The following is a 51,305-nucleotide window of genomic DNA, read 5'->3' as shown; positions in this document are numbered from 1 at the left end:
GGGACGGGCATCCACAGTATCCGGCTCTGCCGTGATACCGGGGATGTCCAGCTGTCCCGGCCAGGTCGCTCAGTGGCTGAACTGACCCAGCCGGGCCGGCTGGCCCAGCGCATCTCGCTGCCGCGCCGCAGCTTCCGGGACTGCCTCGCAGAAGAACTCCGCCGCCTCGACGCCGATGAAGTCTTCGGCGAGACGGTCCGCAATCTGAGAACGCTTGGGAACCAAGACGAGGGCTGCGCCAGCACAGCTCTGGTGGGAGACTGTAGCCGCCGATACCGGGATTCTCTGGTTTCGATTGGATGGGGCGCATCAGTGACGTCATTGCACTGCCCATCGGTTCTAGCCCTTCGAACGGACTCGACACTTCCTTGGCAGTACCGGAAGCTATAGAACATGCCTCGCACTCAAGGAGGGGAATCTGTCCTCTCGCGCGCAGTCCGTATCGTAGAGGCCTTCGGGCCGGGCGACACATCGCTGACAATCACCGAAATTGCGCGAAGATCCGGGCTGCACATCGCCACCGCGTCCCGTTTGGTTGAAGAACTGAGCAGGTTTGGGTGGCTTCAAAGGGACGAGGACCGCAGGGTGCGGATTGGGGTTCGAATGTGGGAAGCACAGCCCTGCCGACGAAGATTCCCTGGTACGGCAAGGAAGTCCAGGCGCCCAGCGGTTCCAGTGGCTGGCCGTTAATCGTCAGCATCCAACGGGACAAGATTCTGGTGTCCTGGTGGAAAACGCCGTGCGGGTGATGCGGGAAGATGTCACCGTTCTGCAGCGAGATGCAAAACGAGGAACCCTCAACGAGCGTTATAGCGCCCTCGCCGGTAGAACCGGCAGTGTTGTCTGCGTTCCAACCGGCCACGGCAGGCATCATTAGAACCCCACACCTCAGCTGACTCATGGACATGTACATTGCAAGTCCATGACCAGTTTGGGCCAACAATACGTCGTTGAACAGGCCTGGCAGGTTGGGCACCAGTTACGGCGTTTTGGAATTATCGGCGCAAAGTATCCGATGGAAGCTCACCAAAGCGGGCTGCATAATCGGCAGCGAATCGACCGAGATGGGAAAAGCCCCAGGCCGACGCGACCTCCGCCACCGCACTCGTTTCAGGCGAACCAGTCATTAGCTCCCGTTGTGCGCGCAGGAGTCGGATCTCCCGCAAATAGGCAAGCGGGGACATCTCAAACGTGCTCTTGAATCCCGTCTGCAGGGAACGCACTCCAACCCCGCAGGCGGCCGCGAGGTCAGCTACGGTGATGGGTTGCTGTGGTGAGGATTCCATGATTTCGACAGCCTTCCTGACTGCTGCCGGCGCTGCACCCGGGGTAAGGGCCTCCAAGTCAGGCCGGTACTGATGATCGCTGGACAGCAGCAGTCCTGTCATGACACTGTCGGCGATCGATGTCAGCATCATCGGATTTCGTACCAATGAATTCGGATTTCCCAAATGACGGATCAGGATTTCCATGAACGACCACCATTCCCGCGCCCAAGGATCCCTGAGGTCAAGGGAAGGTTCGAAGGCGATGGCCTTGGTGACTGGTTTCCCGATCAAAGTCCCCAGGTGAGCTTCCAGCACTCCCCGCGGAATTTTTATGGCCAGCATGCGGCAGTGCCTGTCCCAACCTTCTATCACTGTAGGTTGATCCCGGCGGTATAGAGCTGCCCGCTGAGGCGTAGCGATGATCTGATTTTTTCCGCTCGATGTACGGAGCTGACCTTCCAACGGGACGTTGAGGTGGTAGGCAACGTCGAGCGCCTGCGTTTCTACGCGCACGTTTGTGTTGTATTCGATGGTTCCTACGGTCAGTGGGCCGGCGTCGAAGGCGTCGACGCGCATCCTGAAATCGGCTGAAAGGTCGGCAACTCTCAGTCGGTGGGGGTAGTAAAGGTCAGTCCCAATCGAGCGGGCCTCATCCACGTCCGTGCTTCGCAGGTGACGGGGTTCAGGCCCTTGGGCGGCGTTGCCAGGAACGGGCCGAACAACATTGTTGCTCATCTTCCCATTGGAACAGACCGCCGAAAATACTGCAAGGAAACCTGATAATCCTCGGATTTCCGCGCAACCTTTTGCGCGTCTGCGTTTTCCGGATATCACTGCTCGTTCCGCGGCTTTTTCCGCCTCTTGTGACCTGCCTAACATCAACTGGTACACCGCAGGACGCGGTATCAGGAAAGGACAATGATGTCAGTCGACAGCACTCAGTCAATGAAGATGGAGTCTCCGCATCCCGCTGCAGGGGTCTGCCCCGTAACTGGCTTCGGGGGACCCACCACCGCATTGAAGTCTCCGACGGGATGTCCCGTCACTGAGGGAGCAGCGGAGTTCGATCCCTTCCGTGGCTCATACCAGGCTGACCCTGCAGTCGCGCTTGCCGAGGCCCGGCGCAACGAGCCTGTTTTTTACAGCCCGGTTCTGGACTACTGGGTGGTCACCCGGTACAACGACGTCAAGGAGATTTTCAAGAACCCGGATTTGTTCTCGGCGGCAATTACTCTTGAGCAGGTCACTCCTATTTCGGACGAAGCCCTGGACATCCTGGATGCCAGCAATTTCGCTCCGGGCCCAACCATCGTCAACGAGGACGAACCAATCCACGGCGAGCGGCGCCGGGCCCTCTTCCAGCCTTTTGAGCAGGACTCAGTGGCTTTGCTGGAACCGCGCATCCGCGAAGTCATCAACAACTACATCGATAAATTCGCTGCACGCGGAGAAGCTGACCTTGTCGATGATCTCTTTTACGAGGTGCCCTGCATCGTCGCCCTCATCTTCCTGGGAGTCCCGGATGAGGACATCGAGACCTGCCGCCAATTCGGAATGCAGCAGACGCTGTTCACCTGGGGCCGCCCTGAGGTGAGCGAGCAGGTCCGAGTAGCTGAGGGCATGGCCGCATTTTGGATCTTCGCCGGAGAGCTCGTCGAGCGCTTGAAGAAAACGCCTGACGCACCAGGCTGGATTCCCCACGCTATCCGCGTCCAGGCAGAGCATCCTGACCTGATTACGGACAACTACCTTCAAAACATCATGATGAGCGGCATTCTTGCTGCTCACGAGACGACGACCAATGCATCAGGCAACGCCCTCCGGACGCTCCTGGAGAATCGTGAAGCCTGGGAAGCCATCGTTAACGATCCCGATCTCATTCCGAAGGCAGTCGAGGAATGCCTTCGCTTCAGTGGCTCCGTCGTGGCGTGGCGCCGGATGACCACCGACGATGCCGCTGTTGGCGGCGTGGAGATACCTGCCGGCTCACGCCTGCTGATCGTCATGGCTTCAGCAAACCGGGACGAAAGCATCTTCCCCGAGCCTGATGTCTTTGACATCAACCGCGCAAACGCCCGCAGGCACCTCACGTTCGGCCTCGGAATCCATACGTGCATGGGAGCTTCCCTCGCCCGGCTGGAGATGAAGGTCTTCCTTACGGAACTCACCCGCCGCCTCCCCGGGCTGAAGCTCAAGCAGGCGCAGGACTTCACGTACCTACCCAACACTTCCTTCCGCGGGCCAGAGCATGTCCTCGTGGAATGGGATCCGGCAGCGAACCCGCTTCCCTCCGACCGGACATAGCGCACCACCCGGACCTCGAGAAAGAAATCACCATGGCCTATCGCATCAGCATCGGATACAAACAGCCCGCTGACCCTGAAGCATTCGACACCTACTACAACGAGAAGCATCTTCCGCTTGCTTCGCAGATTCCCGGCGTAACCCGGTTCGCGGCAGGAAAGACGGAAACCTTTGACGGAACCACTCCGGACAACTACCTGATCGCCGAGATTTCCTTTGAATCCAGGGAAATGGCACTGGCCGCCCTGGCATCACCGGAAGGCCAGGCAGCGACAGCTGACCTGGGCAACTTTGCAACCGGGGGCGCCGCCATTCACTTCAGCAATGAAGACATCATCGCCCCCTGACTGAACTCCCTGACGGGTCATTCCGACAGCCGCGATGCATCCAGCTAAACCAACCCCCTCAAATACCCCACCCTCGATGGAGAGGATCCAAAAATGCCCGGATACACCAACACGACAGATCTGCACAAGTACGTAGGCGGCATTTTCGAAACCGCCTACGCCGACCCGGAACTTGGGCCGAATCTCGCAGCTACCGGAGCGGTGCTGCTGGTGGCCTGCCATGACCCGGAGAGCGAAGTGGTACTGGACCTGCCTGCACGCAAGGTCTACTCAAGCGTCAGCGAAGCACCTACAGCCCCCAACGCCACTCTGCGGATGTCCACGGACACGGCCAACCGGTTCTGGCAGGGAAAGGTCAACATGACTATCGCAATGGCCAAAGGTGACGTAAAAGCCGAAGGCTCAGTCATCAAGGTCTTGAAGCTGGTTCCCAGCACCAAGCACCTCTTTCCGCTGTACATCCAGAGCCTCAAGGACGATGGGCGCGAAGAGCTCATCGCCTGACATCCACCCGTTGCATCGCCTGAAAGGACAGACCATGCCAACAATCAATTACATTAGCGCTGACGGAGACAAGACCTCGGTGGATGTCCTGCCGGGCAAGCGGGTCATGCAGACCGCGCAGGCCTCAGGCGTGGACGGCATCGTAGGGGAGTGCGGCGGGCAGGCAATGTGCGCAACCTGCCACGTGTACGTCGAGGCGCCCTGGCGGGACGCACTGCCGCCCCTTACTGACGCTGAGGATGTCATGCTGGAGGACACTGTCTGCGAACGGACAGACGAATCCAGGCTCAGTTGCCAGATAGTCGTCACCGAGGAACTCGACGGCATCACGATCAGGCTGCCTGAGGCCCAGATATGACCCGCCCAGCGGGCGTCGTCATTGTCGGTGCCGGCCAGGCCGGATGTGAAACAGCGGTGACGCTGCGGGCTAAGGGCTTCACCGGGCCGATCACGGTCATCGGGGATGAACACGGCGTCCCCTACCAGCGGCCTCCGCTGTCCAAAGCCTTCCTGGCCGCCGGTCACGACGATGACAGCATCATCCTGAGGCCCGCGGAGTTCTACGAATCACGAGGGATCACGCTGCTTTCCGGACATCGGGCAACGGCAATCGATCGCTCCAGGCGGCTTCTTGAACTTGAAGGCCGAAGCCCTTTGGCTTACGACGCTCTTGTCCTTGCCACCGGTGCCAGGAACCGACGCCTCAGTGTCCCGGGGGCTGATGCGGAAGGCGTCCACTACCTGCGGACCCTCACCGAAGCGCAGAAGCTCCAGGAAAAACTCAAGTCCGCCGCGGAACGGCAAGTAGTGATTATCGGGGGCGGATTCATTGGACTGGAAGTAGCCGCCGCGGCACGGAAATACGGCGCTGATGTGACGGTTCTGATGAGTCGCGACAGGCCCATGGCCCGGTCTGTATCACTACCGGTCGCCCGCTACTTTGAGGAGGAACATCGGCGTCATGGAGTACGCCTCGTTGCCGATTCGGCTGTCCAGTCCATCAGTGCTTCATCGGGCCAAGCCGATGGTGTGTTCACCGCCGACGGGAAATTCTACTCCGCCGACATCATCGTGGTTGGCATCGGAGTTGATCCGAATATTGAACTGGCGGCAACGGCTGGGTTGGAAACAAACAGCGGGGTCGTCGTGGACTCCACGCTTCGTACCAGCGACACCAACATCTTCGCTATCGGAGACTGTGCCGCTTTCCCAACCCAGTCGGGGCTGCGGCGGATCGAGTCCATTCAGACATGCGTGGACCACGCCCGTGCGGTGGCAGCCGCCATCGTTGGTGCCGGCTGTGACTATGAAAAGGTGCCGTGGTTCTGGACCGACCAGTTCGAGAGCAAACTGCAAATGGCCGGGCTGATCGAGGGCTACGACACCACTGTCGTGCGGGGCGACCCGCTTACAGGCTCTTTCTCGGTTCTCTGCTTCGCCGATGGGCAGCTCATTGCCGTGGAGTCGGTCAACCGGCCCCGGGATCACATGGCCGCACGCAAACTCCTCGCAGCACGTGTCCCCGTGAGCATTCTGGAGGCCGCCGACGAAGAGATTGAGCTCAAGGACTTGCTCCGGGTTGGCGCCGCAGTCTAATGGTTGCAATCCACTGACACGCAGATTTGCGTGGCTAGCCAATCCAGTGCAACCGGCGAGGAGATGAGCCGGTCCGGCAATCGCTGCGGCGTTGCGTCTTATCAGAGGCAGCGCCGCAGCCCATCTCAACCAGCCACGACTCGGCCGGCTACTGAAGTCCTAGTGCGCATGGCTGCCGCTCAAGCCGACTCTGCACCTGCGGAGCATACTCCTGAACTGAGCCACCTCCTGCTCACCGAAGTCGGCGAGCATCGCCTGCTCGACCTCCGCAACGGCGGCACGAAGAGAGTTGACGACGTTCTGCCCCTCGTCGCTGAGAAAAATCAAAAACTGCCTTTTACTGCGTGGATCTGCTTCCTTGCGGACCAGTCCTCTGATCTCCAGGAACGTGGTCATCTGCGCCATGGTCTGCGCTCTCACGAAGGAGTTGCGCGCCAGTTCAGCCGATGTCATCCCCGGGTGCCTCTCAAGGACGGTCAACGCGGTGTACTGCAGGGCCGTCAGGCCAACTTCTGAGACAACCTCGTCCAACCGATGGCGAACAGCCAGCTCGACCTGTTTGATCAAGTACAACATCGTGACATCAACGTTGGTCAATGCACCCGGCATTCGGTCTCGCGCACTCATGCATTCATTATTGGCCAGATCGTCAGGTTTCTTGAACAAACTCTTCGTTCCCCCTGGAACTTACTCTCCCAGATCCTCGCAGCACGCCAGCCCTCACCAACAGCCGATAAGACCGCGGGGTCACCCTGTACGACAATCAGTAAACCTGATATTCTGACTTCATCTTGTGGGGCAGCGAGAGCGAGCCAATCGCCGACGCGATGAACCTGGTTTGAGTAGCCGCCAAGGGCAGGAGGGCTGTCATCCTAATGAAACAACACGTGCAGCGAGAAAAGTCTCATCTTCGTTTAATGGATAAGACAGAACTTTCCACTGCCACATGCGCGGTGGCCTTGGCACGACTTCTATCGGGGCGAAATCTCTACAGATATCTGGACCGAGCAACTTTGGTGACTCATTAAATTGCATCAGGTTAAATTGCATCAGGTTTTCACCTCGCAGGCAGCAACGGGGGCACGCGAGATACCGGCAGCGCTGACTCTCGAAGCCATAGCCACCATGCCCGGGGATCACCCCCTGTCCTGCCCTCCGTCATCCTGGTCCTGCTTTCAGACCCAGGGTGTGGTGATCTAGGTGCGAGAAGTAGGACATCCCGCGGATGATGAGCGCGCCGAGGAAACACTTGTGCACTATGTCGTTCGCAGCAGCACTCCGGAAGAAGCTTCGGAAGTCGGCGGACGGGTCTACTATCCTCATCAACTGAGCGTGGGGCATTCATCGGCTGATTTTCAGATGCGCCTCAAAGCCGTTGAGATGGCTGGTGTCACCATTGGCCTCGTTGAGTACGGGACGCCAGTACGAATCGCGACCGGTGAGCTGGCAAGCGCCTACCAGGTCAATTTCCCACTGTTCGGCCGCCTGCGTTTCTCCTCGGGAAAAACCGTCGTTTTAGGCACCCCCGCTACGGCAAGTATTCATGGACCCCTGAAAGACACGGGGATTCAGGGCTGGTCCGAGCCAGCCCAAATGCTGGCGTTGAAAATTCCAACAGCACTGATGTACCAGGAATTGGAGTCACTGCTGGGACGAACGGCGGCAGGACCTCTCGATTTTCAGGGTTCGTTTGACCTGACCTCTCACAGGGGAAAGGAGTGGCGCTCTGCGGTAGAGCTGCTCATCGGAAGCCTGCGGAATCCGGACTCGCTCCTGTCCACTCCCTTGATGGCTGAAGCTGCCGTGCAATACACCGTACGGGGGCTGTTGCTTGCTGCTCCGAACAACTACAGCGAAGAGCTTGCGAACAACGGGGAAGCCGTAGGGTCCGCCGCTGTCCGCTGTGCCGTGGACTTCATGGAATCCCATGCCCACCTGCCTATAACCATCGAATCTGTCGCCGCTGATGCATTCGTGAGCCCACGAGCGCTTCAACTCGGCTTCCGTAAATACTTTGACGCCACCCCTATGGAATTCCTGCGCGGCGTTCGTATGCGGCGGGTACGGACAGAGTTGCTCGCAGCGAACACATCCACGCGCGTGAGCGAAGTTGCTGCGCGGTGGGGCTTCCCGCACGCCGGCCGCTTCGCTATCCAATATGCGAAGACCTTCGGAGAGTCCCCATCACAAACCCTCAAGAAATCGGGCGCATTTTCCAGGCAGTGACCAACGCCTATCCACTAGGCGCAGTAGGCCCTTGTTGCGGATCATTTCGTCAAGAATCATGATCCACATCACACAGGCACCTACGGCCGATTGGGCCAGGGTCTGCTGCTTCTCAGAACAAGGGAGTTCAAGTCATGAGCCGCATTCTGCCGCCAGACGTAACCGAATCCGATTTCAACACTGCCCTGGACAAGTTCCGTGCGGTAGTGGGTGCCGAGCATGTCCTCGCTGCCGAGGAAGAGATGGCGCCCTACCGGGACCCGTTCCCTACCACCAACGACGACCGCTTCATTCCCGGGGCAGTCGTATCACCGTCCACCCCTGAGGAAATTCAGGAACTCGTCCGCATCGCCAACGAGTACAAGATCCCGCTGTCACCCGTATCCACCGGTAAGAACCTCGGCTACGGGGGCGCGGCCCCGCGCCTTTCCGGCGCAGTAGTCGTCGCCACCGGCCGGCGCATGAACAAGATCATCGAGGTCAATGAAAAGTACGCCTACGCTCTGATCGAACCGGGCGTCACCTACTTCGACCTGTACAACCACATTCAGGAAAAGGGTTACAAGCTGTGGATTGACGTGCCCGACCTCGGCTGGGGTTCAGTCGTCGGAAACGCCCTCGACCGAGGCGTTGGCTACACCCCGTATGGCGATCACATTATGTGGCAGACGGGCTTGGAAGTTGTCCTCCCGGACGGCGACCTGCTGCGCACCGGCATGGGGGCAATCGAAGGAAGCGACACCTGGCAGCTGTTCCCGTACGGGTTCGGCCCTTACCCCGACGGATTGTTCACGCAGTCAAACTACGGGATCGTGACGAAAATGGGCATCGCTCTCATGCCCGAACCTCCGGGAGCGGAGAGCTTCCTCATCACCTTCGAGAACGAAGAGGACCTGAAACAGGTCATCGACATCATGCTCCCGCTTCGTATCGGCATGGCACCGCTGCAGAACGTACCGGTTCTGCGGAACATCTTCATGGACGCCGCTTCCGTTTCCCAGCGGACCGAGTGGTTTGAGGGCGATGGCCCCATGCCACAAGATGCCATCAAGAAGATGCAGAAAGACCTGAACCTTGGGTACTGGAACTTCTACGGCACCGTCTACGGCCCCCCGCCCCAGACCGACATGTTTCTCGGCATGATCCGCGACGCCTTCCTTCAGGTTCCGGATGCCAGGTTCTTCACGACCACCGATCGTCCTGAAGAAGGCGACAGAGGTGCCCACGTCCTCCACGACAGGCACAAGATCAACCGTGGTATCCCGTCGATCGAGGAACGCCACCTCCTCGAGTGGGTACCCAACGGCGGACACATCTGCTTCTCCCCGGTTTCCGCCCCTGACGGCGCCGACGCCATGAAGCAGTTCACGATGGTCCGGGACCGCAGCATTGAATACAACCAGGACTACGCCGCCCAGTTCATCGTTGGCCTGCGGGAGATGCACCACATCTGCCTCTTCGTTTATGACACGTCACGGCCCGAGTCGCGCGACCAGCTTCTCTCCATGACTGAGGTTCTGATTGATGAGGCCGCAGCGGAAGGCTACGGCGAGTACCGGACCCACCTTGCCCTGATGGACCAGGTCGCCGGCACCTTCAACTACAACGACGGCGCACTGCTGCGCTTCCAGGAGCGCATCAAGGACGCGCTCGACCCCAACGGCATCATCGCCCCCGGCAAGTCCGGCATCTGGGGCAAGCGCCTCAAAGGCCGCGGATTCTAGTCCGAGCCAACACACACGATGAGGAACCAATCATGACAATTCAAGAGTCGCAGGCACCATCATCCCTGCCCGCCACCGCCGCCAGGGGACAGCTGTTCATCAACGGAGAATGGCGCCCATCTGCGGACGGAGCAACAACCGCGGTCATCAATCCAGGGACCGGGGAAGAAGTAGAGAGAGTCGCTGCAGCAACAACCCAGGACGTCGACGACGCGGTCGCCGCCGCGAAAGCGGCCTTCGAGGACGGGCGGTGGTCCCGGCTAAGCGGCCGTGAACGCTCGCGTGTCCTCAACAAAGCATCCGCCCTCATGCGTGAACGGGCAGAAGACCTGGCACTGGCCGAAAGCACCGACGTCGGTAAGCCCATCACCTTTGCCCGCGTGGTCGACGTTGCAACTGCCGCTGACCAGTATGAGTACGTTGCTGCCTTGGCACAGCAGCTCGATGGTTCCGTACGGGAAACCCCGCTGAAGGCTCACGCATACACCAAGAAGGAAGCCCTCGGAGTTGTTGCTGCGATCACGCCCTTCAACTTCCCGTTGATTCTTTCCAGCACCAAGCTTGCCGCCGCCCTGGCTGCTGGCAACTCGGTAGTGCACAAACCCGCCAGTGACACCCCCCTCAGCGCCCTGCTGATGGCGGAAATCCTGACTGAAGCAGGAGTCCCCGCCGGTGTTATCAACGTTGTCACCGGCTCCGGCGGAGCGCTCGGCGACCACCTTGTTGCACACCCGGACGTCAACAAGGTCGCATTCACAGGCTCCACGGAAGTGGGGCGGCACGTGGCGGCTCTGGCTGGCCAGCACCTTCGCCCCGTAACCGCGGAACTGGGCGGAAACGCCGCCAACATCGTCTTCGCCGACGCAGATCTCGAAAAGGCCATCGGCACTGTCATTGGCGCCTTTGTCTTCAACTCCGGCCAGTTCTGCATGGGCGGACCCCGGCTTCTGGTCGAACGTCCCATCTACGATACGGTCTTGGGAATCCTGAAAGATGCTGTCGCCGGGGTCCTGGTTGGCGATCCGACCAACCCGGAAACTGTGATGGGGCCACTGGCCAGCCGCAAGCAGCTAGAAAAGGTAGCCGGCTACGTCGAGGGCGCCCGGGCTGCGGGCGGCCAGATCATTACCGGGGGTGAGGAGCTGAACATCAATGGCGGCTTCTTCTATGCCCCGACGGTCATTGCCGGCCTGGACAATTCGTCCCCCGCAGTCAGCGAGGAAATTTTCGGCCCCGTCCTGACAGTGCAGCCGTTTGATACTGAGGAGGAAGCGATCGAGATGGCCAACAGCACCCCGTACGGCCTGGCTTCGGGTGTGCAGACTTCCAGCATCTCCCGGGCGCACCGGGTGTCTTCGCGACTCGAAGCGGGCATCGTGTGGGTCAACTCCTGGGCGCTGCTGGATCCCGCCGTCCCGTTCGGTGGAGTGAAAGACTCCGGCTGGGGCCGGGAGTACGGGCCCGAGGCGTTGGAGTCCTACACCCGCACCAAGTCCGTCATCATAGCCACCGACTAGGAATCGCCATGTCAATCACCACTGAAGCGGCAGTCGTCGAATCGGCCGGAGCAGAATTTGTATTCCAGACCGTTCAGCTTGACGCTCTGCAGCCCAACGAAGTTCTGATCGATATCAAGGCCGCGGGCCTTTGCCACACTGATTTATCCGTCGCCGGTGGCGGTCTCCCGTTCCCCCTGCCGGGTGTGCTGGGACATGAGGGTGCAGGCATCGTGGCTGAAATTGGTTCAGCTGTAACACGCGTCAAACCGGGGGACCGGGTAGTGCTGTCCTTCACCTCCTGTGGCGGATGCACGAACTGCCGCGACGGCCACCCGGCCTACTGCGACACCTGGCTTCCCGACAACCTCATCGGAGGGTCCCGGAGCGACGGAACATCTCCCATCTCACGGGACGGCGAACGCCTTGGCGGTCACTTCTTCGGCCAGTCCTCGTTTGCCCGCCAAGCGGTGGCGGATGAGCGAAGCGTCGTCAAAGTGACCACAGACCTTCCACTTGAACATCTCTCACCGCTGGCCTGCGGTGTGCAGACCGGAGCAGGCGCTGTGTGGAATGCCATCCAGCCCAAACCGGGTTCAAGCCTGGTCGTCTTCGGAGTCGGGGCTGTGGGCCTGTCAGCCATCATGGCCGCCGCGCTCACGCCCGCCGTGACGATCATCGCCGTGGACATGGTTGCATCGCGGTTGGAACTGGCCCGGGAACTCGGCGCCACCCACACGATAGACGCCTCGGCCGTCCAGGACGTTCCTGCGGAGATCCAGAAGATCACCGGCGGGGGAGCGGACGCGGCTATCGAGGCGACCGGCAGCACCAAGGTGCTGGAGCAGGCGGTCTTTTCAACATCGGCGCGAGGCCATGTCGTCGCAGTCGGGGCGCCCGCTTTCGGTGCGACGGCGGCAGTTGACGTGAACTTCATCATGCCGGGCCGCAGGATCCAGGGCATCACCCTCGGTGACAGCGAAATCGAAACCCTCATCCCGGCCATTGTCGCCCTGATGGAAGCCGGCCGGTTCCCCGTAGAGCGCTTGGTCACGACCTACAAACTGGACGACATCAACCGAGCCGTTCAGGACATGAAGTCGGGCATATCCATCAAGCCCGTCTTGGTCAACTAAAGAAAAGGCAGGACGGGCAGACGTGCAGCTGACAGAAGTCCTCTGCTCTGCCCGTCCTGACGCACTCAAGTTTCATCACTACAAAAAAGTTTCACAGGTGCAGACCGGCATTCGTGTCCAAGCATCAGGATGCACTGTCATCCAGCAAAGGAGCAGCAAATGAGTTTGTCAGGCAAAGTAGCAATCATCACCGGAAGCGGCCAGGGCCTTGGCCTTGCCTACGCACGTGAACTGGCCCGCCAGGGAGCCGCTGTCGTCATCAACGACGTCAACGCGGAAACCGCCGAGCAGGCAGTTGCTCTGATAAAGGCAGAGGGTGGTCGTGCTGCTGCGGTTGTCGCACCGGTAGGCAGCACGGAAGCGGCCAAGGCACTTGTCAATGGTGCGCTTGAGGCGTTTGGCCGTCTGGATATCCTGGTCACCAACGCCGGTATTCTTCGGGACAAGAGCCTGCTCAAGATGACGGATGAGGACTTCGACCTGGTCATCAACGTCCACCTCCGCGGTACCTTCACATGTGTCCGCGAAGCGTTCGGCTACTTCAAGGAAAACGGTATCGCCGGGCGCATCATCACCATCGGCTCCCCCACCGGCCAGCGCGGCAACTTCGGCCAGACCAACTACGCTGCCGCCAAGGCCGGGATCGTGGGCATGGTCCGTACGTGGGCCCTGGAGATGAAGAAAGCCGGTGTCACCGCAAACACAGTTGTTCCCGTTGCTGCGACAGCCATGACCAAGACGGTTCCGTACTTCCAAAAAGCCGTGGAAGCGGATGAACGCGGGGAGGTCATGCCGTCTTTCTTCCGGCATGACCTCGGCTTCGGTACCGCTAACGACGTCGCGGGCCTGATCGCCTTCCTTGCCTCCGACGCGGCGGCAGGGATCACCGGCCAGGTCATTGGCGCGGGCGGTGACCGGCTGCAGGTCTGGACCCACCCGGAAGCGGCTGCCACTGAGTATCGCGAGGGCGGGTGGAATTACCAGGACCTCGTCGAGAACTTTGATGCTCTCTTTGGCGACAAGCTCCAAGGCGTCGGCGAGGAATTCCTCCCCCTGCCCGACGAGCTCAAGCCAGAACCTGTCCCCGCCCACTGATCTGGCGAGGACGCAAAATGCGCTACGAACTCGGCGTCGACGCCGCGAAACTCGATGCGATAGACGTGCATGTCCACCTCGAGGTGGACAGCTGCGGCCATGGGTCGCTGCCAGAGGCGCTGACCGAGGCCTCTGCCAAGTACTTCAAGGCAGAGGACCGGACGCCGTCCTTGGACCGCATCGCCGAAACCTACAGAGAATTGAACATGGCCGCCGTCGTGTTCACCGTGGACGCCCGTACGCAGCTCAAACACCAGCCGAACAGTATTCCCGAACTCATCGCCGGCGCCGCCCGGAACAACGACGTCCTCATCCCCTTCGGCAGCGTGGACCCACGCACCGGCACCGACGCCATCCAAGGTGCCAAACACCAGGCGATCGACCTCGGTGCCCGCGGCTTCAAGTTCCACCCCTCCCTGCAGGGCTTCGACCCCTCCCACGAGGCGTTCTACCCGCTATGGGAAACCCTCCAGGAACTCGGCCTGCCGGCCATCTTCCACACCGGCCAAAACGGCATGGGAGCCGGGCTGCCCGGCGGATACGGCATCAAACTCGCATACTCCAACCCCCTGCTGCTCGACGCCGTCGCCGCCGACTTCCCAGAACTGCAGATCATCATGGCCCACCCGTCCGTACCGTGGCAGGACGAAGCGAACTCGATCGCCACTCACAAGGCCAACGTTTTCATCGACCTCTCCGGCTGGTCCCCGAAATTCTTCCCCGAATCGCTGGTGAAGGCGTCCAACTCTTATCTGCAGGACAAGGTGCTGTTCGGCACTGACTTCCCACTTATCACGCCCCGTAAATGGCTTGGTGCCTTCGCGGACCTTCCCCTCAAGGACGAGGTCCGGCCCAAAATTCTCAAACACAACGCCGTCCGCCTCCTAGGGCTGGACAGCGCCACCCGCTGACAGCATCACCGCACAAATCACAGAACCAATACAGGAGCAAAGATGCCCAACCTCGTCGTCGATTTCGACAAACTTCTCACCCTCGCCGGAACCGACCTCGGTGCCACCGAGTACCGCGAAATCACTCAGGAGCAAATCAACAAATTTGCCGACGCCACCGGTGACGACCAGTGGATCCACGTCGACCCCGAACGCGCCAAGGACGGCCCGTTCGGGGCTCCCATCGCCCACGGTTTCCTCACCCTCTCACTCATCATCCCGTTCTGGGGCGAACTCTTCGACGTCGACGGCGTCACCACCAAGGTCAACTACGGACTGGACAAGGTACGTTTCACCGCCCCCGTGAAAGTTGGCTCACGAATCCGCATGCAGGCAACCATCGCCGAAGTCACCGAAGTCAAGGGCGGCGCCCAGATCAAGGTAGCCAACACCATCGAGATTGAAGGCCAGGAACGTCCTGCTGTTGTGGCCGAATTTCTCGCCCGCTTTTACAAATAACATCCCGGCAAATACGGCAAGTGAAAGGAATGTTGTGGAGAACTTTGGCGTAGGCTCTTGGCTGCAGCGTCGCCGCCCTAAGTCCGGGAACAAGATTGCCCTCATCAGCGGCGAACGGGAACTCAGCTATCAGGAATTCGCGGACCGCAGTGTCCGACTGGCGAACTCACTTCGAGACCGGGGCGTGGCGAAGGGAGACCGGGTGGCCTACCTGGGTGAAAATCACCCAGCGTTCCTCGAAACTCTCTTCGCAGCAGGCATGCTGGGTGCAATCTTCGTACCCCTCAACACTCGCCTGGCACCGCCGGAGATCCAGTTCCAGCTTCAGGACTGCGGGGCGCTCGTCCTCGTCCACTCCCTCAGCTTGGATGTCCTGGCCAGCCGCGGCTCGAACGGGACACCTGTAACTGGGCGCATAGTCGTTGATGACGTCTCCGGTAACAGCGCAGGAGCGTTAGGGATTGCAGGCGACCAGGACCTTAGAACTGTAGAGGACTACGAAGCTGTAGTGGCCGCTGGGTCGGCCCAATTCCAGGATGTCAGCGTCAGGCTGGAGGACGGTGCGATGATCCTCTACACCTCGGGCACCACCGGCAGGCCCAAGGGTGCGCTGCTGACCCACGGGAATGTGACGTGGAACTGTATGAACGTCATCGTGGACTTCGACTTCGCCTCAACCGATGTGGCGCTTATGATTTCCCCGATGTTCCACGTCGCGTCCTTGGATATGGGAGTGCTCCCGACGCTGCTCAAGGGCGGAACCGTGGTGCTGGAAAGCAAGTTCGACCCCAAACGGACCCTTAAGCTCATCCAGCAGCATCGCGCCACCACTATCAGTGGCGTGCCCACAACATTCCAGATGCTCTGCGAGGATCCGGAGTGGCCCGGGACCGATCTGAGCTCCCTCAGCAAGCTGACCTGCGGCGGATCAGCCGTTCCTATGAGGGTCCTGGAAGCCTATGAGCTGCGCGGGCTGCGCTTCTCCAACGGCTACGGCATGACCGAGACAGCTCCCGGAGCCACAACCCTTCCGGCGGACCGTTCTAGGGAGAAGGCCGGCTCCTCAGGGCTGCCCCACTTCTTTACCGACGTTCGGATTACCGGTGTCGACGGTATCGAAGCCTCCTCGGAATCGGTTGGTGAGATTCACATCAAGGGCCCCAATGTCATCCACCAATATTGGAACCGCACGGATGCCACTGCGCAGGCTTACACCTCTGATGGCTGGTTCAGATCGGGGGACTTGGGGTACAGGGACGATGACGGCTTCGTCTTCATTTCTGACCGCTTGAAAGACATGATTATCTCCGGCGGGGAAAACATTTACCCGGCTGAGGTTGAGCAGGCGATTTCCGAACTTCCGGCCGTAGCCAGCGTTGCGGTCATCGGCGTTCCGGATGAAAAGTGGGGAGAGGTTCCCCGTGCAGTGGTTCTGCTTCGCGACGGCGGGGAGCTTACTGAAGAGGAACTGCGGAACCATTTGAACGGAAAGCTGGCCCGCTACAAGATCCCTAAATCAGTGGTGTTCGTCGACGAAATGCCTCGGACCGCCAGCGGCAAGATCAGGAAAGCCGAACTCCGCCAAGAGACGGCATCCCACGCTGGCCTAGTTTGAGGGACAAGGGTTGAGGCAGGCACCAGAATCGGCCCAACCAGCAATAAGCAGCGTTCGGAGAACGCCCAAGCGTTGCCGCTATCCATGCGACAACAGCTGATCAGTATGGACCGGCCAACGGAGCAGGCTGTGCCGAACGGCCTTTTTCACCAAGAAGCTTACATAGCGAGGAAGTACAAATGATCCACAAAGTCAAGGCAGTGGTAGCCATGGAGAAGGACGCCCCGGTGTCAGTGGAGACCATCCTGGTGCCAGATCCGGGCCCAGGTGAGGTTCTGGTGGATATCCTCACCTGCGGTGTCTGCCATACCGATCTGCACTACAAGCAGGGCGGCATCGGCGACGAGTTCCCGTACCTGCTCGGCCACGAGGCCACGGGCGTGGTCAGCATGGTGGGCCCTGACGTAACGCAGGTGGCGCCGGGTGACCGGGTCATCCTGAACTGGCGCGCCGTCTGCGGTGAATGCCGGGCGTGTGCCAAGGGCCAGCCGCAGTACTGCTTCAACACCGCCAACGCCACCCAGAAGATGACCCTCGAAGACGGAACGGAACTCTCACCGGCCCTGGGTATCGGTGCCTTCGCCGAAAAGACACTTGTTGCCGCCGGCCAGTGCACCAAGGTGGACCCCGAGGCTGACGCCGCGGCCGTCGGACTGCTGGGCTGCGGCGTCATGGCCGGCATCGGTGCCGCAATCAACACCGGCGAGGTCAAGCGCGGTGAGTCCGTGGCTGTCATCGGCTGCGGCGGTGTTGGCATCGCCGCGATCGCCGGCGCCAAGCTGGCCGGCGCCACCACCATCATCGCCGTCGACATCGACGCCAACAAGGTGGAAATGGCCACGTCGCTGGGCGCCACGCACGGCATCGACTCCAGCAAGGAAGACCCCATCGAGGCCATCCGCGCCCTCACGGGAGGCAACGGGGCCGACGTGGTGATTGACGCCGTCGGCCGCCCTGAAACATACAGGCAGGCGTTCTATGCCCGCGACCTCGCCGGCCGGGTTGTCCTGGTGGGCGTTCCAACGCCAGCCATGTTGCTGGAACTGCCGCTGCTGGACGTCTTCGGCCGCGGCGGTTCACTGAAATCCTCCTGGTACGGAGACTGCCTGCCCTCCCGCGACTTCCCCATGCTGGTGTCCCAATACAAGCAGGGCAACCTGGACCTGAACGCTTTCGTCTCGGAACGGATCCGCATAGACCAGGTCGAGGAAGCCTTCGAGAAGATGCACGAGGGCAAGGTCCTGCGCTCGGTAGTGGAGCTATGATGGCAGTCACCATCGAAAACCTGGTCACCTCGGGCACTTTTTCGCTCGACGGCGGCACCTGGGACGTGGACAACAACGTCTGGATCGTAGGCAACGACGAAGAATGCGTCATCATTGACTCCCCGCACGACGCCGCAGCGATCATCAGCCAGGTCCGCGGCCGGAAGGTCAAGGCCATCCTCCTCACCCACGCGCACAACGACCACATCGGCGCAGCACGTGAAGTCGCCGAAGCCGTGGGTTCCCCGATCTTCCTGCACCCCGAGGACCTGGTTCTTTGGGAGCAGGTCTACCCTGACACCGGACCGGACCGGTACCACGGCGACGGTGACGTGTTCGAGGTGGGCGGCACCGCGCTGCTGGCCATCCACACCCCTGGACACTCCCCGGGGTCCACCTGCTTCTACCTGGAAAGCGAAGGAACCGTCTTCACCGGTGACACACTATTCAACGGCGGCCCCGGCGCAACCGGTCGGTCCTACAGTGACTACCCGACCATCCTGACCTCGATCCGGGAACGGCTGCTGACACTGCCGCCCGACACCGTGGTCCGCACCGGGCACGGCGACAACACGACCATCGGTGCCGAGCAGGAAACCCTTGCCCGCACCCTCTGAAATTCCAGGAAGTCCATCCCCACGCGCGTTACGCAAGATCTGTCGGAATTTCAGGACCGTTACCGGCCCGCTGTCTGCGTGGCCGCAGCCGTTCGCCTCCCTGACTAAGGAATCGTCATGAATTCGCCTATACCCACTGCCGATGCCCAAGCGGAAAACCTCGCTGTACGTTCTGGTGATAGCTGCCCCGAGACCGGTTGGTGGCAACCGCTGCAGTCGGAGGACATGAGCGAGTTGCCGATTTCCCGGTTTGTCGGTCAGGGAAGCCCTATGCCTGCGGTGGGCACCGTGCCCGACCTTTGGGTTAAGGGCCGCAATTCCCTCCACCAGAGCGACTATTAGGCAACGTTGAGCTGGCTAGCTCCCCTGACGATTCGTGTACCCGCGCCGGTGGTGACGTGCAGCTCTTCCGCCCCGGACTGTGCATCGCCGAACTCACCCAACCCCGCCCGGCACAGCGGATCTCCCTGCCTCGGCGAAGCCTCCGGGACTGCCTCGCCGAAGAACTCCGCCGCCTCGACGCCGACGAAGTCTTCGGCGAGACGGTCCGCAGTCTTAGAACGCTTGGGAACCAAGACGAGGGCTGCGCCACCACAGCTCTGGTGGGAGACCGTGACCGCCCGTACCGGGATTCTCTGATTTTGATTGGATAGGCTGACGCTGGCCGAGACGGCACCAGCGAACTGATTCAGACCTTTAAGGAGGCTGGAGGCAGTGCGGGGTGGGCCGAGATGGTCAATAACCGGAAGCCCGCCCACACGAAGAAAAACGCCCCGCTTAAGGCCGAAGTCATTCGTCGGGCGGCGGAGGCCCTGCAGCACAAGGACCTGCGTGTTGACCCGATATTCGGCAAAGGAGCCAGTGATGGTTGGGTGGAATGCTGACACCGCGGCCGGCTCCGTGGGTGGTGCGGTAACCCTTGTAGAAGGATCGAACTTCTCGATCTCAGATGTGACTGGCGATATGTATTCTGACCGGCCCCATGGAGTCTTCTTCGAGGACACGCGCATCATGTCCCTTTGGCGAATGACGATCAATGGCGGCGCCCTGGAGCCGCTGGCGGCTGACACGCTCGAACCTTACCGTGCCCTGTTCCGGGCGGGTAGCGAGCCAACCGGACAGTCATCTCATCGTGGAACGCAGCCGTGAGCTCGGTGTCGGAATTCTGGAGGACATCACCGTTCGCAATCATTCCAGGGAACCGGCGGTCTGTGTGGTCGAGTTGGAAATGGACGCAGACTTCGCGGATCTCTTTGAAGTGAAGGATGCCCGTATTACCAGGCAGTGGGAACAGACCCGTGAGGTTCGGGGCGATTCGCTCATCATCCATGGAGCCTGGAAAGGAACCCATAAAGGGGCGGTGCTCCATTCCCCGGGTGCAATGTTTAGCCATGACGGCTTAGGCTTCCGCACCGTAGTTCCTCCCCAAGGCGAGTGGGCCGCAAGGATTTATGTCTTGCCGCTTCAGGACGGAGCCGAAAAGCCGGTGCCCTTCCACCGCGAAGCTGACGGCACGTCCGCAGCGGAACGACGGCGCGCGGAGTGGATACGAAAATCACCAGTTCCGGAGAGCAGCAACCTCACGCTTTATCGCACGATGTTGCGTTGCGTTGATGACATCGGAGCCCTTCAGATTGAGGATCCGGTTCATCCGGAGCGTACGGTCGTGGCAGCCGGCGCCCCTTGGTTCATGGCCATCTTTGGTCGTGACTCGATACTCTCCTCCTACATGGCCCTGCCTGTGGATCCATCTCTGGCACTGGACACCCTCCGAAACCTTGCCGACCGGCAAGGTAGCGAAGTGGATCTGGTTACGGAGGAGCAGCCGGGCCGAATTCTCCACGAGGTCAGGCTGGGAGTCAGCACGAAGCTGGCTCTCGGCGGCAAATCTGCGTACTACGGCACGGCCGATGCCACACCATTGTTCGTCACCCTTCTGGGCGAAGTCAGCCGCTGGGGCCTGGCTGCCGATCAAGTGGCCGCGCTGCTGCCCAACGCGGACCGCGCGCTGGACTGGATCCGGGACTACGGAGACCGGGACGGCGATGGATTCGTGGAGTACCAGCGTCTCAACGACCAAGGGCTGGTGAACCAGGGATGGAAGGACTCCTGGGACGGCGTCAATTTTGCCGATGGCCGGCTTGCTGAGCCGCCGATAGCACTTTGCGAAGTGCAGGGCTATGTCTACGGCGCCTACATCGCACGGGCCTGGATGGCTTACGACGCGGGCGATTTTGGCCTGGCGACTGAACTGCGGGCCCGGGCCGCGCGGTTGAAGAATCAGTTCAATGAACAATTCTGGCTGCCGGACCGCGGCTATTTTGCCATTGCCCTGGACGGGGACAAGAGGCCGGTGGACGCCCTGACTTCCAATATGGGGCACTGCCTGTGGAACGGAATCGTCGACGACGACAAGGCGCCGTTGGTTGCTGAGCGGTTGATGTCCCCGGAGATGTTTAGTGGATGGGGCATCCGGACGTTGGCTACGACCATGGGTGCCTACAACCCTGCCAGCTACCACAACGGGGCGGTCTGGCCGCACGATAACGGGATCATCGCCACAGGGCTTATGCGGTACGGCTTTGTCCAGGAGGCACAGAGAGTGGCCCAGGCCATCATCGAGGCCGCGGAGTACACGGATCATCGCCTGCCCGAACTGTTCTGCGGCTTCGAGCGGTCCAGGTTTCCGAAGCCGGTACCGTACCCGACGTCGTGCTCTCCCCAAGCGTGGGCAGCAGCCACGCCGGTCCAGCTGATGCGCACGCTGCTGCGGTATGACCCGGATGTCTCCCGGAATGGTATGTGGTTTGACCCGGTGCTGCCTAAAGCTTGGGGGAGAGCACGTGCGACCAATCTACCGATCGGTGGCGGGCGGATCACCATTGACGTGACCGGCACAGAAGCGACGCTTGAAGGGCTTCCTCCCGGCATGACACTGCATCGGGGAACCCGTCCGCCCTGGCTGACCTGATGGAACTTCCCGAGCAGCTGAAAGGGAATGTCTCGTAAAAGGGTGGCATGGCCTCGAGGAATGACTGCCGGAGTTCGGGCAACACGGTCACCCATGCGGGACCGGATCCGCGCCCGGCGCTCTGGCGAAGCAGAGTTGGACGCGAGGGTCTAATGGAGTCTCTGAGTGTTGACAACGTTTGGTTCCTGATGCATCGGCTGCTGTTGAGGCCGAGGCCTCGATCGGGATTCCGCCCGACAGCTACTCTGGCCCGCGACCGACGCCTCTGCCGCCCGCGGACTTGGTCGCATATCGGACACGGCGGATATGACACGGGGGCAAACTTGTCAGAACAAACACGAGCCGCATCCCCTTCGGAACGGGATGCGGCAGTCTGGAAGAGGGCGCTGGAAGCGATGAAATGGAGTGTGGATAATGACCACAATCCTGGTGTCGGACTGGGTCGGACTGGGTCGGACTGGGTCGGACTGGGTCGGACTGGCGCCGGACCGGGCCGGATTTTCCGAGGGAACAACTGTGGCTGTGGCCCCCGCTTGCTGGGATGTGGTGCTATTCCTCTCCGCTGTTGTGGCGGCCTGGGTGGCCCCTCACTACTTCATGGCTCGGTCCTACCCAAGGGACATGACTGCGAGTCAATTTGTCCGAAATTCTTTGTTTCGGCGCTCACCGCGATCGGGATTCGCCTTTGCCTGGGTCAAAAGATGCTGCGGTGCTTATGGACCGTGGGTTCCGGGCTGTTCGGCTACGGGGGGCACTCACCCACGAGGGTCATCGGCTTCCCCGGCTATTCACCGGCATCGGCTACCAGCCGGACCAACGCTGCCACCACATTCTCCGGCGTCGTCCGCCACATCTGCGGCGAGAGGTGGCCGCTGGCATCCATGCTGATGATGCCGTGTGCACTCGTCAGCAGCATCGCGCCGTAAAGGTGGGCGCGACCGTCACCGACAACGCTGCCCACGATCCGCAGGAACTCATCCTGAGCGCGGGCGGCAGCTTGAATGGCAAGTTCTGGCTCCTTGGCGGGCATCGTAAACATCATCCGGTATACCTCCGGCTCGTCGCGTCCCACGTCGAGGAGTGCCTGCAGAGCGGATCTCAGGGACGCCTCTCCGCTGCCAGGCGCCGCAAATTGCAATTGGTTGAGTTGCTCCGCTATCCGGTCCCAGCTTTCAGCCCCCACGGCGGCTAAGAGGCTTTCCTTGTCCGCAAAGTGCCGGTAGGAAGCGCCCCGGGATACGTTGGCACGCGCCCCGACTTCTCTCAGTGTGACTTTCTGTGGGCCCCCCTCATTAAGGAGGGCCCGTGCGGCATCGAGCAGGGAACGGCGCGTGGCCGCAGCGGATTCGAGACGACTGACCATTAAAACATCCTACAGTTGACACTGTCATCCCAGATGCTATGGTTTTCAGATGACAACGTCATCTGAAAACCAGTCCCTGATAGTCGTAAGCGGAGCCTCCACCGGTATGGGCGCGGCTGCGGCACGCGAGCTGGCCGCGCGCGGCCACTACGTCCTCGCCGGCGTCCGCCGAGAGATTGACGGCCGCGACCTCGAAAGCGCGAACATCCGCCCCGTCATCCTCGACATCACCCGACCCGAGCAGATCGCAGACCTGTCGGCCCTCATCGAAAGCGACGGCCGACCCCTGCGAGCCCTGGTCAACAACGCTGGCATCGCGATAAATGCACCACTTGAAGTACTTCCCATTGAGGAGTGGCGCCGGCAATTTGACGTCAACTTCTTCGGCCATATCGAGGTTACTCAAGCCCTGCTGCCGGCTCTGCTTCGGAGCCGGGGCCGTGTGGTCACGATGAGCTCGATTGGCGGCCGTGTGGCGCAGCCAACGTACGGGGCCTACTCCGGTTCAAAGTTCGCTCTCGAAGCGGTCATGGACGCACTTCGCCGCGAACTGGCCCCGCACGGAGTGAGAGTCGTTATCGTCCAGCCGGGCGCCGTCCGCACCGAAATGGTAGGCCGCGGGGGAATCACGGCGAGGCGACTCGCTTCTGAAATGACACCAGAGCAGGACCATCGTTATGGAGGCCTGATGCAGGCGATCCTGGCACAGTCCGATGGGTTCCTCCGCGACGGAGTCGATGCCGCAACGGCAGCCAAGACCATAGCGAACGCCGCGACCGACCCTAAACCAAAAATCCGCTATACCATCGGCCGGGACGCCGCGCTCCTCACCCGGCTGGCCCGAATACTGCCGGACCGCTCTCTTGACCGGGTGCTCGCCTCAGCGCTTCGGCCTCACTTCCCTAATGCCCGTAAGTAACTCTTCGGAAAATCGTACATAGCAACCTGCTCCAGCAACCGTTCCCCCGTCCTGGAATGAAGATGTCATGCCCTCCCTCACCAATGCCGTTGTCCTCGTCACCGGAGCGAACGGGGGCATTGGCACTGAATTCGTACGAGCCGCCGTCTCCCACGGAGCCGCCAAAGTCTATGCGTCCGCACGGACCCCGCGGCAGTGGGACGACGAGCGCATCATCCCGCTGACCCTCGACGTCACCGATCCCGCCTCGATCGCCGCCGCGGCGGCCGCGGCGGATGACGTTACGATCCTGATCAATAACGCCGGTGGTATCCCTCCAACTGCCAGCCTTCTCGACGTCACGGAAGCCGACCTCCGCCAAAACATGGAAATCAACTTCTTTGCGCCGGTCCTCTTGGCGCGGGCATTTGCCGCGATCCTTGCCGCTGCCGACAACGCAGCGTTGATCGACATGCACTCCGTCGCGAGCTGGCATGCATCCGGTGGCCCCTACAGGGCATCCAAAGCCGCCATGTGGTCCGCCACCAACTCACTCCGACTCGAGCTCGCGCCCCATGGGGTACTCGTGACCGGAGTGCATGTCGGCTATGTCGACACCCCTATGGCCTCCCACACGAACGACCCAAAAATGCGGCCAGCCGACCTGGTCGCCAAGGTCTTCGACGCCGTCGAAAACGATGTCTTTGAGGTCGTCGCCGACGAACTCAGCGCACACGTCAAGGCCGGGCTCTCGGCCCCACTCGAAGCCCTCTACCCTCAACTGTCGGGCAATCAGCCGTAATAGTTGCCGAGGACGCCTGTGCACTCTTAGTGGACCACTATGAGATCACAACGAGGATCTGGGTCTCAGACATCGAGTTGAGCGGTGCTGTCCCAAAAGGGCGCCCGATCCGAACTTGATCGGTGGCGCTTCCTGTTCGCCGTCGAAGACGACCCTCGTGCCCATGGAAAGGCGCCGATATTCCTGCAGGGGGCTTCGCCGACCAGTGCTGCTGATTTCGGGTGATTCGTGTGCCAAGGCGCTATGGCCAGAGGCCAGTGGTTGTCTCGTCGACCCCAAACGCAACGAGTGGCTGCCGTCCAGATCGAGTTTGCCGGCCGCGTCAGCGGGGTATGAGCAGGCTGATTTGCGTTCTGATGTCCTGCACCAGTGCTTCAGTTTCCAATCCAGCGTTCACACTTGCTGCCATGCTGACAAACATGATCGCCGAAACAATGCGCGCCGTCGTCGCCGCGTCACCCGCACCGGCCAGTTCTGCCCGGTCCAGTATGGCGGCAATGGCCTCCTCGGTTTGCCCAACGATGGATAGAGCTGCGCTGTGGTGTGGCTCCGTAGGGTGCCCGAAGACCATCTCCCGCAGGTAGAAGCGTCCGTTGTCGACCTGGACACGGTTGCACTCCACGATGGGCCGCACGACCGCCATCACCGCACCCAGGGCATCCTGGATGGTTTCAGCATCCGCCCGGCCCCGATCGAGTGCTTCGGCGTAGTGGGCGTTCTGAACGAGGAGGAGGAGTTCTCCCTTTGTTTTGGCGTAGAGGAAAAGGGTTCCGGTGCCGATGTCGGCTTTGTCGGCGATCTGCTGGGTGGTGACGTCCTCGACCCCGTATTCGGCGAACAGCTCGCTGGCTGCGGCTGTGATGCGGTCCAGCTTCTCCTGCTTGTTCCGCTCGCGCCGCCCGAGCGACTGGGATGTGACGGGCATGTGGGTTCCTCTGGACGTAAACTGACTGGACTCAATAATGAGTATATCGAAGCTGCGGAGACCGGGCCCTCCGGTCGGCGCCCCTACTCTTCGTAGTGGGGGAGGATCCGGCCACGCTTGACATACGTCAGTGCTGCTTCAACCTCATAGGCATGGATTGCGGAGGCCACTGGCTTCAGCTGATGGGAGAGGTTGTGGACAGTTGTGCTGCTAAAGAAGGCGTCGCGGGCTGCCGAGTCGGCAAATCCCAGGATGATTGATGCGTGGAAGCGTTGGTCCGCCGGGTTGTCGTGGGCGACGTTGGGGGTGTCCCACATCTTCTCAATCCATGGCATGAATGACTGAGTGCGCAATTCCTTCAGCATCCCGGTGTCAGCCAGGGTAGGAACAAGTCCCTTCTTCACGAGCCGCCGGAATTCGGATGGGCGGACAGCGGGGCGGCGGCGGAGGTAAATGATCGCGCGAGCGCCGACAGTCTCTGCCGGGGAGGCGACGTCATACCAGTGTGAAGTGTTCGGCGGACCGGCGTAGAGAAGGGTGCGGCGGAATACGTTGACCTCGTCCTTATGGGCCAAGGCGGTCTGCTTGCGCCCCTTGAGCGGCGAAAGCGTGGATTGAAAGGTGACTTCCGCTATGCCGTCGATCTTCCGGTCGGCAGGGATGGTGGTCTCCACCCCTGTGGTTGCGGGCCATAGGCCGGGGTTTTGTTCGGCGAGGTGGATCTGCCGGTACTCCTCCAGCCCTGGTGTGGCGGCGATGATGCCGGAATGCGGGCCGTTCCAGTAGTCCATGCCGGTTTGGCGGGACTGCTCGCTGCGCACCCAAAGCAGGACTGAGGACGTGAAATGCTTTTCCAGGTGCGGTCCGGTAGTCGGTGGTGAGATGCCCATTAATGCCTCTTATCGCGAGCGTGGTGGTCAGGGGGCGAGGAATTCGACGACGGCGGGTGCGAACCGGGTGTGGTACTGGAAGATACCACCGTGGCCGGAGTCGGGGTAGATGATCAGTTCGGATCCCTTGATGCGGTGATGCAGTTCTTCGGAGAGCGCGGAGGGCACCATGCGGTCGTTGTCGCCATTGGCGATGAGGGTGGGTTGGGTGAGAGTGGATAGGTTCGACGGGGCCGAGCGGCCGAACTTCTGGATTGCCTTCAGCTGCGTCTGAAATGCGCGGGGGCTGATTGGTTTGTCACGGTTCTCGGTTCGCTCCTGAAGGCGTTTGATGAAGGCTTTCGCAGCGGGTTTGCCGGTGGTGTTGCGGTTGAAGAACAGGAATTCCTTGGGGTCGGACCGGGTCAGGGTTGCCCGGAGGATGTCCCAGTAGGTGGTGCCGACGACCTTGTCGATGTCTTTGCCTCCCCGCGGACCGGTTCCGGTCAGCACGAGCTTGCGGACAAGATGGGGATGTTTGATGGTCAGGTCCTGGGCGACCATGCCGCCCAGTGAGAAGGAGAACACATCTATCTTGTCGAATCCGAGGGCCTTGATGAAGGTGTAGGCGTCGTCGGCCATTGCTTCGATACTGTTGGGAACTTGTCCCGTGGAAGCGCCGACGCCGGGCTGGTCGAAGGTAATGACGTGGCGGTTCTTGGCAATGGGGTCGATGATACGGGGGTCCCAGTTATCAAGGGTGGCTGCCAGGTGCACGAAGAACACGACGGGGATGCCGCCCTTCGGCCCAAGCTCGCGATAGGCGTATCTGACACCTCCGGCGGTGACAGTGCCGGCAGGTGCCTTCGCGTACGAGGTGACGACTGATTCGTGGGTTGCGTCGGTGTTGTCCATGACGGTTGTTCTCCTGGATTCTCTGCGTGAATAGTGGCTATCGGCGGGTCAGCTGGTGACGGTGAGCACTGCTTTGCCCCGGAAGCCCCCTGCGGCCAGGGATTCCAATGCCTCTGGAGCCTGGCCGAAGGTGAAAACCTTCCCTACGACAGGGCGCAGCACGCCGGCGTCAACTAGGGCGCTGATCTGACGTAGTTGGTCGCCGCTGGCACGCATGAAGAGAAACTCATAGCTGACGCCGAGCTTCCTGGCTTGCCTCCGAATCTTGCTGCTGAGCCCGGTGATCGCCAGGCGCAGCACGGGGTTGAGGCCTGCTTTGCGGGCGAATACCGGATCGGGCGGGCCGGCGATCCCAATCGCCTTCCCACCGGGCTTGAGGATGCGCAGTGATTTCTGCAGGTTCTCCCCTCCGAGGCTGTCCAGCACCAGATCGTATCCGCTCAGAAGCCGCTCGAAGTCCTGGGTGCGGTAGTCGATGACGATGTCAGCGCCGAGGTCCCGCACGAACCCGGCGTTGGAGCTGCTGGCGGTTGTTGCAACGGTCGCGCCGAGATGCTTGGCGAGCTGGATGGCGATAGAACCGACCCCGCCTGCACCGGCATGAATGAGAACCTTCTGCCCTGGTTGCACATTGCCCTGCTCGACGAGGGCCTGCCATGCGGTAAGCGCTACCAGTGGCAGCGAGCCGGCCTCCTCCATGCTGGCCGTTACGGGCTTGAGCGCAAGGTCTTCCTCCGCCACGGCAATGCGTTCGGCAAAGGTGCCGATGCGGTCCTCGTTGGGACGGGCGTAGACCTCATCGCCGGGCTTGAACCCCGTCACTCTTTCCCCGACGCGCAGCACTGTGCCGGCTACGTCGTTGCCCAGGACCAACTGGAGCTTGTAGGGAAGGATCTGTTTGAACTCACCCAGGCGGATCTTCTCGTCCAGCTGGTTCAAGCCGGCCGCATGAACCTGCACGAGCACGTCCCGTTCGCCAACGGCCGGTTCAGCAACCTCGGTTTCGCGCAGTGGTTCCTTGTACTTGTTGATAACGAATGCCCGCATGCCGCGATGCTCCTTCTGGGTGGATGTTCTTGTAGTTGGCGCCGGTGGCGACGGCAACTTCGCCGTGGGGGCGACGTCTGATTAAAGTGACTCCAATCAATTATGACCGGACTCAGTTAATTGTCAAGCAGTAATGAAAAGCGCCGTGATGATGAGTTGGATTCATCACCACGGCGCGGCCGCTGTTTCTAAGACTTGCTGAGCGCAAGTTGGGGGTAGAGCGCCTCGATGGTGGCGCTGAGTCCCGCCTTGAGCTGCACGGACGTCTCGTCGGCGAGAACCTCGTACTGGCCGGCTTCGACGGCATCAAATACCGTGGTGACCAGATCAGCCGGGTCCATCTTGGGGTCGGTGGCATGCGCAGCCATCGCCGTGTCGACGTAGCCGACATGGACGCCCACCACGTGCACTCCTTCGGGGGCGAGCTCCAGGCGTAGCGAGTTGGTGGCCGACCAGAGGGCTGCCTTGGTGGCACTGTAAATGCCACCGACGGCGTACCAGCTCATTGCGGAGTGGATGTCGATGATTACGGATTCGGCCTTCGCTGACAGGATCGGTGCGAAGGCGCGGGCGAGGAATAGGGGGCCAATGAAGTTCGTCTCGACATTGGTCCGGATTTCCGCGTCGGTGTGGGTAAGGATGCCTGGGGTTGCAACGCTGGCCCCAGCGTTGTTGATCAACACCGTGACATCGCGCGCAGCCTCGACGGCAGCCCGTATTGAGTCCGGGTCAGTGATGTCGAGGGCAAGTGGGACGATGCGCTTGTCCTCCCAGGTGCGGGGGGTGCGGGCGGTGGCGTAAACCTTGCTGGCGCCGCGTGCGAGGGCACCGTGGACGAAGTGGGTTCCGATGCCGCCGTTTGCGCCGGTGACGAGGACGACTGCTCCATTGAGTGAGCGCATTTCACGAACTTTCTTGTGCTGATTTCCATCCGCGCCGGTCGGCGTGGATGGTGCGGGATTAGGCGTGGGCAAGGGCCGGGTAGTCGGTGTATCCGACTGCCCCGCCGCCGTAGAGAGTGCTTGGATCCACCTCGTTCAGGGGGGGCGTTTGAACGCAGGCGATCAACGATGTCGGGATTGGCCAGCGCAAAACGGCCCAGTGGGGCAACGTCCGCAAGGCCGGCCGCGACGTCGTCGGCTATCTGCCCACGGTTACGTCCATAGCGGACCACGAGCACCGCCGTCGGCCATATATCCCTGAGGGAGCGGAGCAGTACGTCGTCGCCTACATGGTGAAGGTGCAGATACGCCAGGTTCAGGCTCGCTAGCTCGCCTACCAGGTGCCGGTACTGAGCGCGCACACTCCCGGTGTCGCCCTCGTTGATTCCACCTAATGGCATGGCGGGGGAGAGGCGGATGCCCACCCTGTCCGCCCCGATTTCATCGGCCAGGGCCCGGGCGAGCTCGATCACGAACCTCGACCGGTTTTCTATAGATCCGCCGTAAGCGTCGGTGCGGTGGTTCGCGTTGGGGGAGAGGAACTGGTGAAGGAGATAACCGTTCGCGCCATGGATCTCAACTCCGTCGGCGCCGGCCGCAATGGCCGAAGCTGCCGCCAGGCGGAAGTCAGCCACGGTGGTCTGGACATCCTCCGTGCTCAGCTCTCGCGGTGTCGGCGTCTTCTGGGGGCCGGTCGGCGTGAAAATATCCTGGTCTGCGGAAATCGCCGAAGGCGCCACGGGTTGACGGTGGTGCGGAGTGTTGTCGGGGTGGGACATGCGGCCCACATGCATGAGCTGGATGAACACCGCCCCACCCCGTGCGTGAACTGCTTCGGTGACGCGTCGCCAGCCCTCGACATGCTCAGGTGTGTAGATCCCCGGCGTGTTGGCATAGCCCTGGCCGTCTGCCGACGGCTGCGTGCCCTCGGTAATGATCAATCCCAATGAGGAGCGCTGCCCGTAGTACTCAGCCGCCAAGTCGCCCGGCGTACCATCCGGGTTGGAGCGGCTCCTGGTCATTGGTGCCAGCGCCAGCCGATGGGAGAGATCCAGGCGGCCAAGAGTCAACGGTTGCCACAGTGAGGAAAGGGTCATGGGTTAGTCCTTTTGCGTTCGATGTATCAGAGCATCACCGCCGCCCAGCCGATGTTCGGCCGCCGTGGACGCTAAGCCTTGCCGCTGCGTCCACGCGATGGTGACTACACTCATAACTGAGTTTACTCAGGATATATTCCCATGAGAATCGGGAGGGCAAAAACGAACGGTAAGAAGGCTTTGTTCTCTCCGTCTTGGATGTCGTGGGTCCAAAGCCCCTTAGGCCCCCAGTGGACGCTGCCTACCTAGGGCGAAGCCTGGCATCGCCGCCACGCGGCGGCGGACCTGACGTCGGGCGGCGGCTCTGCGGGCGGCGAAGTAGCTGCCTGGACTCCAGGGTCAACAACCACAAGACTTGCGAACGATGAGATCGGTGGTGAGGAGCTCGATCCCGCCAACCGGCTCTTCCGGTGACAGGGCTGCCGCAAGAACCCTCTCTGCGATCCGATCGATCGGCTGACGCACTGTGGTCAGCTGGGGCCAACTGAATTCCGATTCAGATGTTCCATCGAACGAAACAACGGCAATATCATCCGGTATGGACAGGTTGGCTTCGTGAATGGCGCGAAGAGCGCCCACCGCCAGCAGGTCGGAGCTGGCGAAGATCGCTGTCGGCGGCTTAGGCAACGCCAACATCCGGCGGGTCGCTTCGTACCCGCCCTGACGTGTGAAGTCGGTGAGTTCGGCCGGCCCCTCAGGTAGGCCTGCCTCGTGGAGGGCCTTCTTCCAGCCATTGTGTCGCGGGTCTGCGCGTGAAGGGTCAATGTCCCTACCCACCAATATGCCGATATCCCGATGCCCGTGTCCGATCAGGTGCTGGACGCCCAGGGCGGCGCCCTGTTCAAAGTCCGTACTGATGATGGGTATGCCGTGCACGATGCTGGACTGGTCGATAAGCACACGGCGAATGCCTTGGACCTGCATGGCGGCGACTTCACTGGGTGACAGAACTGTCGCGAGGATGATCGCGTCAACCTGCCGGGATACGAGATTGACTGTGTTTTGCCGCTCGGTCTCCGCGTCGGTGCGGGAGTTCGCAGTCAGGAGGGCATAACCGCGGGTGGCCGCCGCCTGTGCGATAGTGTCCGTCAGCTCGGCGAAGTACGGGTTGGTGCTGTCCGGGACGATGATCCCCAGAAGCCGGGCGGAGCCCATGGTCAGGGCGCGGGCAGTTGCGTTCGGCTGGTACTGAAGCACCTTGATGGCTTCCCGCACGCGCTCTGCTGTTGCCGCCGCAACCGGCTTGGGGCCGCCGTTGATCACATAACTGACGACGGCGGTACTGACGCCTGCGTAGCGGGCGACGTCAGTTCGCGTGACTTTCCCGGAACCCGCCTGTGTCTGCACACTTGCCATCGAGAACACCTTTCACCTCATTGTTGAACTCAGTCTACCCGGGTGGAGTCCCGTCGATGCGCATAATTGCTCTGATTTCTAGCGCCTAACTCAACTCTTGCACGAACGAGTCTACCCGCGTAGACTCGCATTGTGCCGTTGAGAAGTGACCCTCCTCACGCCCCCCGCCTGACGATATCCAGGCATCGAAACGCTTCCAAAAGTTCCACATTTCCAAGAGGAATCAATGATGATGACCATTCCAAAGTCCCGTCGCACGGCAGGGATCATTGCGGCCGCAGCTGCCGTTTCCGTAGCAGCCCTATCACTGACCGGCTGCGGCGGACCGGACACCGGCAACGCCGGCTCTTCCGTCCAGGCAGGTTCCGGCGAAGGCACCATAAACGTCTGGGCCGTAGACGGTCAGGCAGCCGAGAATGACGCGTTGAAGAAGATCATCTCCAACTTCGAAACGTCCCAGAACAAGATCAAAGTGAACCTCAAACTTTTCCCCTCGGACCAGTACACTAAAGCAGTCAACTCGGCGGCCCCCGGCGACCTGCCGGATGTGCTCGACTTCGATGGACCCACGCTGGCCAGCTTCGTCTACAACGGCAAGATGGCACCCCTGAAGGACTCCGTCTCCGAGGAAACGCTGTCCAACCAAACGGACTCCATCAAGGCGCAGAACACTGTGGACGACGCCGTGTATGGCGTGGGCATGATGAACGCAGGCCTGGCCCTATGGGGCAACAAGAAACTCCTGGATTCTGCGGGTGTCGAGTATCCGACCACACCGGAAGAAGCCTGGACGGCTGAGGAGTTCACCGGGGTCCTGGATAAACTCGTGGCCGTCGTCCCAGGGGGGAAACCGCTGGACCTGTCCGAACAGTACGGCTTCGCTGGAGAGTGGGGAACGTGTTGTTCTGCCGGGCCGGTCATCTGGTCCGGTGGTGGCACGATGCTCAAGGACAACAAGGCGTCCGGAGCTTTGGACTCCGAGGCCAACGTCAAGTCACTGACGACGCTCGCGTCCTGGAAGAAGTACACCGATCCGAACGCTGACGGCCTGGCATTCCCGAACGGCCGGGTTGCGCTGAGCTGGGTGGGGCACTGGACCTACCCGACCTACAAAGCCCTTGGCAGCGATTTGGTGTCCATTCCCTTGCCCAACTTCGGGAAAGGAACCAAAACTGCCTCCGGTACCTTCGCATGGGGCATGGGCGCCACCACCAAGAACGGCACCGCGTCCGGGAAGTTCCTGGACTTCCTGATGTCCGACGAAAGCGTACGAATCTACACCGACGCAAATGGGGCCCCGCCGGCGACCAAAACGGCACTGTCAGTTTCAAACCTTTACGGCCCCGGCAAGCAGTTGCAGCTGCTTGGCGACCAGCTGAGCAAGGCGTGCGGACCCGAAGAACAGATCACCGAGACGTGTGTCAGCGTCACACGGCCCGTGACCGCCGGTTACCCCATCGTGACGGATCAGGTCGGCAAAGCAGAGGCCGCCATCTACTCAGGCAAAGACGCCAAGGAAGCCCTGAGCGCCGCAGCCCGCGCCATCGACCAGAACTTCGCCGACAACGACGGATACAAGAAATAGACCTCCGCAGCAGTCCGTGCCACCCCAGTGAGGGGCGGCACGGACCGCCGGACTCGCTCCCAGCGAAAGCCTTCATCATGACCACTCAAACGCAAAAGATCCCGGCCCCCGCAGTGGCCCCGGCCAAGCGACAGTCATCGGCCATTCTTACCGGCCACCGGTTCGCGGGCCCGCTGTTCGCCAGCCCGGCACTGATCGGCCTTGCCATCTTCCTGGTGGCACCGTTCGTGCTCGCAGTCGTACTGTCCTTCTACCGGGTGCAGCTCAACAGCCCACGGCCCGCACGGTTCATAGGTTTTGAACAGTACACACGCCTGTTCACCGATCCTGACCTGTCCGCAGCCTTCGGCCAGGCACTGCTGAACAACTTCACCTTCGCCCTCAGTGTTGTTCCCGTACAAACGGTTCTGGCCTTGGGCCTGGCTGTACTGGTAAACCGCAAGCTGCGCGGGATGGTGGTTTTCAGGACGTTCATCTTCATGCCCTTGGTCTTCCCGCTGGCCCTTACCGCGGTGATCTGGCGGCTTATCTACTCCCGCGGAGACGAAGGTCTCCTGAACGCCATCCTGGGGCTCTTCAGCGGGGGCGCTTTGTCCAGCCACGACTGGCTCGGCAGTCCGTCCACGGCACTTGGTTCCATCATTGTTATGTCGATCTGGCAAAGCGTGAGTTTCCAAATGATCATTGTCCTGGCCGCCCTGCAGAGCGTTCCCACCGAACTTTACGAAGCCGCAGCGCTGGACCGGGCCAACAAATGGCAGCAGTTCATCAACGTCACTGTTCCCGGCATCCGGAACACCCTGATCTTCGTTGCGCTCATAACGACCATCTTTTCGTTCAGGCTGTTCGACCAGGTCTACCTGCTGAGCCGCTCCGGCAGCGTTGACCGTGGTTCCACCGAAACCGTCATGACGCAAATCATCAACACAGGGTTCGACAACAACAACGTGGGCCAGGCCGCTGCCATGACTGTCATTTTCATGCTGATCATCACCGTGATCGCAATCATCCAACGGGCCGCCGTGCGCCAGCGAGGAGGGGTCTGATGACGATGTCCAAGACCATGGAACCGACCCGGCGATCCAGCAGCATGAAACGTACCCGTCGCTGGCAAACAGCACTCCATTACCTGATCCTGACCGTTGTCGCGCTGTTCTTCTTCCTGCCCGTCTACTACCTGATTGTTGGCAGCTTCCGGCCATCCTCGGAGGTTCTGAGCGGCCTGAGCGGCTTCGTCCCAACCAACCTGTCCTTCGACAACTACGCCGGCGTTTTCGACCACCTCAGTTCAGATGCCACCGGCCACTTTGGCCAGTTCGCCCTGGTATCGATCATCGTCACCACAGCCGTGGTTGCCGGCAGCCTGCTCGTGAATTCCATGGCGGCCTACTCGTTCGCGAGGATGAAATGGCGCGGCAAGAAGGTGCTGTTCCTGCTGGTGATCATCCTGACGATCATCCCGTTCGAAGCCGTCGCTCTTCCCTTGTACTACATGTTTTCGGGGCAGCGGGACACTGTCGCCATCCAGGCGATCCCGTTCATAGCCAACGCGTTCTCGATCTTCCTCTTCTACACGTTCTTCCTGGACGTCCCAGGCGAAATCGAAGAGGCTGCGAGGCTGGATGGGGCCGGGCCGTTCAGGATGTTCTTCCAAGTCATAGTCCCCATCACCAAGCCGGCATTCGCCACAGTGGCCATCCTGACCTTCCTGGCTCAGTGGGGGTCGTACCTGTGGCCAGTCCTGATGGTCTCAGACCCAACCGTCCGGCCACTGCCGCTGGCGATCAGCATCTTCCAGAACCAGCAGCCTCCCGAATGGGGCCAGGTGCTTGCCTTCGGCACGATGTTTATCGTCCCGGTCCTGGCGGTCTTCCTGATCTTCCAGCGCTGGTTCGTCGCCAGTATCAGCAGCTCCGCTATCAAGGGCTGACGCTCTGCGTCGACTCAACCGGCTCAAAACGAAAAGAATAGGTGCATTACTTTGGCCTTCAGCCTCAAAGACTCATGGGTGTGGGACTTCTGGATAGCCGACGATGGCGACACGTTCCACATGTACTACCTCCACGCCCCCAAGAGCCTGGGTGACCCGGCTCTGCGGCACCGCAATGCCCGTATCGGCCACGCCACCTCACAGGACCTCATCACGTGGGAACCCCAAGGCGTGGTCCTGCAGCCTGACGATCCGGAGGCGTTCGACGCAACCTCTACCTGGACGGGCAGCGTGGTCCAGGGCCCGGACGGGGTGTGGCGGATGTTCTACACCGGCGCCCGCTTTTATGACACCCACAACATCGAGGCCATCGGTGTTGCGACGTCCCCGGACCTTTACACCTGGACCAAGCAACCCGCCGTCGTGCTTGAACCTGACCGGCGCTGGTACGAACGATACGGTGATAGCAGTTGGCCGGAAGAAGCATGGCGGGACCCGTGGGTCTTCGCCGATCCGGACGGCGATGGCTGGCACATGCTGATCACCGCCCGCGCGAATGAGGGTGAGGACGACAACCGCGGCGTCATCGGCCACGCAGTCTCACCCGACCTCTCATCCTGGGAAGTCAGGCCACCCCTCAGTAAGCCAGGCGCCGGATTCGGGCACCTCGAGGTTCCCCAAACCGTAGTGCTGGACGGCAGGACCCTCCTATTGTTCTCGTGCGGCGTGGATACGCTTTCCGCGGGGAAAGCCGCAGGGTTCGACGGCGGCGGCATCTGGAGCCTCGAAACTCACCATCTCAGTGGTCCCTTCGACGTCGCATCCGCCGCGGTAGTCACAACGGCACCGCTCTATAGCGGAAAACTCGTCCAGGACAGGTCCGGCCAATGGCTCATGATGGCCTGCCATGACGCCAACAGCGATGGCACGTTCGACGGCTTGGTGTCCGACCCCGTGCCGGTCCACTGGGATCCCGCAAGCGACAACCTGACCACCGCTCCATCACCCAAGAACTCATGAGGACTTCCATGCCGACCGACAACCCAGGGGCGACCCTGCACCTGACAGCTGGTGGAGTGTCGGTCATACTCGACGCCACGAACGGGCAATTGCCGGCAATTGTGCACTGGGGAGAGCAACTGCCCGTGCTGACTGCCGAAGAAGCCAGGACAATGGTGGGAGCCAGTACTCCCGTCACGGGTTCCAGCACCATCGACGTGCCACCCCGGCCTGGCCTCTTGCCTGGACAGGACTCGGGCTGGATGGGGCGCCCAGGACTACGTGGGTCCTTCGACGGCATTGGGTGGTCACCGAAATTCCGGGTCCACACTGTGGCCCTAAATGGCGCACCAGTCACCGGGTTCGCATCCGCCGGAGCAGGTCGAGTGCTGGTCAGCGCAATCGACGATGCACAACGGCTGCGCCTTGACCTGACATTGGAACTGCTTCCCGGCGGGCTGATGCGCAGCCGGGCGAAACTGACCAACCTGCACGAAAAGACGTACGCGGTCGACGATGTCTCCTTGGCCTTCCCGATTCCTGCTGAGGCAACGGAATTGCTCGATTTCGCGGGAAGTCACAACTTTGAACGGGTTCCGCAGCGCGGAACCCTGCGCACAGGGACGCACCTCCGTGAGAACCGAAAGGGCCGGACCGGCTCTGACAGCGCCTTCATTCTGCACGCTGGAACTCCTGGATTCGGATTCGGCAGCGGCGAGGTCTGGGCCGTCCACACGGCATGGAGCGGAAACCACCACCATTTCGCGGAACGCTTTTTCGGCGATCAGCTGCTCGGCGGCGGAGAACTGCTTCTTCCCGGCGAAGTCCGGCTGGGCCTCGGTGATACCTATCGGAGCCCCTGGGTCTACGCCTCCTACGGGACGGGCCTTGACGCCGTCGCCAGGCGTTTCCATGCCCATGTGCGGAGCCGGATTTCTCCGGTCTCCGCCGATCGCCCCGTCACTCTGAACGTGTGGGAAGCCGTCTACTTCGACCACGAAGAAGAAAAACTCATCGACTTGGCGGAACGTGCCGCTGCCGCCGGCGTTGAGCGCTACGTGCTCGACGACGGCTGGTTCGGTTCGCGACGCGACGACACCTCAGGGTTGGGGGACTGGGTTGTCTCTCCGGATGTGTGGCCAGCCGGGCTACACCCGCTGGTGGACCGCGTCCACGAACTGGGGATGCAGTTCGGGCTGTGGTTCGAACCCGAGATGGTCAACCCGGCCAGCGATGTGGCCCGCGACCATCCGGAATGGATCATGGCTGCCCGCTCTGACTGGCCCGTTGAATCGCGCAGCCAGCAGGTCCTCAACCTCGGCATACCCGAGGCGTACGAGCACGTCAAGAAGCAGATCCTCGCGCTCCTGGCCCAAAATACAAGCTGGACTACATCAAATGGGACCACAACCGGGACCTCATCGAGGCCGGAAACCAGCTGGAGGGTGGACGTCCAGGTGTGCACCGGCAGACGCTGGCGTTCTATGCGCTGCTTGAGGAAATCCGTTCGGAGCATCCAGGGCTGGAAATTGAGTCATGCTCTTCCGGCGGAGCCCGCGTGGACCTCGGCGTTCTGGAGCACACGGACAGGGTATGGGTGTCGGACAACATCGACCCCCACGATCGGCAAACAATGCTCCGCTGGACCACGCAACTGCTGCCGCCCGAATACCTGGGATCACACATTGCATCAGGCCGTTCCCACACCACTGGTCGCCAACACGACCTAACGTTCCGCGCAGGCACCGCCGTCTTTGGGCACGTCGGTGTCGAATGGGACCTCACCATCGCCACCGACAAGGAAATCGACAGCCTGCGCCGGTGGATCTGCTTCTACAAACAAGAACGCGGCCTGCTGCTCACCGGGGACGTGATCCGCATGGACGGCCCCGATTCCAAAGTGCTCGTGCACGGCGTCGTCAGTCCGGATCGCTCCGAAGCGATCTTCGCGCAAGCGGCCCTGGACAGCCTCTACCCGGACCCAGCCGCGCGCCTCCGCTTCCGGGGGCTCGACGCTGAGGCGAGGTACCAAGTGGCACCAGTCTTTACCGGGCCCACACCATCCGGACTGGTCCCGCCGGAATGGTGGGGCCAGCCGACGTCAGCCGGAGTGCACATTGAACGGACGTCGCTGCGGGCAACCGTCCAGGACGACGTGAGTTTCCCGGGCGCTGTGTTCGCAGGCAGTTCGCTGGAAAATGTGGGTGTCGCGTCGCCCAGAATTCACTCCGATCAGGTGGTTCTGTACCGGCTTTCCAAAGTCGACTAAGCCAGCCACTCGCGAAGTGCGACGGCGGCACCGTGCCGCCGTCGGAGCGCGGCGATTCTTGTCGAACAGCGGCGCTTGGTCCAGAACGATGGGTGAGGGTAGCGAGATACATCGGATGCGGAAAACGGAGTGTGGACAATGTCCACACTTCAGGCTCCGGACTGGGTCGTACCGGGGTCGGATCGGGTCGGATTCCGCATGTTTCTGCGGGAGCCGAGTGTTTGCAGGGGTGGGAATGCAGTTCGAGTCCCACCTCGGGCACGCATAACCCCTCGTCAGAGGGGTTTTTGCTTTAATGTGTGGACATTGTCCTTCCGCGGGTCCCTCTGACGCTGTCCGCGGTCTGTGCCTGGCGCCGCGTTCGCCTATTCGGTTGTGTGGGCGGCGGGTCAGGTTACTGGCCTGTGAGCCTTCCGCCCGCTGGGATCTAGGGTTATGTGTCGTCCTTTTTTTGCTGTTCCGGTGCCAGTTGTTGGCCTTCACTTGTTCATGGTCAGGAGTTGTGGTGACGACCTGACCAAGCCGGAGCCTCTTCCAGGATCTTCCTCGGATAGCTTCTTCCTGCGAAATCAGGCAGCCTCCGCTCATCGCGTGTTTGTCCGACAAAGGGGGTGTGCACATTGTGCACACCCTGTCTGCAGGCGGTTTTCGACCTGCATTGTGATCTCCGCATCCTGGCTCTGCCTTCACTCCTTCATGCAGTTCTCTGTTTCAGGCGACATGACTTTGCGGCTTAGATCGTCGGGACGTTCCTGTCGGCGGGCACCTCTCTTGGCGTACCAGTGGCCGGTGAAGGATCCGTCGACAGGGTGAAGGTGTGTGGGATCCGGGCTCTTCTCCCGGGGCCAGTCATGCCTGTCCGATGCGTTGGGCCGAAAAGTTCTCTTACGGCGAGGATCGAGGGCAAGGTATCCTCATCGGGCAGTTGCCCAGTTCAGGGTTGTTGCCGAGCGGCCCCCGGGGCACCTTGGCGGAAATTCGTCCTCTGAATCATGGAACCGGTGGGGGTGACCGGACACTATGAGGTATGGGCGAAGAATCAGGTGTCTCGGACGAGGTGTTGTGGTGCCGGGTTATTAACGGCGACGGGGACGCCTTCGGGGTGCTTTTCGACCGCCACCATGACCGGGTCTGGCGCCACGCCTTGAAAGTGCTGAGTCTGCCCCACGTGGCTGAGGATGTTACCGCCGTCGTCTTCTACGAGGCGTGGCGCCGGCGGGCCAATGTCCGAATGGTGAATGACTCGATACTGCCTTGGCTTTTGGTCACCACGAACAACACCCTTCGCAATCACGTTCGCCAGCAACGCCGCTACAGGCACTTCCTTGGCCAGCTCCCGCCGCCCGCGGATGCGGCCGACATCGCCGAGGACGTTGCCGAAGCCGACGAGGCCAGTTTCAAAACCTCTGCCCTCCGGCAAGCTTTCACGCAACTAAAGCCACAAGAGCGCGATGTACTGACCTTGTGCATCATCGAGGGCCTGGGAGCCAAAGAGGCAGGTGCTGCCCTCGGAATCGCGGACGGAACCGTGAAATCACGCCTGCACCGGGCGAAATCCCGGCTCGGGACCCTGTACAGCCAGGTTGTGCATGAACAAGAGCCTGACGCTCAGGCAATTCTTGGACGGAGAACATCATGAATAAATCCCAGTTCCAGGCCGATAGGCGTGAAGCTCTGCGCCGGCAGCTCGTGGAGCTGCCAACCCTTGCCGGCGCAGAGGATCCCGTCAGGTACAGGCCCGGGAAGGACGCGCACCGCCACGGCCTCCGAAACCGCCAGAACAATGATTCCCTGGTCTCGCAGAAACCCGGCACCCCGCCCCGCCCCCGCCCAACCCGACGAGTCTTGCTCACGGCAGCGGCCGTAACCGTCGGTGCGCTGGCTGCGGGTCAGATAGGCATCACGGCGCAAAGCGCGCACGCGGCAGGTGTGCTGCGGGCAGTCGCGGAGCAGTCCATGACGTTTGTAGACCCCGTACCAGCCCCGGGCCAATACCTGCTGGTCCACACGCACGCCAAATGGCGTGTTTCCGGAGTCGATCAAGCGGGAAACATGACAAACACCATGAACGTCCAGACAATCGACGTTTACGTTCCGGGAAACCCCGAGGAGGACTGGGTACTCGAGCGCGACTGGGGCGACGCGCACCCGGTGCCCATGGAAATAGAGGTCACCCGCGCAAAGGACGGATACTTCTATGGCGGCCCCTGGACCCTGATGACCGACGATGAGCTGGACGCTCTGCCGCGTGACGGGCAGGCCCTGTACGACCACTTCAACTCCCAATACCAGGGAGGATCAGCCTCACGGGATGAGAACGACTTCGTCCGCATCACCGACATCCTGAGGATGGGACTCATACCTGCTGACCTGCGCGCAGGCCTCTACGAGGCACTGGCCCTGATCCCCGGTGTCACCGCCGGCGAGCAAGCCAACTTCGACGGCAAAGTCGGCATAGCGATCGGACGGACAGAACCCCTACGCGCCGGCCAACGGGCAGAAATGATCATCGACCCCGATACCGGGCTGGTCATCGGCGAACGAACCATCATGACCTACGCGGCCTTCGGCTTCGGCTCGAATGAAGTGGTCGGCCACACCGCCATTGACTACCGAATCGTCGACTCAGCCCCCAATGAGGGCTGACCGAGTGCACAGATTCCAGACACCGAGACAGCCAAAGCACCCTCCTGACAGCAACGTCATAAGAAATGAGCAGCCCATGAGCCGAACCGAACCTTCACGGGGCAGATATTAGGTAGCCCCATCGGTAGGGTGACTGCATGGAGGTAACGCCGCGATTCCGATCACCGCGATGGCCCTGGGCCGTCGCGATCCTGCTCGTGATCATCCTGAACGTTAGGTTTTTCGGGTACCACGAGGCGAGTGTATCGACTACACAATCGAGCCTGGCGCTAGGAGCACCTGCACCAGTGGCCCAGCGCTCGGCATAGCCGGTACGTGGATCTTGGCAATCGTGAGCGTGGCAGCCATCACCTATCACCTACTTCACGCTGCGCCTCGTGCATGCAGCTAGAGCCCGCAGAGACTAAACCCTGAGCGGGCGGATAACAGCCTCGTCAGCACTTATCGTCCAAGCTGGTCACGAATGGGCGGTCCGGAGGATTGCAACCCTGACCGGGGCGATTTGACGGGGAGATGGCATCGAAGGGTTCGACTCCGTGGCCCATGCCGAAATCTCTTAGCCCACATGTGTGTGGCAGTTACCACTGCTGATTCTGCGCCCGGTATGCCTGAGAAGCTGGGTCTACTATTGCCTGCATGAGACGCTGGATCAGCGAGCACCCCAACGCGTTCCAAGCGTGGGCACTCCTGGTCGTATGGGCAGTCGGGATTGCGGCGTTATCGATTTTTGGACGAACGCTGGAAGATGCCTTCTTCAGTTCACTTTTCTGGGTGGTCGTCCTTGGGTTTTCCTGGTATTTCACCTCACGGCGGCTGCGTAGAACGGCATCCCAGCTCGAGGCGCATGGACAAGTTTTGGCCTACATACGGTATCCGCACTCACTGCCCGGTTCGCTTAGCGGAATCTGGAATCGGGGGATCGCGACCCTTGCCCCTGGGAAGATTGAGTTTCAGCCCGCTGTTTACGACACCCTGGAGCCGTCCGGACGAGCCACTTCGTTCACTGTCTTGGCTGACAGCCATGAACTCCGAAAACTTGGCCGCGAAGATGCGAAATACATAGGTGAACTGGGCTTTCGACCGATCACGCTCACCACCGAAAAAGCGGATATCGAGGTAGCAGCAGCTCCGGCTTCCCTGCAGAAGATCCTTGATGCCGTCATCACACCGCGAGAGCCTGAAGACAAAGATTGACCCGAACCACGGAACGGCTAACGGACGGCGAAGCAGCTGGAACTCACGCTACAAATTCGTTTGGCAGGCGTTCAAGACTTCCTGTACGTGGGCCCGGCAGCTATTCCAGTGCCGGAGGCCCTGATCCACCGGCCACAGGGCCTTCGAGCTTTCCTCGGTCGCGCTTCTTTTCAATGCCCACGGGTATTGCTATGCCCAGGGCAATGACCGTAAGGAAGGCAACGGTGGGCCAGAATTCGAGGTGCGGAGGGTTAGAGATGAGACTCCATGCCGTCACTGCCAAGAAGCAAATTAGAAGGACCGGACGCAGCAGCCACTTCCATTTGGAAGGAGGATCTCCATTCTTTCCCGGATCGTTCATGCCTTAGGTTAGGTCCGGCCGGCGGGAACCGCTATAGCGGGGATTGCACGACGAGGATCGGTCGACGGCTCCCGTTCCTATTTCAATGTGTATGACTCAGCGTGCACGAACGAAGCCCGGCGACCAGCATTCGAAACGGTGATTCCGGTGCGCTGCTCCGGCTGCGGCATGGCTTCGCCCTTTGGTGTAGAGCGAAGCCGCTACGGAACATCTCCAGGTTTTAACGAATCATTTTCGCTGATCGAACGCCCGGCCCTCCTGATGTCGGAACTAGGGTTGCTGCTCGAAGAATTTTTTGTTCTGTCCGTTCATAGGCTCGATAACTCAGCCTGAACGGAACGGCTTCACGCCACCACTCCGCTAAACGGCGTAGCTCCTTCAGGTCTCCTCTAAGTGTTCGAATCCACGGCCGACCGGAGTTATCTAAGAACTGAATCTCGCGACGGCTCTTGGAAGGGTACCGCGCCTCTTGGATGGCGAAACTCTCGCCCGGTAGTAACACTTCCCGGAAGCGCAGGTGCATCGGTACGCGGGTGCCCCGATGGCTGACTTCGTGGTGTTGAACCCTGTAAATCGGCTCATCGCTAAGATTATGGACCTCATGAACCCACCACTTCTTATATCCGCCTTGAACTTCCTCAGGTGAACGATCTACTTCACGGAATTCAGCATGCTAGGGTCAAAAATCTGACTGTTGCGACGTTGGTGAGAAACCGCCCGGGGCTGAGCTGTGCGGAGGGCTCCACCTGGCCCCAGTGGGCACAACCCGGACACGGCACCCCAACCGGCGGCCGTGGGTCTTGGTCAGCGCTTGAGGAACAGCGGGGGATAGTCCCCGTCCTGGGCGTGGCGTACATGTTCCCAGCCCGGGGACTGCCAGAACGCGTCCTCACTTTCAGGCGGCCTGGCGAACACAGTCCTGCCGGAATGCTGCCGGCGCAGCATTTCTATGGCCTGGGTGCCGAATCCCCGGCGGCGGTGCCCGTCGGCGACTTCCATGAAGTCGATCTCCAGACCTTCCGCCGCTTCCGGGACCCTGTAGCCGGCATCCAGCTCGGGGTGGTCGACGACGATCAGGCGGACGACTTCCTCCCCGGACTCTTCCGAGTCAGAAGACCATATGTTGATCATCGACTGGGTCCTCATCTGTCATGAGGACAACCCACGTCCACGCACTCAGCCGATCACGCGGAGACGGCGCGCCCTGCTTCTGTATTCGATTCCGCATAGGCCAGGAGAGCGGATGTGGTCCGTTCAATGTGTTCTGTCAGTGCCTTGACGGCGCCTTCGGCGTCACGGGCGACGGCGAGTTCGGCGATGTTCCTGTGCTCGGCGGCGACGTCGCGGTCCAGGTCGTGGGCAATGTCAATGGACCAGTGCTGGTACAGCAAAGAACAGTCCCGCAGTTCCGTGGCAATGGACTCGAGCCTGGGACTCTTGGCGCCCGTGAGCAGCGCACGGTGGAACGCATGGTGGGCTACTGACCAGTCTCCGCCCAGATGCCCTTCGCGGGTTGTGTACGGCGTCCGTTGCAGGGTGTGATGGGCAGCGATCACGGCGGATTCCCACTCGAGGTCTCCCTGGCCGATGGATTCCCGAAACACTGCGGTCTCGATCAGCACACGGGCGCGCGTGAGATCGAGGAGGTCGTCGACGGACAGCGGGGTCACGCAGAAGCCGCGTTGCGGCTGCGCCCGTACCAGGCCCTCTCCTGCCAGTCGGGTCATCGCCTCGCGGACAACGGAAAGGCTCACACCATAGCGGGTTCCCAGGCCAGCCAGCCTGAGTTTGCTGCCTGGCAGGAAGGTTCCGCCGAGCAGTTCCGCGCGCAGGGATGCATAGACCCCTTCGGAGTGGGTCTTGGGCTCGGTGACGGTCATGGCAACACTGTACCCGACCCGGGGTAGAAAAACGTCGGATTTAAATAAAATCGATATTTTCTTGCTAAATCGACGAATGGCTGAAAGAGTGTGTTGCAGATCACCCCTAGATCGGGCCCCTCAAACCTTGGATGGCAACGTAGCCACCAGCACGAGGACGACGGCCATATCCCGCAGTATCTGCCCTAAGGAGATTCCATGACGGATGTACAAGTTCCTGTCCTCATCGTTGGCGGCGGCGGCGCAGGCCTCACCGCTTCGATGACGCTGTCGAACCTCGGTATCGAGTCGCTTCTGGTGACGGCGTTCCCCAATACTTCGATCCTGCCCAAGGCACACGTGCTGAACCAGCGCACCATGGAGATCTTCACGGAGGTCGGCGTCGCCCCGGAGATCTACAAGCGCAGCACGCCTGCAAAGAACATGAAGGCCACAGGCTGGTATGCGGGAATCACCGGCGACCACGATGGCTACGGCCGTGAGCTGGGACGCCTTGAGGTCTGGGGCGGCGGCTACACCGACCCCGACTATGTAGCAGCCAGCCCCCGCCGCACCTGCAACCTCCCGCAGATCCGCCTCGAACCGGTCCTGCGGGCACACGCCGAGTCACTGAACCCGGGCAACGTCCGCTTCAACCACGAACTCACCGGACTCGTCCAGGATGATGAAGGTGTTGTTGCCACCGTCCACAATAAGGACGACGGCACCGACTTCACGGTCCGCGCAAAGTACCTTTTCGCGGCCGACGGCGGACGGACGGTCGGCAAGATCCTGGGCGTCGGCATGTCCGGGCCGCGTGATCTGATGCGGATGGTCACCGTGCACTTCACCGCAGACCTCTCTGCTTACCTCAAGGATGATGAAGTCCTCATCCGCTGGCTGGTCAACCCCGACTTTGGCGGTTCCTGGTCCAGCGGGGTGCTCGTTCCCATGGGGCCGGATAACTGGGGTCCCGCGTCCGAGGAATGGATCATGCACATGCAGTACGCCACGGACGACCCCGAGGCCATGCAGCAGGAGAAGGTCCTGGACCGCCTCAAGGCCACCTTGGGCGTCCCCGACTTCGACCCCCAGATCAACAGCATCAGCCAGTGGGTCATGGAGGGTGTTATCTCTGACAAGTTCCGCGAAGGCTCCGTCTTCTTCATGGGCGACGCGGCGCACCGGCACCCCCCGACAGGCGGTCTGGGCCTGAACTCCGCCGTGCACGACGCCTACAACCTGTGCTGGAAGGTAGCGGCCGTGCTGCGCGGACAGGCCGGCGACTCGCTGCTGGACACCTACGAGGCAGAGCGCAAGCCGGTGGACCAGAACAACATCAACAACGCCGTGGCCAACGCGATGAACCACTTCGTCATTGACAAGGCCCTGAACCTGTCGCCTGAAAACTCGCCGGCACAGAACTGGGCTGAGGTCCGCCCGCTGTGGGAGGAGCTGCCCGAATCCCACGACAAGCGGCACGCCCTGAACAAGGCCATCGGTTCGCAGACCATGGAATTCCGCCACCACAACGTGGAGTTCGGCTACACCTATGACTCCACGGCCATCGTCGATGACGGCAGCCCCGAGTACGTCCCGCTGGACCCGGTACGCCTCTACGAGCCGAGCACCAAACCCGGCCACCCGATGCCCCATGCCTTCGTGGAACGCGAAGGCGAACGGATTCCGCTGGGAACCCTGGTCCACGGCGGACATTTCCTCCTCATAGCCGGTGAGGACGGCGACGACTGGGTCGAGGCCGCAAACAAGATAGCCGCCGAACACAACCTGCCCATCAAGGCCGCAACCGTGGGCGTCCTGGACAGCGATTACGTCGATGTACGCGCCGCCTGGCTTAAGCACCGCGACATTTCACCGACCGGTGCGGTCCTGATCCGGCCGGACAGGTACGTGGCATTCCGGTCCGTCGACGGCGCGGAGGACGCCCAAGCCGTTCTCAAGTCCGCGCTCAGCCAAGTGCTGGCAACGGAACTGCTGTGACCCTCGGGTCCTGACCGGTTGGGGCACACCGAGCCGACACCATTTACTTTCAAGGAGTTATTTTGCGTATTGCAAACCACAACAGCCGGGCAGTCCTGCTGACCTCCGATGCGGCCGGCGTTGACGTCCACACCGCCAGTGCGGGCCGTTTCGGTCCGGATCTGTCCTCGCTTTACACCGAATGGGAAGCGTTCACCGCCTGGGCGGTGGGCGCGTCCGTCCTGGAAGCCGACGTGGCCATTGACCGTTCCCTACTTGGGTCCCCGTCCCCGGCTCCGCGCCAGATTTTTGCCATTGGGCTGAACTACAGTGCACACGCCAAGGAGTCAGGGTTCGAGGAACCGGACCAGCTGCCCCCGGTCTTCACCAAGTTCGTCAGCTCCCTCAGCGGGCCCGACACCACGGTGGAACTGCCCGAGGGAGGAAACACGGACTGGGAGGTGGAGCTCGTGGCGATCATCGGCAAGGAAGCCTCAAACGTCTCCGCTGCCGATGCCTGGGAGTACGTGGCCGGCCTGTCGATCGGGCAGGACCTTTCCGAACGCGTCTCCCAGCTCCGCGGCCCGGCACCGCAGTTCGGCCTAGGCAAATCGTTCCCCGGCTTCGCCCCGGTCGGGCCGTGGCTTGTCAGCCCCGGAGAGTTCAGCAACCCGGACGATTTGGAACTCGGCTGCAGCCTCGACGGTGAAGAGGTCCAGAAGGGACGCACCAGCGAACTGATCTTCTCCGTTCCTGCCCTGATCCAAGGCCTTTCCCAGACGGTCACGCTGCTTCCCGGCGACATCATCTTCACCGGTACCCCTTCCGGCGTGGGCCTCGGCCGGACCCCGCAGCGTTTCATCCAGCCCGGCGAAACACTCGCCTCCCGCATCGAAGGCATCGGCGAAATCACCCAAACCTTCGTCCCTGCCGGCTCGTGAACCATCCCTGCTGCCCGGCACTTAGCCGGGCAGCAGGACCCGTGCCCCGAACAGCGTTTAGCGTTATCCATGGATACAAAGGAGTAATCCCATGTCTTTGCACCGTCTGACCCGAGTGGTGATGGGCGTTCCCAACGTCGCCGAAACCGCCGCCTACTACGAGGAATTCGGCCTGGACCCGCTGGGCAACAACTCGTTCGGAACCCGCGACGGCGGCGAGCAACTGAAAATCGTCCACGCACCGACCCGGCGCCTCGTGGAACTCGGCATCGGCGTGGACAACGACGACGACGTCGCCAAAGTCACCGCCCAGATGAACCGACTCGGCGTTCCGATCAGCCACAACGGCTCCGAACTCCTCGCCCAGGAACCCATCTCCGGCTTCACCGCCCGCATCCACGTCGCGCCCCGCGTTGCCCAGGAGAAAACCCCCGCGACGCCCTACAACGGACCAGGCCGGACAGACCGCTTAGGCCGGGCACCCGGCGTCGTACGCGAAACCCGCATCAAACCCCGCAAACTGGGCCACACAGTGATCGGCACGGTTGACCTGGCCGCGACCATGAAGTTCTTCACGGAAGGTATCGGGTTTAAAGTCAGCGACTACGTCGGCGACAAGGGCGCGTTCATGCGTTGCTCTGTCGACCACCACAACGTCCTGGCCCTGGCTGCCCCCGTAAATTTCCTGCACCACACGTCCTGGCAGGTCGATGACATCGACGACGTCGGACGCGGAGCGAAAGCGATGCTGGAGAACAACCCCGAACGCCACATCTGGGGCCTCGGACGCCACCACGCAGGATCCAATTTCTTCTGGTACCTCAAAGACCCGGCCGGGAACTTCTCGGAGTACTACTCCGACATGGACTGCATCCCCGAAGACGAAATCTGGACCCCGGAGACTTTCCACGGGGCCCAGGGTCTCTTCAGCTGGGGACCGCCCCCGCCGCCGTCGTTCCTGGAACCGGACGACCTCGCAGCCCTCATGACCGGCACCCACGCACCTGCCTCGGCCTAACCCGCCGACCCCCTACCGACCCCATCGGTCCTCCGTGACCATGCCCGCTGATGCCGTAGCCCCTGCCCGTCCCGTCACAATGGCAGCTACCCGCGCGAACCAAAAGGAAGAGCGGATGAAACAAGACAACACGCTTCGTGTAACAGCACGAGAGGCGACCCGCGCAAAGCCCCCGCACGCCAATCGGAAATATGTCCGCACACAGCCGCCCAGGAGAATCCAGCCTCTCCGGATGACGCAATGGAAGTACCTCTGGCGTGAGGAGTTCGTCGAATTGCGCCGCGGGGCCCGGATCACGGCCGCGGGCTGGGTCGATGACCTCACTCCAGACGGCACCATTATCTGGATCTGCCTGACAGGCGGTATGGGCCGGGTGATGATTCACCGCAGTGACGGGCTCGACATCTGGCGCGTGGACTCCCGCATCCTTCAGGACCACAGCTTCCACCAGCCGGAACTCATCTAACGTAGGCTCGGAAAACCCCCAACGTTCAGAGCCCACCCATTGCCGGGGCCAGACAAACGATGAGAACGTCGCGCTGCAGAAGCCCTGTTTCCCACACCTGCGCAGCTGTGATCGATCCGTAGGAGATGCGATGTCCACAAATACAGACCGCCAAACAACACAGCTTCCCGGAATACCGTCGCCATCAATATCAGGAAGGGATGAGGGCCTGCATGATTCCTCTCCCTTCCCGACACGATCGGCAACTACAGTGCATACCCTGGATATCCGGGACCTTGTCGGGCTGGACCGGGCCCGGCGTGGTCCCCTTCTCTGGCGGCCTGCCGCCGGTCAATTCACCGTTTCGGGCCGTCTGAGGCGCGGGCGAGCCTGGGGAAGAGTACCTCTGCGCTGCCGCGCTCGATGGCGAAGGCCTGTCCGTCAGTAAACCCCTCGTACTCCTCCAGGAAGCCGTTGAAATACGTGCCGGCTGTCTCGTTGGCGAACGGCCAATCACTGCCGTAGAGGACGTGCCCGGGTTCGGCAAAGGCGAGCAGGGAGGGCAGGGCGCTGGGACTGGCGGCGAGAGCCGTGTCGAAGTAGAAGCGCTTCAGATCTACCATGACGCTCTCGGGGCTGGCGCTCGGGTCAAGCATTGTTTTGAGGCCTGAGAACCGGTATGCGGCGAACGGAAGGAATCCGCCGCCATGCGAAAGGATGACCTTCATGTTCGTGTACCGGCCCATTACACCGTTCAACACCATGTTCAATGCCGTTCGTGTGGTGTCGAAAACGTAGTCGGCCATCGGCGCTGGAGTTCCTTCCAACAGCGTCATCGGGGGCTGCGCCGGATGCACGAACACTGTTGCTCCGCGACGATCCAGTTCGGCCCAGAGGGGCTCGTAATCAGGGTCGCCGAGGTACTTACCCCCAACGTTGGACATCACGACGACACCGTCTGCGTGGAGTACGTCGAGCGAGTAGATCGCCTCGGCGATCGCGGCGTCGACATCGGGGAGAGGCAGGCTGGCGAACGAGCCGATGCGGTCCGGGTGCATGCGCTGCAGCTCAGCCGCAAATTCGTTCACAGCGCGGGCGAGACCGGCGCCTTCCTTCCCGCCGCCCAGAACGGTACCGGGGGATGTCACCGAGAGGATGCCGGTGGCAATCCCCTGCCTGTCCATCATCGCAATAGCGTGCGACCCGCCCCAGGCAGGAGTCTCCCACCCTCCGGACGTCATGTTGCGGTCGGCGAGGGCTTGGGCCCACAGGGGAGGGACGATGTGCTGGTGGACGTCGATACGATCGATTCTAGACATGTCTAGGCTCCTAATATTTAGCTTGCTACTTATTAGCTTGCTAGTTATTACAGTAGACTTGTCGCATGACTGATGCAAGCCAACCAATCGAGACCGTCCCAGCTGCGTCGTGGGCGGAGGTGCGTGACTTCGCAGCGGCCGCCGACGAGCTTTTCTTCGCGATGCGCCGATCGCGGGCGATGACGGCAGGCCAGTTCGGCCAGGACCTGTCCGCAGCGCAGATCACGCTCCTCGAGCCCCTCGTCGAGGACGACGGTGTCCCCGTCGGCCGCCTCGCCGCCGCGGCAGCCGTCAGCGTGCCGACTGCGACGCGCATGCTCAAACAACTGGAGACGCGGCACTTGGTCGACCGGCGGCGCTCGACCGCCGATGACCGTGTTGTCATCATCCGCCTCACCGATGAGGGGCGCGAATTGCTCACCAATCTCCGTGATCAGTTGCACGGCAGGCAGGCGGCAACACTCTCACGCTTCACCCGGGACGAGCGTGAGTACCTCAGCTCACAGTTGCGCCGCCTGGCCGAACTGGTGTCAGAAATCGACGATTAGCGCCGGTGCTTGGATTGCGGACCACGTGCAGGTGGGTGCCCCGGACTCGAGACTGCCGACGGCCGGGCACATCCGTCAGTCTGTCCGGCTCGGCCTGTCAAGGCTCTATACGGCACACTCTCCGGCGCTCGAGAAACGTCTGAGGTTGAGGCGGCATTCGGTGAACCCGTGTTCGTGTGACGCACGCCGGCGGCGCCTTCGAAGACTAATCAGGGATTCTGTTACCTTCAATTCGAACCTGTTGCGACGATGGTTTGAAACCGCCCTGTGCACAATGTGCACAGTTGGGGCGCCGGATCGGGTCGTACATCGGCAGGACTGGCTCGGATTCGGTATATATCAAGCTGTTTGTGACAGCGGGTTGGTTTTGTGGTTGATGCCAGCGTGGGACGGTGCGGATGCTGCTGTGGGTTTGTTGCGGTATC

Annotated in this window: 44 protein-coding genes and 6 pseudogenes; 36 read left to right on the top strand and 14 right to left on the bottom strand. The window is 61.4% G+C overall.

The annotated features are described in order from the left end of the window. A pseudogene (locus AB0N24_RS24385) lies at positions 1 to 192 on the top strand (OpcA/G6PD domain-containing protein); the annotation flags it as partial. 201 nt (positions 193 to 393) lie between these two features. Beyond that, positions 394 to 690 (top strand): helix-turn-helix domain-containing protein, encoded by a 297-nt coding sequence (locus AB0N24_RS24380; protein ID WP_364130234.1) that lies wholly within the window; start codon positions 394 to 396, stop codon positions 688 to 690. Here AB0N24_RS24380 and AB0N24_RS24375 read toward each other — a convergent pair. After that, positions 620 to 862: pseudogene (locus AB0N24_RS24375) on the bottom strand (glycogen debranching N-terminal domain-containing protein); the annotation flags it as partial. The gene AB0N24_RS24380 and the pseudogene AB0N24_RS24375 overlap by 71 nt on opposite strands. A 133-nt stretch (positions 863 to 995) precedes the next feature. Next, on the bottom strand, positions 996 to 2,003 hold the full coding sequence (locus AB0N24_RS24370; protein WP_364130227.1) for an AraC family transcriptional regulator: 1,008 nt from the start codon (positions 2,001 to 2,003) through the stop codon (positions 996 to 998). Positions 2,004 to 2,186: 183 nt separating this feature from the next. Here AB0N24_RS24370 and AB0N24_RS24365 point away from each other — a divergent pair, with 183 nt between their 5' ends. The 5 genes from AB0N24_RS24365 to AB0N24_RS24345 all read left to right on the top strand — a co-directional run bounded on the left by AB0N24_RS24365 (position 2,187) and on the right by AB0N24_RS24345 (position 6,019). Next, complete coding sequence (locus AB0N24_RS24365) at positions 2,187 to 3,572, top strand: cytochrome P450 (RefSeq protein ID WP_364130224.1); 1,386 nt, start codon at positions 2,187 to 2,189, stop codon at positions 3,570 to 3,572. 32 nt (positions 3,573 to 3,604) lie between these two features. Beyond that, the gene (locus tag AB0N24_RS24360; protein WP_364130222.1) at positions 3,605 to 3,919 is read left to right on the top strand and encodes an EthD family reductase; all 315 of its coding nucleotides are present in this window, start codon (positions 3,605 to 3,607) and stop codon (positions 3,917 to 3,919) included. Between the two features lie 93 nt (positions 3,920 to 4,012). Beyond that, the gene (locus AB0N24_RS24355; RefSeq protein WP_364130219.1) at positions 4,013 to 4,423 is read left to right on the top strand and encodes an SCP2 sterol-binding domain-containing protein; all 411 of its coding nucleotides are present in this window, start codon (positions 4,013 to 4,015) and stop codon (positions 4,421 to 4,423) included. A 34-nt stretch (positions 4,424 to 4,457) separates the two neighbouring features. Beyond that, positions 4,458 to 4,781, top strand: coding sequence for a 2Fe-2S iron-sulfur cluster-binding protein (locus AB0N24_RS24350; protein ID WP_364130216.1), 324 nt, complete (start codon positions 4,458 to 4,460; stop codon positions 4,779 to 4,781). Beyond that, positions 4,778 to 6,019, top strand: a complete 1,242-nt coding sequence (locus AB0N24_RS24345) for an FAD-dependent oxidoreductase (protein WP_364130213.1) — start codon at positions 4,778 to 4,780, stop codon at positions 6,017 to 6,019. Before AB0N24_RS24350 ends, AB0N24_RS24345 begins: the two co-directional genes overlap by 4 nt. Positions 6,020 to 6,178: 159 nt before the next feature. On the opposite strand, the gene AB0N24_RS24340 is transcribed toward AB0N24_RS24345, so the two are convergent. Beyond that, positions 6,179 to 6,685 (bottom strand): MarR family transcriptional regulator, encoded by a 507-nt coding sequence (locus AB0N24_RS24340; RefSeq protein WP_364130210.1) that lies wholly within the window; start codon positions 6,683 to 6,685, stop codon positions 6,179 to 6,181. Between the two features lie 534 nt (positions 6,686 to 7,219). Between AB0N24_RS24340 and AB0N24_RS24335 the strand changes: the two genes are divergently transcribed. The 13 genes and pseudogenes from AB0N24_RS24335 to AB0N24_RS24275 all read left to right on the top strand — a co-directional run bounded on the left by AB0N24_RS24335 (position 7,220) and on the right by AB0N24_RS24275 (position 21,573). Beyond that, a complete protein-coding gene (locus AB0N24_RS24335) occupies positions 7,220 to 8,245 on the top strand; it encodes an AraC family transcriptional regulator (RefSeq protein WP_364130207.1) in 1,026 nt (341 codons plus the stop codon). Between the two features lie 134 nt (positions 8,246 to 8,379). After that, positions 8,380 to 9,969, top strand: a complete 1,590-nt coding sequence (locus tag AB0N24_RS24330) for an FAD-binding oxidoreductase (protein WP_364130204.1) — start codon at positions 8,380 to 8,382, stop codon at positions 9,967 to 9,969. A gap of 32 nt (positions 9,970 to 10,001) precedes the next feature. Next, positions 10,002 to 11,486: an aldehyde dehydrogenase family protein gene (locus AB0N24_RS24325; protein ID WP_364130201.1), complete on the top strand. Its 1,485-nt coding sequence runs from the start codon at positions 10,002 to 10,004 to the stop codon at positions 11,484 to 11,486. An 8-nt stretch (positions 11,487 to 11,494) separates the two neighbouring features. Further along, positions 11,495 to 12,601, top strand: a complete 1,107-nt coding sequence (locus AB0N24_RS24320) for an NAD(P)-dependent alcohol dehydrogenase (protein WP_364130198.1) — start codon at positions 11,495 to 11,497, stop codon at positions 12,599 to 12,601. A gap of 159 nt (positions 12,602 to 12,760) precedes the next feature. Then, positions 12,761 to 13,696, top strand: coding sequence for an SDR family NAD(P)-dependent oxidoreductase (locus AB0N24_RS24315; RefSeq protein WP_364130195.1), 936 nt, complete (start codon positions 12,761 to 12,763; stop codon positions 13,694 to 13,696). Positions 13,697 to 13,713: 17 nt separating this feature from the next. Continuing rightward, positions 13,714 to 14,607: an amidohydrolase family protein gene (locus AB0N24_RS24310; protein WP_364130192.1), complete on the top strand. Its 894-nt coding sequence runs from the start codon at positions 13,714 to 13,716 to the stop codon at positions 14,605 to 14,607. A 42-nt stretch (positions 14,608 to 14,649) separates the two neighbouring features. After that, the gene (locus AB0N24_RS24305; protein ID WP_364130190.1) at positions 14,650 to 15,105 is read left to right on the top strand and encodes a MaoC family dehydratase; all 456 of its coding nucleotides are present in this window, start codon (positions 14,650 to 14,652) and stop codon (positions 15,103 to 15,105) included. 34 nt (positions 15,106 to 15,139) lie between these two features. Further along, complete coding sequence (menE, locus tag AB0N24_RS24300; protein WP_364130188.1) at positions 15,140 to 16,720, top strand: o-succinylbenzoate--CoA ligase; 1,581 nt, start codon at positions 15,140 to 15,142, stop codon at positions 16,718 to 16,720. 179 nt (positions 16,721 to 16,899) lie between these two features. After that, entirely contained in the window at positions 16,900 to 17,985 is a 1,086-nt protein-coding gene (locus AB0N24_RS24295; protein WP_364130185.1) for an S-(hydroxymethyl)mycothiol dehydrogenase, read from the top strand. Continuing rightward, the gene (locus AB0N24_RS24290; RefSeq protein WP_364130182.1) at positions 17,985 to 18,602 is read left to right on the top strand and encodes an MBL fold metallo-hydrolase; all 618 of its coding nucleotides are present in this window, start codon (positions 17,985 to 17,987) and stop codon (positions 18,600 to 18,602) included. The genes AB0N24_RS24295 and AB0N24_RS24290 overlap by 1 nt, the downstream gene beginning before the upstream one ends. A 380-nt stretch (positions 18,603 to 18,982) precedes the next feature. Continuing rightward, positions 18,983 to 19,255, top strand: a pseudogene (locus tag AB0N24_RS24285) (OpcA/G6PD domain-containing protein); the annotation flags it as partial. Positions 19,256 to 19,466: 211 nt separating this feature from the next. Further along, positions 19,467 to 19,989: pseudogene (locus AB0N24_RS24280) on the top strand (glycogen debranching N-terminal domain-containing protein); the annotation flags it as partial. Further along, on the top strand, positions 19,984 to 21,573 hold the full coding sequence (locus tag AB0N24_RS24275) for an amylo-alpha-1,6-glucosidase (RefSeq protein ID WP_364130231.1): 1,590 nt from the start codon (positions 19,984 to 19,986) through the stop codon (positions 21,571 to 21,573). The pseudogene AB0N24_RS24280 and the gene AB0N24_RS24275, both read left to right, overlap by 6 nt. Positions 21,574 to 22,357: 784 nt before the next feature. Here the strand turns inward: AB0N24_RS24275 and AB0N24_RS24270 are convergent. Then, positions 22,358 to 22,936 carry a TetR/AcrR family transcriptional regulator gene (locus AB0N24_RS24270; RefSeq protein WP_364130179.1) on the bottom strand — a complete coding sequence of 193 codons (579 nt, stop codon included), beginning with the start codon at positions 22,934 to 22,936 and terminating at the stop codon, positions 22,358 to 22,360. Positions 22,937 to 22,985: 49 nt separating this feature from the next. Here AB0N24_RS24270 and AB0N24_RS24265 point away from each other — a divergent pair, with 49 nt between their 5' ends. After that, positions 22,986 to 23,855 carry an SDR family NAD(P)-dependent oxidoreductase gene (locus tag AB0N24_RS24265; protein ID WP_364130176.1) on the top strand — a complete coding sequence of 290 codons (870 nt, stop codon included), beginning with the start codon at positions 22,986 to 22,988 and terminating at the stop codon, positions 23,853 to 23,855. A 67-nt stretch (positions 23,856 to 23,922) separates the two neighbouring features. After that, a complete protein-coding gene (locus tag AB0N24_RS24260; protein WP_364130173.1) occupies positions 23,923 to 24,636 on the top strand; it encodes an SDR family oxidoreductase in 714 nt (237 codons plus the stop codon). Positions 24,637 to 24,958: 322 nt separating this feature from the next. On the opposite strand, the gene AB0N24_RS24255 is transcribed toward AB0N24_RS24260, so the two are convergent. The 7 genes and pseudogenes from AB0N24_RS24255 to AB0N24_RS24225 form a co-directional block, all read right to left on the bottom strand. After that, positions 24,959 to 25,561: a TetR/AcrR family transcriptional regulator gene (locus AB0N24_RS24255; RefSeq protein WP_364130171.1), complete on the bottom strand. Its 603-nt coding sequence runs from the start codon at positions 25,559 to 25,561 to the stop codon at positions 24,959 to 24,961. Between the two features lie 83 nt (positions 25,562 to 25,644). Next, positions 25,645 to 26,451 carry a strictosidine synthase gene (locus AB0N24_RS24250; protein WP_364130169.1) on the bottom strand — a complete coding sequence of 269 codons (807 nt, stop codon included), beginning with the start codon at positions 26,449 to 26,451 and terminating at the stop codon, positions 25,645 to 25,647. A gap of 27 nt (positions 26,452 to 26,478) precedes the next feature. Then, positions 26,479 to 27,345: an alpha/beta hydrolase gene (locus AB0N24_RS24245; RefSeq protein ID WP_364130167.1), complete on the bottom strand. Its 867-nt coding sequence runs from the start codon at positions 27,343 to 27,345 to the stop codon at positions 26,479 to 26,481. A gap of 48 nt (positions 27,346 to 27,393) precedes the next feature. Further along, the gene (locus tag AB0N24_RS24240; protein WP_364130164.1) at positions 27,394 to 28,392 is read right to left on the bottom strand and encodes an NADP-dependent oxidoreductase; all 999 of its coding nucleotides are present in this window, start codon (positions 28,390 to 28,392) and stop codon (positions 27,394 to 27,396) included. Positions 28,393 to 28,580: 188 nt separating this feature from the next. Then, the gene (locus AB0N24_RS24235; RefSeq protein WP_364130160.1) at positions 28,581 to 29,294 is read right to left on the bottom strand and encodes an SDR family oxidoreductase; all 714 of its coding nucleotides are present in this window, start codon (positions 29,292 to 29,294) and stop codon (positions 28,581 to 28,583) included. Positions 29,295 to 29,352: 58 nt separating this feature from the next. Further along, positions 29,353 to 30,430, bottom strand: a pseudogene (locus AB0N24_RS24230) (alkene reductase). Between the two features lie 339 nt (positions 30,431 to 30,769). Beyond that, entirely contained in the window at positions 30,770 to 31,786 is a 1,017-nt protein-coding gene (locus AB0N24_RS24225) for a LacI family DNA-binding transcriptional regulator (protein ID WP_364130157.1), read from the bottom strand. Positions 31,787 to 32,015: 229 nt separating this feature from the next. On the opposite strand from AB0N24_RS24225, the gene AB0N24_RS24220 reads away from it, so the two are divergent. The 9 genes and pseudogenes from AB0N24_RS24220 (at position 32,016) to AB0N24_RS24180 (ending at position 42,409) form a co-directional block, all read left to right on the top strand. After that, positions 32,016 to 33,371, top strand: coding sequence for a sugar ABC transporter substrate-binding protein (locus AB0N24_RS24220; RefSeq protein WP_364130155.1), 1,356 nt, complete (start codon positions 32,016 to 32,018; stop codon positions 33,369 to 33,371). 77 nt (positions 33,372 to 33,448) lie between these two features. Next, the gene (locus AB0N24_RS24215; RefSeq protein WP_364130153.1) at positions 33,449 to 34,417 is read left to right on the top strand and encodes a sugar ABC transporter permease; all 969 of its coding nucleotides are present in this window, start codon (positions 33,449 to 33,451) and stop codon (positions 34,415 to 34,417) included. Next, complete coding sequence (locus AB0N24_RS24210; protein WP_364130150.1) at positions 34,417 to 35,301, top strand: carbohydrate ABC transporter permease; 885 nt, start codon at positions 34,417 to 34,419, stop codon at positions 35,299 to 35,301. Before AB0N24_RS24215 ends, AB0N24_RS24210 begins: the two co-directional genes overlap by 1 nt. 51 nt (positions 35,302 to 35,352) lie before the next feature. After that, positions 35,353 to 36,321, top strand: a complete 969-nt coding sequence (locus AB0N24_RS24205) for a glycosyl hydrolase family 32 (RefSeq protein ID WP_364130147.1) — start codon at positions 35,353 to 35,355, stop codon at positions 36,319 to 36,321. Then, positions 36,318 to 37,619: pseudogene (locus tag AB0N24_RS24200) on the top strand (alpha-galactosidase); the annotation flags it as partial. The gene AB0N24_RS24205 and the pseudogene AB0N24_RS24200, both read left to right, overlap by 4 nt. Beyond that, the gene (locus tag AB0N24_RS24195; RefSeq protein ID WP_364130229.1) at positions 37,592 to 38,569 is read left to right on the top strand and encodes an alpha-galactosidase; all 978 of its coding nucleotides are present in this window, start codon (positions 37,592 to 37,594) and stop codon (positions 38,567 to 38,569) included. The pseudogene AB0N24_RS24200 and the gene AB0N24_RS24195, both read left to right, overlap by 28 nt. A gap of 1,027 nt (positions 38,570 to 39,596) precedes the next feature. After that, positions 39,597 to 40,208: a sigma-70 family RNA polymerase sigma factor gene (locus AB0N24_RS24190; protein ID WP_364130145.1), complete on the top strand. Its 612-nt coding sequence runs from the start codon at positions 39,597 to 39,599 to the stop codon at positions 40,206 to 40,208. After that, positions 40,205 to 41,215 carry a CU044_5270 family protein gene (locus AB0N24_RS24185; protein ID WP_364130142.1) on the top strand — a complete coding sequence of 337 codons (1,011 nt, stop codon included), beginning with the start codon at positions 40,205 to 40,207 and terminating at the stop codon, positions 41,213 to 41,215. Before AB0N24_RS24190 ends, AB0N24_RS24185 begins: the two co-directional genes overlap by 4 nt. Before the next feature lie 636 nt (positions 41,216 to 41,851). After that, positions 41,852 to 42,409 carry a hypothetical protein gene (locus tag AB0N24_RS24180; protein ID WP_364130139.1) on the top strand — a complete coding sequence of 186 codons (558 nt, stop codon included), beginning with the start codon at positions 41,852 to 41,854 and terminating at the stop codon, positions 42,407 to 42,409. Between the two features lie 1,165 nt (positions 42,410 to 43,574). On the opposite strand, the gene AB0N24_RS24175 is transcribed toward AB0N24_RS24180, so the two are convergent. Both AB0N24_RS24175 and AB0N24_RS24170 read right to left on the bottom strand, forming a co-directional pair. After that, positions 43,575 to 43,901, bottom strand: coding sequence for a hypothetical protein (locus tag AB0N24_RS24175; protein WP_364130136.1), 327 nt, complete (start codon positions 43,899 to 43,901; stop codon positions 43,575 to 43,577). Between the two features lie 53 nt (positions 43,902 to 43,954). After that, entirely contained in the window at positions 43,955 to 44,650 is a 696-nt protein-coding gene (locus AB0N24_RS24170; protein ID WP_364130134.1) for a GntR family transcriptional regulator, read from the bottom strand. 198 nt (positions 44,651 to 44,848) lie between these two features. Between AB0N24_RS24170 and AB0N24_RS24165 the strand changes: the two genes are divergently transcribed. The 4 genes from AB0N24_RS24165 to AB0N24_RS24150 all read left to right on the top strand — a co-directional run bounded on the left by AB0N24_RS24165 (position 44,849) and on the right by AB0N24_RS24150 (position 49,034). After that, positions 44,849 to 46,630 (top strand): FAD-dependent monooxygenase, encoded by a 1,782-nt coding sequence (locus AB0N24_RS24165; protein ID WP_364130132.1) that lies wholly within the window; start codon positions 44,849 to 44,851, stop codon positions 46,628 to 46,630. A gap of 62 nt (positions 46,631 to 46,692) precedes the next feature. Continuing rightward, positions 46,693 to 47,550 carry a fumarylacetoacetate hydrolase family protein gene (locus tag AB0N24_RS24160; protein ID WP_364130130.1) on the top strand — a complete coding sequence of 286 codons (858 nt, stop codon included), beginning with the start codon at positions 46,693 to 46,695 and terminating at the stop codon, positions 47,548 to 47,550. A 91-nt stretch (positions 47,551 to 47,641) separates the two neighbouring features. After that, complete coding sequence (locus AB0N24_RS24155) at positions 47,642 to 48,568, top strand: VOC family protein (RefSeq protein WP_364130128.1); 927 nt, start codon at positions 47,642 to 47,644, stop codon at positions 48,566 to 48,568. A 232-nt stretch (positions 48,569 to 48,800) separates the two neighbouring features. Next, positions 48,801 to 49,034, top strand: a complete 234-nt coding sequence (locus tag AB0N24_RS24150) for a hypothetical protein (protein WP_364130125.1) — start codon at positions 48,801 to 48,803, stop codon at positions 49,032 to 49,034. A gap of 335 nt (positions 49,035 to 49,369) precedes the next feature. On the opposite strand, the gene AB0N24_RS24145 is transcribed toward AB0N24_RS24150, so the two are convergent. Next, the gene (locus AB0N24_RS24145; protein WP_364130122.1) at positions 49,370 to 50,332 is read right to left on the bottom strand and encodes an amidohydrolase family protein; all 963 of its coding nucleotides are present in this window, start codon (positions 50,330 to 50,332) and stop codon (positions 49,370 to 49,372) included. Between the two features lie 65 nt (positions 50,333 to 50,397). Here AB0N24_RS24145 and AB0N24_RS24140 point away from each other — a divergent pair, with 65 nt between their 5' ends. Further along, a complete protein-coding gene (locus AB0N24_RS24140; protein WP_364130120.1) occupies positions 50,398 to 50,880 on the top strand; it encodes a MarR family transcriptional regulator in 483 nt (160 codons plus the stop codon). Positions 50,881 to 51,305: the final 425 nt, after the last annotated feature.

Origin of the sequence: Arthrobacter sp. NPDC093128 (genome assembly GCF_040683875.1) — a bacterium.
Classification (GTDB): Bacteria; Actinomycetota; Actinomycetes; order Actinomycetales; family Micrococcaceae; genus Arthrobacter.
Note: the sequence above shows the minus strand (reverse complement) of the source record. Positions and strands in the feature narration are given on the sequence as shown.

Coding starts and splice junctions, on each gene's coding strand:
- AB0N24_RS24380 (WP_364130234.1), top strand. CDS start 394: ATGCCTCGCACTCAAGGAGGGGAATCTGTCCTCTCGCGCGCAGTCCGT.
- AB0N24_RS24370 (WP_364130227.1), bottom strand. CDS start 2,003: ATGAGCAACAATGTTGTTCGGCCCGTTCCTGGCAACGCCGCCCAAGGG.
- AB0N24_RS24365 (WP_364130224.1), top strand. CDS start 2,187: ATGATGTCAGTCGACAGCACTCAGTCAATGAAGATGGAGTCTCCGCAT.
- AB0N24_RS24360 (WP_364130222.1), top strand. CDS start 3,605: ATGGCCTATCGCATCAGCATCGGATACAAACAGCCCGCTGACCCTGAA.
- AB0N24_RS24355 (WP_364130219.1), top strand. CDS start 4,013: ATGCCCGGATACACCAACACGACAGATCTGCACAAGTACGTAGGCGGC.
- AB0N24_RS24350 (WP_364130216.1), top strand. CDS start 4,458: ATGCCAACAATCAATTACATTAGCGCTGACGGAGACAAGACCTCGGTG.
- AB0N24_RS24345 (WP_364130213.1), top strand. CDS start 4,778: ATGACCCGCCCAGCGGGCGTCGTCATTGTCGGTGCCGGCCAGGCCGGA.
- AB0N24_RS24330 (WP_364130204.1), top strand. CDS start 8,380: ATGAGCCGCATTCTGCCGCCAGACGTAACCGAATCCGATTTCAACACT.
- AB0N24_RS24325 (WP_364130201.1), top strand. CDS start 10,002: ATGACAATTCAAGAGTCGCAGGCACCATCATCCCTGCCCGCCACCGCC.
- AB0N24_RS24320 (WP_364130198.1), top strand. CDS start 11,495: ATGTCAATCACCACTGAAGCGGCAGTCGTCGAATCGGCCGGAGCAGAA.
- AB0N24_RS24315 (WP_364130195.1), top strand. CDS start 12,761: ATGAGTTTGTCAGGCAAAGTAGCAATCATCACCGGAAGCGGCCAGGGC.
- AB0N24_RS24310 (WP_364130192.1), top strand. CDS start 13,714: ATGCGCTACGAACTCGGCGTCGACGCCGCGAAACTCGATGCGATAGAC.
- AB0N24_RS24305 (WP_364130190.1), top strand. CDS start 14,650: ATGCCCAACCTCGTCGTCGATTTCGACAAACTTCTCACCCTCGCCGGA.
- AB0N24_RS24295 (WP_364130185.1), top strand. CDS start 16,900: ATGATCCACAAAGTCAAGGCAGTGGTAGCCATGGAGAAGGACGCCCCG.
- AB0N24_RS24290 (WP_364130182.1), top strand. CDS start 17,985: ATGGCAGTCACCATCGAAAACCTGGTCACCTCGGGCACTTTTTCGCTC.
- AB0N24_RS24275 (WP_364130231.1), top strand. CDS start 19,984: ATGTTTAGCCATGACGGCTTAGGCTTCCGCACCGTAGTTCCTCCCCAA.
- AB0N24_RS24270 (WP_364130179.1), bottom strand. CDS start 22,936: ATGGTCAGTCGTCTCGAATCCGCTGCGGCCACGCGCCGTTCCCTGCTC.
- AB0N24_RS24265 (WP_364130176.1), top strand. CDS start 22,986: ATGACAACGTCATCTGAAAACCAGTCCCTGATAGTCGTAAGCGGAGCC.
- AB0N24_RS24260 (WP_364130173.1), top strand. CDS start 23,923: ATGCCCTCCCTCACCAATGCCGTTGTCCTCGTCACCGGAGCGAACGGG.
- AB0N24_RS24255 (WP_364130171.1), bottom strand. CDS start 25,561: ATGCCCGTCACATCCCAGTCGCTCGGGCGGCGCGAGCGGAACAAGCAG.
- AB0N24_RS24250 (WP_364130169.1), bottom strand. CDS start 26,451: ATGGGCATCTCACCACCGACTACCGGACCGCACCTGGAAAAGCATTTC.
- AB0N24_RS24245 (WP_364130167.1), bottom strand. CDS start 27,345: ATGGACAACACCGACGCAACCCACGAATCAGTCGTCACCTCGTACGCG.
- AB0N24_RS24240 (WP_364130164.1), bottom strand. CDS start 28,392: ATGCGGGCATTCGTTATCAACAAGTACAAGGAACCACTGCGCGAAACC.
- AB0N24_RS24235 (WP_364130160.1), bottom strand. CDS start 29,294: ATGCGCTCACTCAATGGAGCAGTCGTCCTCGTCACCGGCGCAAACGGC.
- AB0N24_RS24225 (WP_364130157.1), bottom strand. CDS start 31,786: ATGGCAAGTGTGCAGACACAGGCGGGTTCCGGGAAAGTCACGCGAACT.
- AB0N24_RS24220 (WP_364130155.1), top strand. CDS start 32,016: ATGATGACCATTCCAAAGTCCCGTCGCACGGCAGGGATCATTGCGGCC.
- AB0N24_RS24215 (WP_364130153.1), top strand. CDS start 33,449: ATGACCACTCAAACGCAAAAGATCCCGGCCCCCGCAGTGGCCCCGGCC.
- AB0N24_RS24210 (WP_364130150.1), top strand. CDS start 34,417: ATGACGATGTCCAAGACCATGGAACCGACCCGGCGATCCAGCAGCATG.
- AB0N24_RS24190 (WP_364130145.1), top strand. CDS start 39,597: ATGGGCGAAGAATCAGGTGTCTCGGACGAGGTGTTGTGGTGCCGGGTT.
- AB0N24_RS24185 (WP_364130142.1), top strand. CDS start 40,205: ATGAATAAATCCCAGTTCCAGGCCGATAGGCGTGAAGCTCTGCGCCGG.
- AB0N24_RS24180 (WP_364130139.1), top strand. CDS start 41,852: ATGAGACGCTGGATCAGCGAGCACCCCAACGCGTTCCAAGCGTGGGCA.
- AB0N24_RS24175 (WP_364130136.1), bottom strand. CDS start 43,901: ATGATCAACATATGGTCTTCTGACTCGGAAGAGTCCGGGGAGGAAGTC.
- AB0N24_RS24170 (WP_364130134.1), bottom strand. CDS start 44,650: ATGACCGTCACCGAGCCCAAGACCCACTCCGAAGGGGTCTATGCATCC.
- AB0N24_RS24165 (WP_364130132.1), top strand. CDS start 44,849: ATGACGGATGTACAAGTTCCTGTCCTCATCGTTGGCGGCGGCGGCGCA.
- AB0N24_RS24155 (WP_364130128.1), top strand. CDS start 47,642: ATGTCTTTGCACCGTCTGACCCGAGTGGTGATGGGCGTTCCCAACGTC.
- AB0N24_RS24150 (WP_364130125.1), top strand. CDS start 48,801: ATGACGCAATGGAAGTACCTCTGGCGTGAGGAGTTCGTCGAATTGCGC.
- AB0N24_RS24145 (WP_364130122.1), bottom strand. CDS start 50,332: ATGTCTAGAATCGATCGTATCGACGTCCACCAGCACATCGTCCCTCCC.
- AB0N24_RS24140 (WP_364130120.1), top strand. CDS start 50,398: ATGACTGATGCAAGCCAACCAATCGAGACCGTCCCAGCTGCGTCGTGG.